Genomic DNA, 56,223 nt, shown 5'->3' on the forward strand with positions numbered 1-56,223 from the left:
TTCTTTTTTTTATATTCCCCCGGTTTTCGTCCTTCCCGGGGGGCCCCGGGGGGGCCCCGCGCGGGGCCCGGCGGGCGGTGACCGTGGTCACCGCCCGTTCCGCTGCCCTTTGCTAGCCTCGGGAAGCACCCGACGAGACGCGCCGTACCGGGTCATGACAAGACGACGCACCCCTGGTGAAGCTCGTTTCGCGGAGGTGCCCGTCATGGCATGGATCCTGCTCTTGGTCGCCGGCCTGCTGGAGGTCGGCTGGTCGGTCGGCATGAAGTTCACCGACGGCTTCACCCGGCTGTGGCCCAGTGTGTTCACCGGCGCGGGCATCGTGGCCAGCATGCTGCTGCTCTCGTACGCGGCCCGGACCCTGCCGATCGGTACGGCCTACGGGGTGTGGGTGGGCATCGGGGCGGCCGGTGCGGCGCTGGTCGGCATGATGGTGCTCGGCGAGCCGGCCACGGCGGCCCGGATCTTCTTCATCTGCCTGTTGCTCGTGGCGGTGGTCGGCCTCAAGGCGACATCGGGGCACTGACGGTCCGTCCGCACCCGTGCCGGTCGTCTCCCGTACGGCGCTCCTTCCCGTACGGCGCTCCGCGTCCCCTCACCCGCAGGACGTCCCGGTCCGGCATTCCCCTGCGGGGCCACGTCGCTACCCGCTGCCCCACCGCCGCTGCAGCCGCTGCTCCAGGTCGTCGCTCTGGGGCTCCAGGGTCGGGAAGTCGTTGGTGGGTTCGGCGGTCGGGGTGGGCTCGGGCGGGAGCGTGGGGGTGGGCGGTCCGGCGGTCGGCCGGGTCGGGGCGCCGGTGGGCGGCGTGGGGAGGGTGGCGGAGCCGGTCGGGCCGTCGGACGGCGAGCCGGAGGTGCTGGGCGAGGCGGAGTCACTGCCGGACGGCTCGGGGGATGCCGGCTGTGCGCCCTCCTCGACCTGCAGGTCGAAATCGCGGACCGGGCGTCCGTTCAGCGCGGCCGCGGTGTAGTCGGCCCAGATCTGCGCGGGGTAGTCGCCGCCGTTGACCCGGGAGAGTCCTCCCGCGCCGTACAGGGGCTCCTGGGCGGCGCTCTCCGGGTTCTGGCCCAGGACGGCGACGACCGTGGCGAGATCGGGTGTGTAGCCCGCGAACCAGGCGGCCTTGTCGTTCTCCGCGGTGCCGGTCTTGCCGGCCGCGGGCCGCCCGGCGCCCTGGGCGGCGGTGCCGGTGCCGCCGTCGACGACGCTGCGCAGCATCGAGGTGGTGGTGTCGGCGGCCGCGCGCGGGATCGCGGTGGTCTCCTCGCGCTCGGGCAGTTCGACGTCCTCCTCGCTCTTGGTGATCTTGTCGACCAGGGTGTACGGCCGGTGGGTGCCGTGGTGGGCGAGGGTGGCGTAGACCTGGGTCATGGCCAGGACGCTGGGGGTGGCGGTGCCGAGCGAGATCGCGCCCTGGGACGAGGCGAGGCTGGGGGTGTCGGCGGGGATGCCCAGGTCGACGGCGGTGGCCTTGACCTTGCCGGGGCCGACGTCGATGCCCATCTGGGCGTAGACGGCGTTGACGGATTTGTCGGTGGCCTCGGTGACGGTGATCGGGCCGTAGGAGCGGTCGTCCTCGTTGGCGGGCGCGAAGCCGGTGCGGGAGCCGTGACTGACCGTCATCCGCTTGTTGGTGCCGTCGTAGACGGTGTTGGGGGTGATCTGGGCGCCGTCCTGGGTGGTGGAGTTGTTCTGTACGGCGGAGGCGAAGACGATCGGCTTGAAGGTGGAGCCGACCTGGTAGTCGCTGCGGGTGGCGCCGTTGACGAACTGCTTGGCGTAGTCGATGCCGCCGTAGAGGGCGACGACCCGGCCGGTCGCGGGGTCGATGGAGGCGCCGCCGGCCCGGACGTAGCCGTCGACCTTGCGGGAGTTGTCGAGGCGGTCCATCACCCGGGTGTTGACCGCTTTGACGAAGGCGTTCTGGCGCTTCTTGCCGATGGTGGTGGTGATGCGGTAGCCGCCGCCGCGCAGGGTGTCCTCGTCGAGGATCTTGTTGTCGGTGAGGTAGTCCTTGACCGCCTCGACGAGGTAGCCGCGCTGGCCGGACAGCCCCGAGGAGGGCTTGGCGGGCTTCGGCACGGGGAACTCCAGCGCGGCCCGGTCGGCGGCGCCGAGCCAGTTCTTCGTCACCATGCCGTCCAGGACGTAGTTCCAGCGCGCCAGCACCCGGTCGCGGTTGCCGGGGTGGGCGCTGATGTCGTAGGCGCTGGGGGCGTTGAGGAGGGTGGCGAGGTAGGCGCCCTGGGCGAGGGTCAGCTGCTCGGCGTTGCGGCCGTAGTACGACTGGGCCGCGGCCTGGATGCCGTAGGCGTTGCGGCCGTAGTAGCTGGAGTTGAGGTAGCCCTCCAGGATGTTGTCCTTGCTCACCTCGCGGTCCAGCTTGATGGCGATGAAGAACTCCTTGGCCTTGCGGGTGACGGTCTGTTCCTGGCCGAGGTAGTAGTTCTTCACGTACTGCTGGGTGATGGTGGAGCCGGACTGCTTGCCCTTGCCGGTCACGGTGTTCCAGGCGGCGCGGAGCATCGCCGCGGGATCGACCGCGGACTCGGAGTAGAAGTCGCGGTCCTCGGCGGCGAGTACGGCCTGCTGGGCGGACTTCGGGACCTGGCTGAGGGTGACGTTCTGCCGGTTGATCTCGCCGTCGCGGGCCAGCTCGGAGCCGTCGGAGTAGAGATAGATGGTGCTCTGGGCCTTGGCGGCGCTGTTGGCCGGCGGGATGCCGACGAGCAGATAGCCGGCGGCCAGCCCGCCGATGACGAGCAGCAGGAACAGCAGCACGGTGCCCAGCACCATGCGCCAGGTGGGGATGACACGGCGCCAGCCGGTGCGTTGTCCGCTCATATCGGTGTGGACTCCTCGGCCGCCGCCGAAGGTTGTACTGCGGCGGTCGGTGTCGTGTCGGGGGATTCGCGCGGTACGCCGCAAGAGCAACTGCCGCCCGTTGGGAAACTCTCGCATCATGTGCCCCGGTCAGACGGGGTGGCGCGCACCGGAGTCCGCCAGCTGACCGGCTGAACGGCGCCCACGGCTCACCCGAAGCGGTGATAACGCGATGGCGAGCTGTACGCGGGTGGCCGGATCGTGGCGGATACCGGGCGGAGCGGGGGCTTCGGGTGTTCGGCGCTCTAATGTGTCCGTATGACTGAGGACCTCCCTGCATTGCGCGCCTCCGACGCCGACCGTGAGCGGGTCGCCGAGATCCTGCGGGACGCCGTCGCGGAAGGGCGGCTGGCGATGGAGGAGTTCGACGAGCGGCTCGACGCGGCGTACCAGGCCCGTACCTACCGGGAGTTGGAGCCGCTCACCGCCGATCTGCCGGTGGGCGCGGCGGCCCCGGCCCCGGCCCCGGCCCCGCTGTCGCTGCGCAAGGAGAGCGGGGCGCCGGCGCCGTGGGCGGAGCGGATCGTCAGCGGCACGGACGGTTCCGGGGCCGGCATCGCCGTCATGGGCGGCTTCCAGCGCAAGGGCCGGTGGACGATCGGGCGCCGCTTCACGGCGGCCTGCCTCATGGGCGGCGGGGAGATCGATCTGCGCGAGGCGCACTTCGCCGGGCCCGAGGTCGTCATCACCTGCTGGGCGCTCATGGGCGGGGTGAACATCGTGGTGCCGCCGGGCGTCGAGATCGAGGTGCGCGGGCTGGGCATCATGGGCGGCTTCGACTCGCGCGAGGACGGCGTCCCGGGCGAGCCCGGCGCGCCCCGCGTGATCGTCAGGGGCCTGGCGCTGATGGGCGGCGTCGGTGTCGAGCGCAAGGTGCCCAGGGCCGAGAAGCGCCGTCTGAAGGAGGAGCAGCGCCGCGTCAAGGGCGAGCAGCGCCGCCTCGAGGACGGCCCGCGGGGGGAGCTGGACTGAGGCGGCGGCGTCTGCTCCGTTCGCGTCAGAGCGAGGCGGGCGCGGCCAGCTTGAGGTGGGCGAGGTTCACCGTGCCGGCCATCGCCCTGAAGCCCTCGTCGTTCGGGTGGAGATGGTCACCGGAGTCGTAGGAGGGGCGCAGCCGACCCGGCGCCGCGGGGTCGCGCAGTGCCTTGTCGAAGTCCACGACCTCGTCGTAGACGGTGCCGGAGCGGATGATGCGGTTGACCCGTTCGCGGACCGAATTCAGCAGGGTGGAGTAACCGCGGTGCCCCCCGAACGGCGTAAGGGTGCTGCCGGTGACGCGCAGACCGCGGGCGTGCGCCTCGCGGACGAGCTCCCGCATCCCCGCGACGATCTTCTGCGGGTCGAGCTGGCGCGGGGACTTGAACAGGTCGTTCAGCCCGATCTCGACGATCACCGCCTTCACACCGGTCCGCGACAGTGCGTCGCGGTCCAGGCGGGAGAGCACACTCGGCCCGTTGTTGGGGGAGAACCGGGAGCCGTTGACCAGCAGCCGGTTCCCGCTGATGCCCTGGTTGAGGACGCCGTAGCGGGGCGCGCCGGGCTCGTTGCGCAGCCTGGCGGCGAGGAAGTCCGTCCAGCGGTGGTTGGCGCCGGCGGTGGAGGTGATGCCGTCGGTGATCGAGTCGCCGATCGCGACGACCGAGCCGCGGGCCTGGGTGCTCCACACGTCCACACCGGTCAGATAGCGCCAGTACGGGCTCTGCTCGGTGTAGGCGGCGCCGGTGGCGTCCTCGGCGCGGTCGCCGCGCGCCAGGTAGGAGGTCTGCCGGGCGTACGGGTGGTAGGTGGCGGGCCCCGAGGGCGCCGGGGAGTACGTCGTGACCAGCAGGTCCGCGTCGCCCGGCACCTTCAGCCGGGCCGGGTCGCTGGTGACCGCGCCGCCCGCCGGAATGGTCACCGCGGGCTTGCCGCCGAAGGACAGCCGCCGCATGGTGCCGCTCGCGGCCGTGGGGTCGCTGGGGGCCGCGGCCAGCGCGAGGGTGGCATGGCTCACCACCAGCGGGCGGGTGCCGTAGAGGTTGGAGAGCTGGATGCGGACGCCGGAGCCGCCGACGCTGGTGTGCACGACGTTGCGTATCGACATGCCCGCGTAGCCGTTCAGGGTGCCGGGCTCGGCCGCCGCCGCGGCCGCCGACCAGGTGCCGACCCACTGCCCGGAGGCCGCGGGCGCGGCCGGGTCGCGTGGCTTGTGCGAGGAACTGCCCAGCCCGCCGTCGTCGCCGCCGAAGCCGACGAATATCGCGGTCGAGATCAGCACCACCACTGCCGCCAGACCGGCGAGCAGGGAGTAACCCACACTCTTCGTCATGCGGGAGGGGTCTCCTGGGTAAAGCGGAGCGACACGCTCCGGGCGGGCAAGGGCAGCGGATGATCAGCGGCACCGTTGCGGTCCGATCGGTCCCTCATGATCCCACGGACCTCCGGGGTGCCGCCCGGCGCCCCTCGACGCCTTCTGGCATGGACGCGGGGAACTCGTGGTTCGTTCCAGGAGTAGGTCACAGTGGGACACATACGGCCGGACCGCCGGCCGGCGTGCGGAGCAGGACAGTCCGGATGGATGGCGGGGGCACGGTGGGAGCGGTGGAGCGGATGGAACGCACAACAGCGGACATGGCGCCGGACGGGGGACAGGGCCCGGCGCCGGACGGGGGACGGGGCCCGGCGCCGGACGCGACGCCGGTGGCCCGGCCGGCCGAGGCCGGCGGGTTCCCCTACGGCGCCGCCGACGAGGAGCGCCGGCGCGCCGTACGCCGGATGAAGACGCTGGCCACCGGCCTGCTGCTGGCCGTCGCGCTGGTCTATGTGCTGGCGAAATGGGCCGGGGCCTCGGGGGCGGGCGGCTGGACGGGATGTGTCGCGGCGGCGGCGGAGGCCGGGATGGTCGGTGCGCTGGCCGACTGGTTCGCGGTCACCGCACTGTTCAAGCGGCCCATGGGACTGCCGATCCCGCACACCGCCATCATCCCCACCAAGAAGGACCAACTGGGGCAGAGCCTGGGTGACTTCGTCGGGGAGAACTTCCTGTCCGGTGAGGTCATCCGCCGCCGGCTGCGCTCCGTCGGCATCGGCCGCCGGCTCGGCGGCTGGCTCGCCGAGCCCGGCAATGCCGACCGGGTCACCGCCGAGCTGTCCACCGCGCTGCGCGGCGCGCTGACCGTGCTGCGCGACGCCGATGTGCAGGCGGTGGTCGGCGAGGCGATCACCCGCCGGGCCGACGCGGTCGAGATCGCGCCCGGTATCGGCACGATGCTGGAGAAGATCGTCGCCGAGGGCGGCCACAAGCGGGTGGTGGATCTGATCGTCGCCCGTGCCCACGACTGGCTGGTCGAGCACGGTGACTCCGTCATGAGCGCGGTCTCCGGCGGTGCGCCCGGATGGACCCCGCGGTTCGTCGACCGCAAGGTGGGCGACCGGGTCTACAAGGAGCTGATGCGCTTCGTCACCGAGATGCGGGACATGCCCGAGCATCCGGCGCGCGGGGCGGTCGACCGCTTCCTGCGGGACTTCGCGGGCGATCTGCAGTCCGACCCGCAGACCCGGGCCAAGGTCGAGCGGCTGAAGTCCGAGGTGCTGGGGCGTGGTGAGGTGCAGGATCTGATCGCCTCGGCCTGGGGCTCGGTGCGCGCGATGATCGTCGCCGCCGCCGAGGACGAGCGCAGCGAACTGCGGCTGCGGGTGCGGGCGGGGCTGTTGTCCCTGGGCCGGCGGCTGGCCGGCGAGGAGCGGCTGCAGAACAAGGTGGACGGCTGGCTGGAGGGCGCGGCCGTCTACGTGGTGACGACCTATCAGAGCGAGATCACCTCCCTGATCACCGACACCGTCGCCGGCTGGGACGCCGAGCACACCTCGAAGAAGATCGAGGCGCACATCGGCCGTGATCTGCAGTTCATCCGCATCAACGGCACCGTCGTCGGCGCCCTGGCCGGCCTCGCCATCTACGCCGTCTCACAGGCCCTCGGCGGCTGACCCCCGCCCGCGGACCGGACCGTGCGCCGGCTCTGGCGGCTTGCGCCCGCAGGGCTTACGGTGCCCGCGTGCGGGAGCGGATACCGGTAGTCGTACAGGGGCGGCGCACCCGTCGCTCCCGTACCGCGCGGGCGCTGTGGACGGGTGCGGAGCTGGCCGTGACGCTCGGCGCCGTACTCCTGCTGCTCGTCGTCCACCAGCTGTGGTGGACCAACCGCCAGGCGCAGCACGCGGCGCACGACCAGGTGGCCCGGCTGGAGCGGCAGTGGGACGCACGGCCGCCGTCACCCGCCGCGCCCGCAGGGCCCGGTGACGACGGCGCGGCGGCGCAATCCGCGCGAAGCACCCCGCCGCCCCGTACGCCCGCCCACCGCACCGCCGGCCGGCTCCCGCCGCCCGGCCCGGACCTGGCGTACGCCGTCCTGCGCATCCCCCGGATCGGCCTCACCGCCCCCGTCGCCCAGGGCGTCGGCAAGGCCGCGGTCCTCAACAAGGGCTATGTGGGCCACTATCCGCACAGCGCACAGCCCGGTGAGGCGGGCAATGTCGCGCTGGCCGGACACCGCAACACCCACGGCGAGCCGTTCCGCCACCTCGACCGGCTGCGCACCGGCGACACCGTCCTCCTCGACACCGACCGGGCCCGGTACACCTATGTCGTCCGGCGCACCCTGCCGCGGACCACACCCGGCGACGGCACGGTCCTCGCCACGGTCCCGTACAGCAGCGTGCACCCCGCCTACCGCTTCACGGCGCCCGGCGCCTATCTGACCCTGACGACCTGTACGCCGGAGTACACCTCCACCTACCGGCTGGTGGTCTGGGGTGTGTTGCGGTCGGCACAGTCACGGTGAGGGCGGCGGTGCGTCACCTGAGGGCTTGCCGGAATCAAGGTGTTGCTTCCCGGCAAGCCCTTAGGCTCTCGCCCCATGCGAAACGAGTCCTCCGGAGGGCGATCCCCGGGTTCGAGAAAGCGTCCCGCGCTGCTGTGGCTGCTGCTGCCGTATGTGCTGTTCCTGGCGGTGCTGCCGCTGGTGAACCGGGTGACGCCCACCGTGCTGGGTCTGCCGTTCCTGTTCTTCTGGATGCTGGTGGCGACGCTGGCGACACCGCTGTCGGTGTGGCTGGCGCGGCGCGGTGACATCGAGCGGGGCCGGCGGTGAACGCCGTGGTTTCCACCGCGGTCTTCGGCGGCTTCATGGTGCTCACGGTCGCCCTCGGCCTGTTCGCGGTGCGCGGCCGCGGCACCGGTGGGGGCCTTGCCGAGTGGTCGGTCGGCGGCCGGAGCCTGGGGCCCGTCTTCATCTGGGTGCTGATGGCCGGTGAGAGCTATACGAGCTTCAGCTACCTCGGCGCGGCCGGCTGGGGCTACCACTCCGGCGCCCCGGTCCTCTATGTGCTGGCCTACATGTCCTGCGGCTATGCGCTCGGTTATGTCGTCGGGCCGATGCTGTGGGCCTACGCCCGCCGGCACGATCTGGTCGGCATCACCGACATGGTCGCGCACCGCTACCGCTCGCCCCGGCTCGGCGCCGCCGTCGCCCTGCTGGCCACCGTCTGCCTGCTGCCGTACATCCAGCTGCAGATCACCGGCATGGGCGTGGTCGTCTCCACCATTTCCTACGGTGCCATCAGCCTCAACTGGGCGTATTTCATAGCCTTCGCCGTCACCACCGGCTTTGTCGTGGTCAGCGGGCTGCGCGGCAGCGCCCGGGTGTCGGTGCTCAAGGACGTCCTGGTCATCGCCACCCTCGGCTTCCTCGCGGTCTATCTGCCGCTGCACCACTTCGGCGGCTACGGGCCCCTCCTGCACCGGCTCGTCGCCGAGAAGCCGCAGTGGCTGACCTTCCCCGGCCATGCGTCGGGCGGACTGGGCATGGTCTGGTTCGCCACCACCACCGTCGTCAACTCCCTCACGGTGGTGGTCTTCCCGACGACCGTGGCGGGTTATCTGGGTGCCCGCAGCGCCGATGCGCTGCGCCGCAACGCCCTGTACCTCCCGTTCTACAACGTGCTGTTGTTCGTGCCGGTGCTGCTGGGGATGGCGGCGCTCTTCGTGGTGCCCGGACTGGTGGGCGCGGACTCCGATCTCGCGCTCTTCACCATGGTGGTGGACTCCCTTCCGGCCTGGGCCGTGGGGCTGATCGGGGTGGCCGCCGCGCTCTCCTCCATCGTGCCGATGGCCGTGTTCATGCTGGTCATCGGCACGATGTGGGGGAGGAGCGTGCTGGGCGCGCTGCCGCGTCCGGGCGGCGGGGCAGCCGGGGAGGCTTCCGGGGAGGGACGGTGGCGGGCGGTGGCGGGCGGGCGTCAGAAGCTGTGGTCGCAGCTGGTCGTGGTGGTGGCCGGCGCGCTGGCGCTGCTGCTGACCTACACCGCCCCCGACACCCTCGTCCGGCTGTCCTTGATTTCGTACGAGGGCATGGCACAGCTCGTGCCGATGCTGCTGCTGGGGCTGGTGTGGCGGCGGCTGACGCGGTGCGCCGCGGTGAGCGGCCTGGTGGCGGGCTGTGCGCTCGTCTGTGTCCTGGTCTTCGGGGGACACGACCCGCTCTGGGGGATGAACGCGGGGATCGTCGCTCTCGCCGTGAATGTGGCGGTGGCGCTCGTGGTCACCTGGCGGGGGCCGCGCGATACGGACGGGAGGCCGGATGCCGAAGTGCTGGCGCTGGACGACGAGTTCCCCCGGGAGGGTGCGTTGCCGCGGGGCGCGGCGGTCAGCCGGCCGGCGGCGTCGTGATCTTCTTGCCCTCCTTGGAGACCGCGAACCACAGGCCCATCTTGCCCTGGCCGTTGATGTCACCGGGCTGCTTGTCGCCGGTGAACCAGTACACCGGCCAGCAGTCGACGGCCAGTTGACGGGTGCCGTCGGGGCGGGTGACGGTGGAGATGAGCTTGGGGGCGATGCCGTTGAGCTTGGAGCGGTCGGCGGGCTTGGCGGGCTTCCAGGTGTCCAGGCAGGCGTCGTTGCAGCCGAACTTCATCGGCCAGGCGCTGTCCTTGTTGAAGCGGTAGAGAGTGCGGCCCATGCCGTCGACGAGGAGGGAGCCGAGCTGGGGCTGGTTGAGCACCGAGACGTCGCCGGGCTTCTGGGCGCCGGCCTTCTTGCCGTCGGCGGCCAGCGCGTTCCAGGTGCCGCCCACGCCCTGGCCCTTGGTGTCGCCGGGCTGGGTGTCCTTGGCGAAGCGGTAGGCGGGCCAGCCGCCGATGGTGAGCTGCTTGGTGCCGTCGGCGCGGGTGACCGACCCCAGCTTGCTCTTGTCGATACCGGCCGGGGCACTGGCGCCGTCGGCGGGGACCACCGGCCAGGCCGTGGCGCAGGAGCCGGAGCAGTTGGACCTGGACGGCTCCGCGGTGTCCTTGTCGAAGCGGTAGAGGGTCATGCCCTTGGAGTCGGTCACGACCGGGCCGAGCTCGGCGTCCTGATGCAGGGCCAGCGTCCCGGCGCTGGGCGCGGCCTGCGGGGCATTGCCGCTGTCGCCGCCCGCCTGGCCGCCGCCGCTGCCGTCGTCGCCGCTGCCGGAGGAGCCGTAGCCGTAGTTGCTGGTGCCCTGGCCGGCCGGCTGGACATTGTCGGTGGCGGGGGTGCCGGCGCTCTGGTTGCCGCTGCTGCCGCAGGCGGCGGTCAGGGCCAGGGTGGCGAGGGCCGTGGCCGCGAGACCCGCACGACGTCGAGTGCTCATGATGTCTCCTCTGTCGGGTGGTGATTGCGTCGCTTGCTGAGGTGGTGACTGAGAGGGCGGCCCGGGTGCCGTGAGGGCCCGGGGCCCCGGCGGGGTGCCGTCGCCGGGGGAATACGCGCTACGGGGTGCCGGGCGTTCAACGGAGCCGAAAAATTTTCTCCGCGGGCAAAAACCCTGCCCGGCACCTCAGTTGCCGGCCTGCACCCGCAGTGCGAGTGCCGGGCAGCGGCGCACCGCGAGCTGCGCACGGCGCCGCATCCGGGCCGGCAGCGGCATACTGGCCTTCTCCGGATAGCCGTCCGGGCCCAGCTTGATGATGCCGGGCACCACGTCCGCGCACAGGCCGTGGCCGCGGCACAGCGTCCAGTCGACCAGCAGCCGTTCCTGCGGGGGCGCCGCGGACCGGGACGGGGCGGGTGCCGGGGCGGGGACGGTGGACGGCAGCGGGCTGCTCCCGGTGACCGGCAGTGCTCCGGTCACCGGGCGGCCGCATCCGAACCCCTGCGCATGGCGCTCGAACTCCTCGGGGAAGGCGGCGAGGGCCGAGGCGACAAAGCGCGAGGTGCCGTCCGGATGACTGCAGGCGCCGCGCTTCTCGACCGCCCGCATCCGCGTCTGTACGGCTTCCAGGGCGCCGGAGCCGCCGCCCCGGACGGCGCGGTCGAGCTGGTCGGCGAGCGCGGGCAGGCCCAGCACACAGGGACCGCACTGGCCGGCCGATTCGGCACCCATCCACTGGGCGACGCGTACCGTCTCGCCGGCGGGGCAGGTGTCGTACGGCAGCGGCAGCACGGCTCCGGCACCGAGCACCGCGTGGTACTCGGCCAGCGACTCCTTCGACAGCGTCGCGGTCAGCGCGTCGGTGGGCGACACGAACGTGCCGTGGTAGCCGCCGATCAGCACGCCCTGGCCCTGGTCCATGCCGCACAGCGCCAGGACGCGGGCCAGCGGTGCCCCGTAGGGCACCTCCACCACCCGGCTGCCGGCGACCGTCAGCAGCAGCGTGCCGGGCTCCGTGGGCAGGCCCGCGGTGCGGTAGCCGAGCGCGCCGAGCCGGGCGGCCACGGCGAGCTGGGCGTAGGTCTCGGTGTTGGACAGCAGCGTCGGCACACCGTTCAGACCGCGCTCGCTGGAGCGGATCTTGCGGCCGGAGGGGAGGCCCGCGCCGCCGCCCAGGCCGTTGGTCATGGCGGAGCCCTCGCCGGTGACGAACCGTTCGGTCAGCAGGGTGACCCGTAAAGCCGGCCGCACCGGGCCGCGTTCGGCGATCGCCCGGCGCAGCGAATCCTCGACGTCCCGGCGGGTCACGCCGATGGCGACCTCCTGTGCCCCGAGCGCATCGGCGGCCAGCAGGGCGCCGTCGATCACCAGATGCGGGGCGTGCAGCAGCATCGCGGTGTCCTTGAGGCAACTGGGCTCGCCCTCACTGCCGTTGACGACCACCGCGCCCTTGCCGTCGGCGCGCGCCATCCCGTCCATGACGGCCGTCAGCTTGCGGGCGAAGGGGAAGCCCGCACCGCCGCGGCCGCGCAGATCGATGTCCTCGGCCAGCGCCACCAGCTCCGTGGAGGTCAGCTGGGGCAGGCTGCCGTGCCGGGACAGATGCGCCACCCGGTCCATGCGCGGCATCTCGTCGAGCCCGGCCAGCAGCCGGGGCGGACCGAAGGACGCCAGCGTCGGTACGGGCTCCGGGCCGGCGACGGCCGGGAGCAGGCGGGTGGGAGCAGGGGCGGTCATGGGAGTTCTCCTGTGTTCCTGCGGGAGTCGCGCAGGCGCAGCGCGAGTCGTACGGCCACCGCGACAAGGCAGATGGCATAGCCGATGAGGGCGTAGCCGGCCGCGGCGCGGCCCGCCCTGAGGCCGTGCACCAGGGCCAGTCCCCAGGCGGCGTACGCGCTCATGTGAAGCCCTCGCCACCACCGGGAGGCGGTGACGCCGGTGAACGCGCCGCGCACCGCACCGGTCACCGCGACGGAGACGAACACGTAGGCGGCGAGGGTGCCGAGGCCGATGAGGCCGGGCCGGGCGCCGTCGGCGAAGGGCACCGCGGCGGCCGTCGCATCGGTGTGGCCCTCAGCGATTTTGACCCAGATGTGCAGGCCGAGGAAGCCGAGGCCGGCGACGCCGGTCCCGCGGTGCACGGCCTGGGCGAGCAGCCGGTGGCCGGAGTGCAGCACCATCCGGTCGGTGGCGGCCAGGCCCCACAGCACGGTGACCGACAGGGAGACCAGCGCGAGCACCCCGGCGCCGAAGTCGAGGAAGTTCAGCAGGCCGTCCATCGCGCCGGCGTGCATCATGACGGCGAGGAAGAGCAGCAGCGCGGCCGGAAGTGCCGGACGCAGTACGGCAGTTCCGGCGAAGCCGCCGGCCGGTCGGCGGGCCGGCGGCCCGGGTTCGTGCGGAGGGCGCCGGGGGCGGGACGAAGTGGGCGAGGGCCGGGCACGGTGTGCTGCGCGGCGGCTCTGCAAACGCGGTGCGGACATCGGACCTCCCGGTGTCAGGGCACGGGTGCGGGATGCGAATTTCGATGAAATCTCCCGGGGGTGCTATTTGCCCGGGGCTTTTGTTCCGGTGACCCCCGGTAACACTAAACATTCTGTGACCGGGTGGATACGCAGGGCCGTAATCCGGATGTGTAAAAGCATCTCCGAGCGCGTTCAGGCTTTCGTAAGCTTTATCGCGCTGTGACAAATTCCTGCACTGGCATCGCGGTCCCGCGGGGTGACTCCGGATGATGCCGACTCAGGCGCCCGGGGGGCGCCAATCCCCAGTAATAGCCGCATCCCCGCCAGGATCGAGGTAGCGATGTGTGATCTCCTGAACCGCATCTGGTCGCGTCCCCGAGGCGAGTGGAACCGGGTAGTCAGAAATGAACTACCGGATCTCGCCGAGAAGTTGGTCGCGGAGTTGCAACGCGGATTTCCCGCATTGTCCGCACTTCTCGGGGATACTCCCGTAGAAGAGGCACATTGGGCGCTTGAACAGGCCTTGCTGACAGTTCTTGGGTACCAAAAAGAGTCGGAGAGTAAACCTCGGGCACTGCCGTCCGTTGTCACTCCGATGCCCGTGGCACGGGCCCGCCAGGACCTGTTCGATGTGCTCGCCGGACAACGGGAACTGCCGGACGAAGGCCTGGCCGAACTGGCCCGCGCGGCCGGCTGGCCGGTCCCCGACACCCTCCAGGCCGTCGTGCTCGCCACGCCCGCCGAGGCGGCCCAGCTCGCCGCGGCGCTCGGGCATGCGCTCATCGGCTCCGTCGACGGCTACACCTGTCTGTTCGTCCCCGACCCGGCCACCCAGACCCGGGCCCGCCTGGAGGCGGCGCTCAAGGGCCGGCCGGCCGCGGTCGGACACGTCGTACCGGCCACCGACACCGCGTCCTCGCTGCGTTGGGCCCGCTATCTGCTCACGCTGGCCCCGGGCCGGGTCGGCCCGGAGTCGCGGCCCGCGTTCGTCGACGACCATCTCTCGGCGCTCCTGCTGCTCCAGGACGAGTCCCTGGCGGACGCGCTGACCTCCCGCTGGCTCGGCCCGCTGGAGGAGCTGACGCCCCGGCAGAGCGAGCGGCTGGAAGTCACGCTGCTGGCGTGGCTGGAGGGCGGCGGTGCGCCGGAGGCGGCCAAGCTGCTGCATGTGCACCCCCAGACGGTCCGCTACCGCCTGCGCCAGATCGAGAAGCTCTTCGGCCCGGTGCTGCGTGATCCGCGTACCCGCTTCGAGCTTGAGATGGCGCTGCGCAGCCGCCGGCTGATGGCGCATGTGCGCAGCTACCGCGCACGGGCCGGCCGCCGGGCGCGGGCCGTCGCCTCGTCCATACGCCCGCTGGGCGTGGCCCGTGAGGCCCGCGTCAACGGTCTTTGAAGGACCGACGGTTGACCCCTCCTGCCCCTTGAGCTGACGGCCGGCCGGTACGGCGGAAGCCTTCCGGTACACCGACAGCCCACCGGCGCGAAGCGGCGGCCCCGACCCCCGGGAATCCGGGTCGGGGCCGCCGCGTTGTCATGGCCCAAGGGGCCCGCATGCCCCTTAGGGGATTTCCCCCCCAAGGGGCTGCCGCGGTCCTCAGGTGCAGTTGCGGCCGCCGTTGATGCAGTCGACCGCCTTGCTCATCAGCTGGTCCGACATCACGTTGATGAAGTCACCGTGGTCGGTCACCGGTTTGTGCAGCTGCTCGGGGAAGCTGTCCACCGCGAAGCTGTCGCCCTGCGGGACGTCGTAGGTGATGCGTTCGACGAGCTGCGGGATCGCGGTGAAGTTGTCGGGGCAGTTGCCGTTCTGGTCGGAGAAGGCCACATGGTCGCGGTGGTTTCCGCTGTCGGTGCTCTGGCCGTCCCAGCAGTTCTGGAAGGCGAAGGTGCGCACGACCTGCGAGCCGTTCGGGCACAGCGGGTACTTGTCCTTGAGCTGGCGGTCCTCGAAACCGGTGCAGCTCCAGGAGGCGTTGGCGTTCTTGGTGCCGTTGGTGAACGCCTTGGCGTCGCCGGTGATGATCCGCAGGAAGCGCGGCATCGCCCGGACCTGGCCGGCCTGGCTGCCGCGGTAGGTGAGGGTCGCTGAGGCCGGGGTCAGCACCGAGCCGACATTGGCGTCCTGTGCCGCGCCCGGCTTCTGCTCCGCGCTCCCGTCCAGCTTGCGCAGCACCGGCCAGTAGTAGGTCGACTGGTCGCCGTTGGTGCAGGTGGTGTCGGAGGCGGCCAGGGACTGATCGGTGGAGGATCCGTCGGTGGTTTTGTTGCCGACGTAGTCGTGGGTGTGGTGGGCGCCGTTGCTGACGCCCGGGGTCACGATGACGTTGTCGGAGTTGAAGTGGCCGTCCTCATTGCGGCCGCACTCGGTGGTGAAGGTGCCCGTCGTGGCGTTGCCCCCCTTGGGGGCGGCGAACGGCGGGGCGCCCGCGTCCGGCTGGACGGTGGTGATGTCGACGAAGTCATCGGGGGAGGGACCGCCGGCCTGGCCCTGCTGGCCCTGACCTTGGTCCTGGCCCTGCTGGCCCTGCTGGCCCTGTCCCGGGTCCTGGCCCTGGGGCTGCCCCGTGGCCTGCCCCGTGGTCTGGCCCGTGGTCTGGTTCTGCCCCTGGTACCAGCCGTCCTTCACGGACTTCGTGGCGTCGTTGCCGCCCGCGCCGGCGCCCTCGTTCACGGGCTTGGTGGTGCAGCCGCTCATCTTCAGCAGGTAGCCCGGCCGCTTCGTGTTCTTGGCGATCGCGCTGACCATCATGGTGAGGGTCTTCTGCCGCTGTGCCTTGAGCGGGGCCAGGACGGCGGATCCGCTGCCGCCCATCATCTTGTGGTACGCGTCGTGCACCTGCCGGTCGAGCGAGGACAGCCCCTTGGAGACCGAGAGCTGGGCGCTGTGCGGGACGGTGCGCAGCCGTTCGCCCACATCGGGGCAGGAGATGGTGAGGGCGGACACCGTGTGCTGATGGCCGGCCGTCGCCCCCGGTGTGTTGTTGCCGGCCAGCGCCGTGGTGGCGTACGCGGCCAGTCCGCCGCCGCCCAGCAGGAGGGCGGTGGCGCCGATGAGCATTCTGTTCGTCAAACGCGAGCGTTTATGGGCTTGTTGCCGTTGCCTCATGAGATCACTTCGCTTCGTCCGGTGTGAGGGGTGTCGTCCTGTTGTGGTTCACAGAGGGTTCGGTGGGCGCATCCGTAAGGGGCTCCGTAAGGGGCTCCGTAAGGGGCACCTGCGCCCGGTCAGCTGGTGTGCAGGGTGTTGAAGTCGACCCGGCCGGTGTGCTCCAGCGCCGTGATGTGGTCCAGCACGACGTCGTTGGCGCGGTCCGCCAGGGCGCGCACCATCGTGTTCTTGGTCTGGTCACGGACCATGGCCACCAGCCCGAAGACCTTGCCGTGGGCCCGGCGCAGCAGCTCCGCGAACAGCGGGTCGAAGTCCTTGCCCTGGGCGGCGTTGAGCTGGCCGAGCCAGCCTTGCTGGGCGGCGTTGGGCTCAGTGGGCAGGTCGACGCCCAGCGCCCGCCCGGCCTCCTCCGCCCGCCGGTTCAACTCGGTGTGTCCCGCCACGAGATGGTTGCCGGCCGAGCGGACGGCGGTGGTCGTCCCACGCTGCTGCGCCATCCGGCCCGAGGGCAGCTCCCACAGTCCGGCCAGCTTGACCTTGCGTACGAAGTCCCGGTCCATCGCGGTGAGCGGACCGTAGCGGGTGTTGACCGTACCGCCGCCGTCGTCGTCGTAGCCGACGGTGTTGGTCGCCGCGGCCGCGGACTCGCCGAAGAGCTGGACGGGCAGCAGCAGCGCCGCGAGCGTGGCCACGAGCGCGGCTACCACCAGTCCGGTGGCGATGGTCCGCCCGGATGTTGCGGAATTGCTGAGGATCGACCGCACACGGCCTCCCGGGTCGTCACGACTGGAATGCCACCGGACGCTAAGTGCCGCACCGGGCCCGCGGGTGCGGGTCCTCACCCCTGGACAAATTACGGCCGGGCCCGCCGCGGCACTGCTACGGTTCGCGGGCGGGCCCGGCCGGGGAAGCGGGTGACGTGCGCCGGATGCCGTATGCCCGGCCGGGCCCGTCCAGTGCGGCCCGGCCTGTGCTTCAGCGGGCGTACAGCCCGGCAGCCGCCTCTCTGCGGCGGTCCCGCCGCGTTCCGGGCTCCTCGTGCTTGCCCTGCGCGTACAGGGCGTCGATCTCCGCCGCGTACGTCCGGACGATCGCCGACCGCCGCAGCTTCAGCGACGGCGTCATCAGCCCCGACTCCTGGCTGAACTCGCCCGGCAGCACCCGGAAGGCGCGGATCGACTCGGACCGCGACACCGCGGCGTTCGCCCGCGCCACCGCCCGCCGCACCTCCGCCTGCAGCTGCTCCTCCGGCGTCGGCGCCGTACTGTCCGCACCGGGTTTGTCCCACAGCCCGCGCCAGTGCGCCAGCGCCTCCGGGTCCAGTGTGATCAGCGCGGTGACGTACGGCCGGTTGTCGCCGACCACCACACACTGCGAGATCAGCGGATGGGCGCACAGCCGCTGCTCCAGCCCCTGGGGGGCCACGCTCTTGCCGCTGCTGGTGATGATGATGTCCTTCTTGCGGCCGGTGATGACCAGATAGCCGTCCTCGTCCAGATGCCCCAGGTCGCCGGTTGGCAGCCAGCCGCCGTACAGCCCGCTGCCCGGTGTGCCGCCCTCGTCGAGGTAGCCGGCGAACACCACCGCACCGCGCACCCACACCTCGCCGTCCAGCGCCAGATGCACCGCGCTGCCCGGCAGCGGGCGGCCCACCGTCCCGAACCGCACCTTGCCGGGCGGCTGTACGGTGATCGCGCCGCTGGTCTCCGTCAGGCCGTAGCCGTCGTAGACGGTGATGCCGATCCCGGCGAAGAGCAGCCCCAGCTCACGGAAGAGCGGTGAGCCGCCGGAGACCGCGGTGCGCACCCGGCCGCCCAGCGTCTCCCGGATGCGGGAGTACACCAGCCGGTCGTAGAGCGTGTGCCGGGCCCGCAGGAACGGGTCCGGGCCGCGCCCGGTGCCCTGTGCCTGCTCCGCGAGCGCCTCCGCGTAGCGCACCGCCACCGTCATCGCCGCGTCGAACGTCCGCCGCCGGCCCGCCGCCTGGGCGGCCAGCCGGGCGCGGGTGCAGATCTTCTCGAAGACGTACGGCACCGCGAACAGAAACGTCGGACGGAACGAGGCGAGGGCCGGCAGCAGCTCCTGCGACGTCACCTCGGGCTGATGGGCGAGCTTCACCCCGCCGCGCAGACACGCCACCTGCACCATCAGCCCGTAGATGTGCGCGAAGGGCAGAAAGGCCAGCAGCGACGGACGCTCGCCGGGCGCCGCCAGCAGCCCGCCCCAGCCCGCGTAGAGGGTGTCGCACTCGGCGGCGAGATTGGCATGGGTGATCACACAGCCGCGCGGGCGCCCGGTGGTCCCCGAGGTGTACATGATCGCCGCCACGCTGTCCGGGGAGACCAGGTGGCGCAGCCGGTGCACCGCCGCCTCGGGCAGCCGGGTGCCCTCCTCCGCCAGCCGCTGGACGCAGCCGAGGTCCAGCTGCCAGAGCCGGCGCAGGCCGGCCCGCTCGGTGCAGGCCTCGGCCACGGTCATGGCCTGCGCCTCGTTCTCGACGAGGACCGCGGTGACCTGCGCCCCGACGAGGATGCCGCGCAGCTGCTCGGCCGACGCGGTCGGATAGACCGGTACGAGCTGTCCGCCGATCGCCCACAGCGCATAACTGAACAGTGTCCACTCGTAGCGCGTACGGGACATCAGCGCGACCCGGGCGCCGGGCCGGACCCCGTCCGCCAGCAGCCCCCTGGCCAGGGCCATGACCTCGTCCCGGAATTCCGCCGCGGACACCTCCTGCCAGCCGCCGGACGCTCCGCCGTCGCGGCGTGCGAGCTGAGCGAAATCCGGCTGGTGAGTGGCGGTGTCGAAGACGGAATCGGCGAGACCGCCGGTCCGTAGTGGAGCCGCCAGGGCCGGAACGCTGATGTCGCGCACAGCACCTCCTAGGTGTTCCCCCTTGAATCCCCCTGGTCCGCCGCCGTCCCGACGGCAGGGAGGGCAAGTTACCGACAGGTCTCCCGGCTGCCCAGATCTGTGGCTACTCTTGAGCGGAAGCCGATAAGTCTTGACGACCGGACAACCTGAGGAGGCCGCCGGATGTACCGCATCGCCGATTGGCCCCCGGGCGTCCGTTGCCTCTCAGCGCTCTTCTTCGTCCTGTCGGGATTCCTGCTCACGCAGACCGGGCTCACCACGGCCCTGACCGCCGCCGCGACCTCCGGCGCGCTGCTGCTGCTGTGCCGCGCCTTCCTGATCGCGGCCTGCGCCCGGCCCGTACCACCGGGCCGGATCCGTACGGCCCTGCGCGACCGCGAGCGGCGTACGGCCTTCCTGCCACAACGCGATCCCGACGCGGCCGGCCGGCCGCGCCCCCGAGCACCGGGCCGTCCCCTCCCGACGGCCGCGTAGGCGCCCGGTCCGGTCACCGCACCGCATGCCGCGCCCGCGCGGCTCGTCACGCCGAATCCACATCCCGGCACGACGAGACCCGTGGAGGGCTCACCCATGTCCATGTTCGGCTTTCTCGGCGACGCGCTGGCGCACGGCGCCGAGGCGATCGCCCCGCTCTTCGGCACCGCGGCCATGGCCGCCACCATCGTTTTGTGCACCCTCGGCGTCCGCGCGGCGCTGCACCCGCTCGCCCGCGCCGCGGCCCGTGGCGAGAAGGCCCGTTCGGCGCTCGCCCCGCAGCTCGCCGAACTGCAGCGCAAGCACAAGGGCAACCCCGAGCGGCTGCAGAAGGCGATGTCCGACCTGTACGCCAAGAACGGTGCCTCACCCCTGGCAGGCTGTCTGCCGACCCTGCTGCAGCTGCCCGTCTTCTTCGTGATGTACCACCTGTTCTCCACCGGGGGCGGCGGCCTCCTGGACCACACGCTGCTGGGCGCGCCGCTCGGCGGTCACTGGCGCGAGGCGCTGGCGGACGGCGGTGTCTTCGGGCCGCACGGGCGGGTCTATCTCGCGCTGTTCGTGCTGATCGCGGCGGTCGCCACCTGGAACTTCCGGCGGGCCCGCGCCGCGGTGGCCAAGGCCCCGCAGCCGGCCGCGGGCGGTGGCGCGGCACTGCCCGGTATGTCCTCCATGGCCAAGGTGCTGCCGCTGCTGTCCTTCGGCACGCTGATCACGGTGGCCGTGGTGCCGCTGGCCGCCGGGCTCTACATGGTCACGACGACGGCCTGGACGGCGTGCGAGCGGGCGCTGCTGCAGCGGAACCGGGGGAGCGACGGCAGGGACACGGCCACCGCGGCGGCCCCGGCCGAAGGGGCGCCGGCCGCTGCCAAGGGCAAGCCGGCCCCGGCCGAGGGGACGCCGGCCCCCGCCGAGGAGCGGACGGCGCCGGCCGCCGCGCGGACGGCCGCGTGCGGACAGCAGGCGCCCGCCCCGGCTGACGGTGCGTCGGGCGCTCGGACTCGCGCCCCGCAGCAGCGTCCGGCACCGCAGCGTGCGGACCGGAAGGGCGCGCCGAAGAGCCGCGCGGCACGGCAGCGGGCGGCCCGTGCGCGGGCCAACTCCCAGGCCGCGGCCCGTCCGTCCGACGGGGCGAAGCCGCAGGCGGGCGTGGCTCCCGAGCCGATCGTCACTACCGCTCGGTAACGATCCGGTCCGTGAACGGGGTCTTGCGGACCGGACCCCGTTCTTGGACGATCGGCCAGATCGCTCGATGGCCGTCCCCCATCGGCCGGCCCGGAAATCCCTTTCCCGGGCCGACCCTTCGACCACGGGAGTGCAACCGATGAAGCTGCTGCGTGTCGGAACGGTGGGGGCGGAACGCCCGGCGCTGCTCGACGGGACAGGGGTCCTGCGGGACCTGTCCGGCCTGGTCCCGGACATCGACGGAGCACTGCTCGCGGACGACGCGAAGCTGGCGCGGATCCGCGCCGCCGCGGCATCCGGCGACCTGCCGCAGCTCGACCCGGCCGGGCTGCGCACCGGCCCGCCGCTGGCCCGGATCGGCAAGATCGTGTGCATCGGGCTGAACTACCACGACCACGCCCGCGAGACGGGGGCGGCGCCCCCCGGGGAGCCGATCCTCTTCATGAAGGCCCCGGACACGGTCGTCGGCCCCGACGACACCGTGCTGGTCCCGCGGGGCAGCGTGAAGACCGACTGGGAAGTGGAGCTGGCGGTTGTCATCGGCCGCCGGGCCCGCTACCTGGACAGCGACGAACAGGCGCTGGCGGCGGTGGCCGGCTACGCCGTGGCGCACGACGTCTCCGAGCGCGCCTTCCAGATCGAGCGCGGCGGCCAGTGGGACAAGGGCAAGAACTGCGAGACGTTCAACCCGCTGGGCCCGTGGCTGGTGACCGCCGACGAGGTGCCCGACCCGCAGGCCCTCGGTCTGCGGCTGTGGGTCAACGGCGAGCTGAAGCAGGACGGCACGACCGCCGAGCAGATCTTCCCGGTGGCCGAAGTGGTCCGCTACGTCAGCCAGTTCATGACCCTCCACCCGGGCGATGTCCTCAACACCGGCACCCCGGCCGGCGTCGCCATGGGCCGGCCGGAGCCCAAGCCGTATCTGCGGGCCGGTGACGTCGTGGAGCTGGAGATCGACGGCCTGGGCCGCCAGCGCCAGGAACTCAAGGCCGCCTGAGCGGCCCGCAGGAGCCTTGGCGTCCTGACTGCACCGGAGCGGCGGCGCTCGGGTGTGCTCCTCGGTCCGGAGCGGCGGCGCTCGGGTGTGCTCCTCGGTCCGGACCGGCGGCGCTCAGGTGCGCTCCCCGGTCCGGGGAGCGCACGCGTTCAGGCGCGTTCCCCGGTCCGGACCGTACGGCCTTCGGCGGCGGAGAGCTTCGCGGCCTCCAGGACGCGCAGCGTGGCCGCGGCCTCGGTGGCGGTCACCGGTGGGCGGCCGCCCTCGCGCAGTGCCCGTGCGACCGCGGCGTAGTACGCGGGGTAGTCGCCCGGCAGTGTCGGTACGGCCTCGCCGCCCCCGGCCCGCGGGGACGCCCCGGCGCCCAGCCGGCCCCAGCAGGACTCCGGCTCCACGCCCCACCCGGCGCCCTCGTCGCCGGGCCGCCGGCCCTCGCGCAGGGCGGCCTCCTGCGGGTCCAGGCCGTGTTTCACATAGCCCGCCCGGCTGCCCAGCACCCGCAGGCGCGGGCCCAGCATCGCGGCGGTGGCGCTCATCCACAGATGGGAGCGGACGCCGTTCGCGTGGGTGAGGGCGATGAAGGAGTCGTCGTCGGCCTCCGCGCCCGGCCGGCGGACCTCGGACTCGGCGTAGACGGAGACGGCCGGGCCGAAGAGGACCAGCGCCTGGTCGACGAGGTGGCTGCCGAGGTCGTAGAGCAGTCCGCCGATCTCCGCCGGGTCGCCGGACTCGCGCCAGCCGCCCTTGGGCCGCGGGCGCCAGCGCTCGAAGCGGGACTCGAAGCGGTGGACGTCGCCGAGCGCGCCCTCCTCGATCAGCTTGCGGGCGGTGCGGAAGTCGTTGTCCCAGCGGCGGTTCTGGAAGACGGAGAGCAGCAGACCGCGGTCCTCGGCGAGCGCGGCGAGCTTCTCGGCCTCGGCGGCGGTCGCGGCCAGCGGCTTGTCGACCACCACCGGCAGACCGGCCTCCAACGCGGCGGTGGCGAGCGGCACATGCGTCTTGTTCGGCGTCGCCAGCACGATCAGATCGAGGTCCGTGGCGCGTTCGAGCACCGCCTCGGGGGTGTCGGCCGTACGGACCCCCGGGTGCTCGGCGCGGGCCTGCGCCTGCCGCTCGGGGTGGGCCGTCGAGACGGTGTCGAGCTGCAGGCCGTCGGTGGCCGCGATCAGCGGGGCATGGAAGACCGAGCCCGCCAGGCCGTAGCCGAGGAGGCCGACGCGGAGCGGTTCTTGGGGGGTACCGGTGCCGGGGGAGTCGCTCATCTCGCTCATGGCTTCCACTTAAGCAACGGTGTTGCCAAAGTGCAAGCGATGCGGACAATGGGTGGGTGAGCAGCAACGACATCTCCCACGGCGGCCTCGCCGGCCCTCCGGGCGCCAATCTCCCCGCCCTGCGCGGCCACAACGCCGCGCTGGTGCTCGGGCTGCTGCGCGCGGCCGGCGAGGCGGGGGTCAGCCGGCTGGAGCTCGCCACCCGCACCGGGCTGACCCCGCAGGCGGTCAGCAAGATCACCGCCCGGCTGCGGGCCGACGGCCTGGCCGCCGAGGCGGGCCGCCGCGCCTCCACGGGCGGCAAGCCGGCCACCGTCCTGCGGCTGGTCCCCGGCGCCCGGCACGCCGTCGGGCTGCACCTGGACCGCGACGAGCTCACCGCCGTACTCGCCGACCTCACGGGTGAGGCGGTCGCCGTACGCCGTGCCCCGCTCGCCTTCGAAGCGGGCGCCGAGCAGGTGCTCGCCACCGCCGGACGGGAGGTCGCCGCGCTGTGTGCGCAGGCCGGCGGGGTGCCGGTGCTGGGCGCCGGGGTGGCCTGCCCCGGCCCGCTGGACCACACCACCGGCGTCCTGCACCGGGTCACCGGCGCGCCCCGGTGGGACGGCTTCCCCTTGCGGGACGCGCTCGCCGAACGGCTCGGTCTGCCCGTCGTCCTCGACAAGGACACCAATGCGGCGGCACTCGGCCTGGTCCAGGGCATACCGTCGGGCGCGGGCTCGTTCGGATACCTCCATCTGGGCACCGGCCTCGGCGCCGGGCTCGTCCTGGGCGGCTCCCTCTACCGCGGCCCGCGCACCGGCGCCGGGGAGTTCGGTCACCAGATCGTGCAGTGGGACGGTCCGCCCTGCAGCTGCGGGCGGCGCGGCTGTATCGAGGCGCTGTGCCTGGCGGCGGTGGCCCGCGGCGATCTGCCGGGCGCGGCACGGGCGCTGGGCGTGGGCGCCGCCAACCTCGTCGAACTGCTGGACATCGACCGGGTGCTGCTCGGCGGGCGCACCGTACTGGACCATCCCGACGCGTTCCTCGGGGGCGTGACCCAGGCGCTCGACGAGCAGGCGCACGCCCGCGGCAGGGCCGGGGGCGCGGTGCCGGTGGCGCTCGCCCGGGGCGGTGCGCGGGCGGTCGCGGACGGGGCGGCGGAGCTGGTGCTTGCGCCGCTGTTCGGGGCGCGGCGGCCCTGCCTCGCGGCCGGGCGCGGCGCCCCCTGACGCGCGGTCAGGGGGCGGGTGGCCGCCCGGCGTCTCCTTCCCCACCCTCGGCTGCGGGAATCCGCCCGTCCCGGCGGAGCCGGCCGAGGACGGCCGAGGCGAGTGCCGCGTCGAGTGCTCCGACGCCGGTGACGTCGGCCACGGTGATGGCGGTGTCCGGTCGGTCGACGGGTGCCTTGAGGAGCAAGCCGGCCGCGATGTCGCCGTCCTCGGCGGCGGCGCCGGCGCGGACGGCGTGGCCGAAGTCGCCGTGGCCGAGGCACTGGGCGTGGTCGTCGGTGGCGATCAGCCGTGCGCGGCGGAAGAGCGCAGGGGGCAGTTCGTTCTTGTGCGGCATGTCCGTGCCGATGCCGGTCACGTGCGCGCCTTCGCGCAGGTGACCGGCATCCAGGACGGGGGCTGTTGCCGGAGTAGTGGTGATGATCATGTCGGCGCCGGCGGCCTCTTGTGCCGGAGCGGGCCGGGCGGGCAGGCCGTGCGCGTGGAGGTCGTCGCACAGGGCGGTCGCACGGTGCGGGTTGCGGCCGTGGACCAGCACCTGGCTGACCGGGCGGAGCCTGGCCAGCCAGGTGGCCTGGAGGCGGGCCTGTTCGCCGGTGCCGAAGACGGCCAGGGTGACGGCGCCGGGCCGGGCCATGGCATGGGTGATCAGTGCGCCCGCGGCGGCGGTGCGCCAGGCGGTCAGCAGACCGCGGTCGTCGAGGAGCGCGCGCACCTGTCCCGTACGGGCGCTGACCACGCAGACCAGACCATGGTTGGACGGCAGGCCGAGGCCGGGGTTGCCGTAAAAGCCGGTGGCGATTTTGACGGTGAAGTCGCTGGCGCCGGTGATCCAGCCGGCTTTGACGTGGCAGTCCCCGTCGGCTCCGGGGAAGGCCAGGTGCAGCGGCGGCGGCACGCTGGTGCGGCCTTCGGCGTGAGCGATCAGCGCCTCACGGATGGTGTCGAGGACCAGCTGCGAGGTGGCGGCCTTCCGGATGGCGGCCGCGTCGAAGACGGGGAGAGTCATCGGCGTGCCCGCATCCACCGGGCGAAGGCCGCCAGGCCCTCTTCCGCATGGCGGCGGCCGATGCCGATGCGGAACCGGTCGGCGGGGGTGTCGGTGAGTTCGGAGCGGTAGATGCTCGCGGGCAGCAGCAGGACGCCCGCGTCCGTCACCAGACGGGTGCAGAATTCCTCCACCCCGTCGGCGCCGAGGTAGCGGGGATAGGCGACGCACCCGCCGTCCGGCGCCTGCCACGCGAAGTCGTCCGGGAACTCGGCGAAGAACGACTCGAAGGACGGCAGGTTGGCCGCGATCAGGGCCCGGTTGCGGTCCAGGATCTTCTCGCGGGCCTTCAACGCGATGCGGGCCAGGACCTCGCTGGGCGCGGAGTTGCAGATGGTGGTGTAGTGCTTGGCCCGCTCTAGGCGTGAGCGCAGCGCGCGGTCGCGGCAGGTGATCCAGCCGATGCGCAGTCCGGGCAGTCCCAGGGACTTGGAGGTCACGTTCAGGGACAGCGCGCTCGGACAGGTCGGCGGCCTGCGGAAGGATGCGGGCCGGGTCGCGTTCGAGGCCGCGGTAGACCTCGTCGCTGAAGAGGTGGATGCCACGCTCATCGCACAGGCGGGCCAGCGCGGTGAAGTCGGTGGTGTCGATGACCTTGCCGGTGGGGTTGTTGGGGAAGTTCACCGAGACGACACGGGTGTTCGGCCGGATCGCCGCCGCCACGTCGTCGAGGTCAAGAGCCCAGTCGCGGTCCGGATCGAGGGCCACGCCGGTGACCTCGCACAGCGCCAGCGGCACGGTCTCGGCGGCCTGGTAGTTCGGGGTCACCACCACCGCGTGGTCACCCGCGCCGAGCAGGGTGTTCATTGCCAAGTAGAGGGCTTCCTCGGCGCCCGCGAAGCAGATGACGTCGTCTGCGTCGGCGTGCTCGTACGTCTGGGCGATCACCTCGCGCAGGGCCGGATCGCCGAAGGTCTCGGTGTAGCCCAGCGAAAGCTTCTCGAAGGCGTCGCGGTCCTTGTCGTCGGCCAGCGCGAGCAGTTCGCCGAGTGTCATGGTCTGGGCGTCGGAGGCGGTCAGGTGGTGACGGGCGGTGAACTCCCAGCGGGAAAAGTACGTTTCCAGACGGAAGTCGGGCAGCCGGGTCATGGTGGTCAGTCCTTTGGGTGGGATGCTCTGAGCTCGGCCAGCAGGCCGTAGACGGTGGACCGGGACACTTGCAGGGCCCCGGCGACGACCGGGGCGGCGCGGCGCACCGCAAAGACCCGGGCCTCGTCCAGCCGGCCGAGGACGGTCAGGCGGTCCTGGCGGGTCATGCGTGCGACGGGGCGGCCCGTTTCGCGGACATGGCTGCCGACGATGTGCTGGATGCGCTCGGACCAGTCCTGCTCGAACAGTGGCTCAGGGCGCTGCACCGTCGGGGCGCCGAAGGCGGACAAGGCGGCTGCGGCCTGTTCCAGCGGCGTGCGGTCAAGATTGATGCACAGCACCGCCGACGGCCGGTCCTGCGCATCCCGCAGCACCGCGCTCACCGACGACAGACGGCGGCCGTCCGAGAGCAGCTTCTCGTACGGCCCGTACATGTCCCGCGCCGACGGGGCGAGGTCGTCCAGTTCGCCCAGCAGCGAAGGATCTCCTGGGCCGCGGGACGTCATCGGGTTCCAGATCTCCAGGACCCGGTCGCTCTCCGGGTCGTGCAGGACGACCTCGGCGTACGGGCCGAGCAGCGATGCGACGGCCTGGCATACCGGCGCCCACATCTGCACACGAGGGTCGTGGCCCTCTTCCGCTTTCCCCATGGTTGGACTGTAAGTCCAGATCGGACAGAAAGTCCAGGGCGGTGTTCGGCCTTCAGGGCCACCGGATCTCTCCCGGGCGCCGCCCGCCGCCACCCCGCACGCGCCGGGGCGGCTGCGCCGGCCTCCCGCACGAGCCGGCGCGGCTGCGCCGGCCCCCCAGGATCGGTCCATGGGGATCCGGCCGTAGTGCGAGGATCGCCATGTGGAGTTCCCGTACGGCCAGGATCCTGGCGCACCCATCCGGTCCGGCGTCCCCGAGCACGGACGCATCCCCAAGTACTACGCGGTCAAGGTCGAAATCGCCGCGCTGCTGGCGGACTTGGGCGAGGGGGAAGTGCTGCCCACCGAGCGCGAGCTGGCGCTGCGCTTCGAGGTCTCCCGCGAGACCCTGCGCCAGGCGCTGCGGGAACTGGTCCTGGAGGGGCGGCTGCGGCGGCTGGGGCGCGGCACGGTCGTCGCGGGCCCCAAGATGGAGCAGCCGCTGTCGCTCGCGAGCTACACGGAGGGCGTACGCGGCCAGGGTCGCAGGCCCGGCCGGCACCTCGTCGGACTGGACCGGTTCCCGTGCCCGCCGCGGCTCGCCGGCGATCTGGGGCTCGAAGTGGGCGACGCCGTATGGCACATGCTTCATCTACAACAAAAAGGAGCTGAAGCAGCCCCCCGCCACCTGGCAGGACCTGCTGGACGCCAAGTTCAGGAACAACCTCCAGTACTCCACGCCCGGCGTCGCGGGCGACGGCACCGCCGTCCTCATCAAGGCCCTGCACGACTTCGGAGGCCAGGGCCCGGCCATGTCCTACCTCAAGAAGCTCCAGGCCAACAATGTCGGCCCGTCCTCCTCCACCGGCCAGCTCGCCCCCAAGACCGACAAGGGCGAACTCCTCGTCGCCAACGGTGATGTCCAGATGAACTACGCCAACATGAAGTCGATGCCGAACCAGGGCATCTTCTTCCCCGCTGCCAAGCCCGGCAGCAAGCCCACGACCTTCGCCCTCCCGTACGCGGCCGGCCTGGTCAAGAACGCCCCGCACAGCGCCAACGCCAAGAAGTTCCTGGACTACCTGCTGTCCCCCGGGGGCCAGCGCCAGGTCTCCTCCGTCGGAGGCGGCTTCACCTCCCGCAACGACATCAAGGCCACCGATGCCCACGCCACCGAACTCGCCGGGCTCATGAAGAACGTCGAGATCTTCCAGCCGGACTGGAAGGACATCGACAAGAATCTGGACTCGTACGTGGAGGCGTGGCGCACGGCTACCGGGAGCTGAGCCGACGTGGCCGGGCCCGCCCGAGCGGCTGATCGCAGTGATCGCGGTGATCGCGGTGATCGCAGGAGGTCTGGGGCTCCGCCTGCTGACTTATGGTGGGGGCGTCGGCCGTATGTACGACATGTGGGTCACTCGGGTGGCCCACGACGCGTGCGGGAGACGGCCGGCGCCCTTGGTCAACACGCACGGCAGGAGTCCGGCAGTGGCAGAGCGCAAGCCGATCGAGTCATGGCTCACCGACATGGACGGCGTCCTGATGCACGAGGGCATTCCGATCCCCGGGGCCGACGCCTTCATCAAGCGGCTGCGCGAATCGGGCAAGCCCTTTCTCGTGCTGACCAACAACTCCATCTACACCCCGCGTGACCTGCACGCCCGCCTGAACCGCATCGGGCTGGAGGTGCCGTGGGAGTCGATCTGGACGTCCGCGCTGGCCACTGCCCAGTTCCTGGACGACCAGCGGCCCGGCGGCACGGCGTATGTCATCGGGGAGGCGGGCCTGACCACCGCCCTGCACGACATCGGCTATGTCCTGACCGACCACTCCCCGGACTACGTCGTCCTCGGTGAGACCCGCACCTACAGCTTCGAGGCGCTGACGAAGGCGATCCGGCTGATCAACGACGGCGCGCGGTTCATCGCCACCAACCCCGACGAGACCGGTCCCTCCCCGCAGGGCGCGCTGCCCGCGACCGGCTCGGTGGCCGCGCTGATCACCAAGGCGACGGGCGTCGAACCGTACTTCGTCGGCAAGCCCAACCCGCTGATGATGCGGCACGGGCTGAATGTCATCGGCGCCCACTCCGAGACCTCTGCGATGATCGGCGACCGGATGGACACCGATGTGCTGGCCGGTCTGGAGGCGGGCATGGAGACTTTCCTCGTGCTGACCGGGCTGACCCGCCCCGAGGAGGTCGAGCGGCACCCGTTCCGGCCCTCCCGCGTGGTGGACTCGATCGCGGACCTGATCGACCTGGTGTGAGCGCGCGGGGCGTGCGGGTGTGACCGGGGCGGATCGGCGCCGGACGGGCTGACCTGGCTGGATCGATGCCGAGTGCGCCTGCCTTGTCCGGGGCGATGCCGGGTGTGACTGCCCTGGCCGGGGTGACGCCGGGTGTGACTGCCCTGGCCGGGGTGACGCCGAGTGTGACCGCCTTGGCCGGGTGATCGTCGAGGGTGACAGCTCCGGCCGGGTGGTCGTCGTCGGAGTTGTCAGGCGGCCCGGACCACTTTTATGCCCCCACGCCGCGGCCGGCCGGGCCACCGTTGCCCCGGCCCCACCCGAACGGCGCACCCTCGGACCGCACCGGATGCGGTCGGGCCCGCTCGGGCGGACCTTCGGAGTTATCGGAGGTTCACCATGCGCTCACGGCAACTTGCTCTCTGTGCCGCAGTCGCGGCTTGCGCGGTGATGACGACGCCCGCCCACGGCGGGGACGCACACGCCACCGGCGCCGGCACCCGCACCAGCACCAGCACCAGCACCGGAACGGTCTCCGTCGCCCCGGCGTCGGCAGCCCCCGCGTCGGCCGCCCCTGGTGGGGTGGTCACCCTGCGGGGACCCGGCCGCAACGACGGGCGGTCCGGCGCCCGCCCCGATGCGGTCGCCCGCCTCGTTCCGGTCGCCCGCCCCGAGGCCGTCGCCCGCCCCGTTCCGGTCGCCCACTCCGTTCCGGCCGTCCGCCTCGCCCAGGGCATTCGCCCCGATGCGGTCTCCGAGGCCGCGCCCCGCCAGGAGCTGAGCAGTACGTCGGCCGTCGGCCTGGTGCTGGCCGGTGGCGCCGTCCTGGTCATCGCGGGGCAGCTGCTCCGGCTCCGGCTCCGACTGCGCCGCGAGCGGCGGGGCGACGCCGATGAGAGCTGAGGAACAGCGGCGGCGGGCCGAGGCGGCAGTCGGGGCGCCCGCCCTGTCCGGAGTAGGCGGCAGGGGCGGTGCATCGGGTAGCGGCGACGTACCCGGCGGGGAGGGCGTACCCGGCAGGGATGGCGTACCCGGCGGGGATGGCGTACCCGGCACCAGCGCCAATGCCACCACCGGTATCAGCCCACACACCGACATCAGCCCACACACCGACATCAGCCCCCTCACTGGCATCAGCCCCCGCACCGGCATCAGCGCCGGCCCCCGCTCCACCCGCGGCCCCCGCTCCGCCCGCGGCCCCCGCTCCACCCCTGGCTCCCGTCCCACGTCCAGGCCCACCCCCACCCCTACCCCCACCCCCACCCCCGGCCCCGGAAAGCTCCTCGCCGGTGTGGCCTGGGCCGTGCTGCTGCTGGGCCTGTGGGTGTGGGGGCGCGATCTGGCGGACGGGGTGGCCGCGCAGCTCGCCACGACCGGTGATGTCGCCGCCGTCGGACGCCCGTTGGGCCGCCAGGCACCCCCGCATGCGCCCGCCACGGCGCCCGCCACCGGGACCGGGACCGCAAAGCCCGTACGGATCACCCTCGACGCACTCGGTGTACGGGAGGCCGCCCTCACCGAACGAGGCGTCGACGAGCACGGCATCCTCACCCCGCCCCCGGACGACTCCCCGGCGCCCGTCGGCTGGTACGCAGCGGGGCCGCGGCCGGGGGAGGCAGGCGCGGCGCTGCTCGTGGGCCGGGCCGGCTCCGGCCGCGACCCGCACGCCCGGCGGACCGTCCTGCACCGTCTGACCGGCCTGAGGCCGGGGGAGCGGGTGGACATCCGGCGCGCCGACGGCAGTACCGCACACTTCACCGTCGAGGACGTCCAGCTCTACGACCGTGACCACTTCGACGCGCACAAGGCCTGCGCCGTCCGCTACCGGGGCCGTTCCGAGTTGCGGCTGATCGTCCACGAGGCCGGCGGCAACTACCGTGCCACGGGCCCCGGTCGAGTCGACGGCGCCTCGAACGTGGCCGTGGTGTCCGCCTACTTGACGTCCCTTCAGGCGGCGGACGCAGGGGATGGACGAACCACCACGACCGCCATTCGTCAAGTGCCTTAGCGGCCTGTGGACAGCCCCTCCACAGGCCGACCCGGGCGGGCGGCCGTGTGCCACGATGGATGTCGCCGGCGGCCCCCGCCGGCCTGTTCGATGCTCCGAGGGGGGAGTGGATGTACGGCAATCTGCGACGGATGGCCGCGGCCGGTCCGCCGGGCGGCCCCGGCGACGGCCGGCGGCGCACCGCGCGCGGCAGGGCGGCATCGGCGAGGGCGGCGGTGGGGGCACTGGCGCTGCTGGTCCTCGCCGGCTGCTCTTCGTCCGGCGGCAGCGACGACAGCGTGCCGGCCAGACCGGGCCAACGCCCCAAGTCCGTCACGCCGTTCTGGGTCAACCCGGACAGCAAGGCGGCCCGCCAGGTGGCCGCGTACGGCAACGACGGCAGGGCCGCGGACGCGCGGCTGGCCGACAAGATCGCGGCGCAGCCGGTCGCGGAATGGATAGGGGTCGACGACCCGCAGGGGGAGGCGCGCGGCTTCACCCAGGCGGCCGCCAAGGCCGACCGCGAGGCGCTGCTGGTTCTCTACAACATCCCGCACCGCGACTGCGGCCGCTACTCCCAGGGCGGCGCCGCCGACGGCAACGCGTACCGGGCCTGGCTGGACGGCGTACTCCAAGGCATCGGTGACCGCGCCACGACCGTCATCCTGGAGCCCGACGCGCTGCCGCACATCGCGGACAGGTGCACCCCACAGCAGTTCCAGGAGGAGCGCTACGCCCTGCTGACGGAGGCGGTCGGCAAGCTGAAGGCGCTGCCGCACACCAAGGTCTATCTGGATGCGGGCAATCCGCACTGGATCAAGGACCCGGGCCAGATGGTCGAACCGCTCAAGCGGGCCGGCATCGACCGCGCCGACGGCTTCGCGCTGAACATCTCCAACTACCAGACCACCGCCGAGAACACGGAGTACGGCAAGCGGCTGTCCGCGATGGTCGGCGGCAAGCCCTTCGTCATCGACACCAGCCGCAACGGCAAGGGTCCGGCCCCGGGCGGCGACGACCCGGAAAACTGGTGCAACCCACCCGGCCGTGCCCTGGGCATCCCGCCGACCACCAAGACCGACGACCCTCTGATAGCCGCCTACCTGTGGATCAAGCGCCCGGGAGAGTCGGACGGCACCTGCAAGGGCGGCCCCAAGGCGGGCACCTGGTGGCCCACGTACGCCCTGGGGCTGGCGCGTAGCGCCGAGAAGTAGCCTCCGGGGCCGTGACGGCGACCGCTGCCGGTCGCCGTCACGGCGTGAACGTCACGAACGCGAGGCGCGTACCTAGCGGCGCTCCGCCGCAACCTTCACCCACACCGCCTTGGAGGGCGTCCCCTGGCCGTCCACCGCATGGAGCATGTACCACCCGGGCGGCACCAGTGACGGGTCCTTGGGCAGCGTGACCGACACGCCGTCGCCGCCCTTCGTCACCGTGAAGTCCAGTGCGATCGAGCGCTGTTCCACGTTGGTGACATGGGTGAACGAGCCGGGCCGGATCAGCCGCATCTTCTTGATGGCCGAGGCGTGCGGGGCGCCGTATGCCGCGCTGCTGCCGAGCGAAAGCGTCCGGGGACCCTTGTCCGTCAGCTCGGGGCGCGACTTCCGGTAGAGGTAGGGCGGGGTGTAGAGATCGATCTGCTGCTGGAAGACGCCCGGTTTGGTGTTGTCCTTGTCGGCGTAGAGCGAGTCGGAGCCGAAGGTCATCACCCGGCCGTCGGGCAGCAGCAGCGCACCGGAGTGGTAGTTGCGGCCCACCAGCGGGTCGGCCACCTGCCGGGCGGAGTTGGTCGCCGGGTCGTACAGCTCCGCCTTGAGGATGTTGGAGTCGCTGCGTCCGCGGTAGTCACCGGAGCCGTTCGTGGTCAGCACCGTGTCGTCCGGCATGATCACGCTGCTCGGGTAGCGGGCCTTCGCATACAGCGGAGGCCCGTCCTTGAAGCGCGGCGACGGGGCGTGCAGATCCACGATCCGGGTCTTGGCCGTGGACTTCGGGTCCTCGCCGACCCCGCCCCCGCCCAGCACCATGTACCGCTGTTCCTGAGCCGGCGGCAGCAGGACCGACATCGACGTCTCCAGGATCTTCGGATCGCTCATCCCGGGCACGGTCTGGAACTTGTTGGACTTCAGGTCCCAGATGCCGGGCGTGCGGCCGATGTTGTCGGGGCCGTAGCCGGCGTTGGAGCCGGTGTAGAAGATCCGGCCCTGGTCGGTGAGGAAGAGCGCCGGGTAGGTCGGGAAGAAGCGCCGCTTGGGCAGATACGTCCACTTCTTCGTCTTCGGGTCGTAGACCTCCTGCTTGCCGGGGACGACCTGCCCGATCTCGTCCAGCCCGGAGACCGCGAGCACCTTGCCGTCCTGCAAGGAGGTCAGTGTGGGGTACCAGCGGGCCTCGTTCATCGGGTCGACGCGCATGTAGCGCTCGGCCACCGGGTCGAACTCGAAGGAGTCCTTGATCCCCTGGAAATCCTTCTTGTCGAACGACAGCTTCTGCGCGATGCCGTAGAAGTTATGGGCGTCCGCGCCGGTCAGGCCATGGATACGGTAGTTGTCCTGGGAGCCGGTGGAGTAGCTGCGGCCGTCCTTGAGGGCCTCCACATAGACCCGGGCCTCGCTGTGCACCACGGTGACCCTGCCGGTCTGCGGGTCGGTGGTCTTCTTCGCCCGAGGCACCACGACCGGGTCCTTGGAGGCGAAGGTCTTGCCGTTCTGCTTGCCGGTGAAGAGCGTGCCGGCCGGGAAGGTCTTCGGGCCGTCCGGATTCTCGTTGTAGAGGATCATGAGGCCGCCGGCCTTCTTCACATCGCCGTTCAGCTTCTCGTAGCGCTGGGTGCCGCCGGCCACCAGGAGCTTGCCGTCCGGGAGCTGGGTGTGCCCGGAACAGAACAGGTCTTTGGGCGTGGGGATGTTCTTGAAGGTGTTCTTCTCCGGATCCCACAGGACCGTACGGAACGACTTGGCCTTGAAATTGGCCGCGTTGTTGCCGGAGCCCGCGACCAGCAGCACCTTCCCGGTGTGCAGCAGGGCCGCGTGGATGGTGTTGATGCGGTACTTGTCCGGGACGTTGACGACGTCCCAGTGGCCGTTCGCCGCCTTGTACTCCGGCTTGTTGATCTCGTACTGGTGGTACTGCTCCGAGGCGAAGCTGTAGAGGGCCGGCCCGTTCATTGCGGCCAGCGCGAGCACCACCGCCGACGCTATCGTCACTCTGCGCGTGCGACGGCTCGGACGGTACTTCATGTGTGACGTCCCCCAAGGGCGATCTGCAGGGTCTGTTCGGTGGTGAGGGGCGGGGCGGCCCGCTCAACGGCCTGGCCGGCGGATCCAGCCGAGTCGGCGGCTGCCTGGTCGGCTGCCTGGTCAGTGGCCTGGTCAGTGGCCTGGTCGGCGGCTTGGCCGGCGGCCGGAGCGGGGCCGCGCCCGGTGAGGGGCCGGCCGGCCGGATCGACGGCTTCCGCCACCACCGTGTCCGCGGAGCCCCCACCGCCACCCCTGGCACCGGCGGCGTGGCCGGCGGCGGCATCGCCCCCGCCCCCGGCACCGGCGGCGGCATCGCTCCTCGCACCGGTCCCGGCACCCGCGCCCCCCGCGGCCGTGCCCCCGGCACCAGGGTCCCCGGCTCCGGCGGCCGCCTCCCCCCGCTTCCCCTTCTGCTTCTCCTTCTCCTTCCGTACGCCCACCCGCCAGGCGACGATCGGCGCGGCGGTGATCAGCATGGCGAGCACCGCCCAGGTGACCATCGCCGGATGGCTGTGCCCCAGCACGAACGAGGCGCCCAGCGAGCCCCCGAAGATGAGCAGGAAGAACAGATGCACCCGGAACGTCCCGAAGAGCGTGTCCGGGCTGGACGAGTCGCCCTTCGGCGTGACCACGAACTTGCTCTTGCGGCGCAGTACGGTGTCGAACAGCGACCGGGCGTAGATCGGCGCGGACAGCGCGGACATCACCATGCCCGCGACCCCGCCGGAGCCCTCCGGCTCGTGCGGCGAGACATTGTGCCGCCGGTTCCAGATGTACAGCCCGATCTGCAACGCCGAGGCATTGCCGTAGAGCATCATCCACACCGCCGGATCGATCTGTACGCCCGACGCCCCCAGACCCAGGAACAGCGCACAACTGAGCGCCGCCAGAATCCAGTTCAGCGCCGACATCGGGTAGAAGATCACCATCATGGTGTAGTTGAAGAGCCGGCCCACCGGCAGCGTGAACGGCGCCTTCCAGAACTGCTTGAGGATCGTCTCGTACGTCCCGCGTGACCAGCGCAGCTGCTGGGTGAAGAAATCGGTCCAGGCCGTGGGCCCCTCGCCGACCGCGAGCACATCCGGGGTGTAGACCGAGCGCCACTTCTTCCCGGTCTGCGGATTGCGGTGCCGGTGCATCTCGAAGCCGGTCGCCATGTCCTCGGTGATCGAGTCGTACAGCCCGCCGATCTGCTGGAGCGCGCTGATGCGTACGGCGTTGGACGTGCCGACGAACATCGGCGCGCCATAGCGGTTGCCGGCCCGCTGGATCAGCGCATGGAAGAGGAACTGCTGGGACTCGGCGGCTTTGGTGACGAAGGTGTCGTAGTTGCCGTACACCTGGGGGCCGATGACGAAGCCGACGTCCGGGTCGCGGAAGAAGCCCAGCATCCGTTCCAGGTAGTTGGGCAGCGGGACATGGTCGGTGTCGACGGAGGCGAAGTAGTCGTAGGCGTCGCCGTGGGCCTGCAGCCAGGCGTTGTAGTTGCCGTGCTTGGTCTTGGCGCGGTGCGGGCCCTTGGGCCGGTTCCACTCCGGGACGCCCTTACGGGAGAAGTGGTGCACGCCCAGCCGCCGGCAGACCTCCTTGACGTCGGGGTCGTCGCCCTCGTCCAGCAGCCAGATGTGCAGCAGTCCGCGGTGGCGTATCTTGACCGCCGCCTCCAGCGTCTTCGTCACCATGGCGAGGGGTTCCTTGCCGGGCACGAAGGAGGTGAGGAAAGCGACGCGGGTGCCGCTCTCCGGTATGACGGGTATGGGGTCGCGGGCGACAAGGGTGGCGTGCGCGTTGGACAGCACATTCATGCACCGGAACAACTCGATCAGCCCGATCGAGACCAGCATGACGACGTCCAGCACGGGAAGGAAGTCGTAGGCGGGGTAGTCGCGTTCGGTCCAGTGGCCCGGCTGCATCAGCCAGACCAGCAGCCCGAAGGAGACCAGCGGTGCGGCGCCGAGCAGCAGGGCCGCCCGTATGCGGTGCGGTTCGTCCGCGAGCAGCGAGCGATAGCGCACCGTGTAGGGCTTGTCCGGGTCGGGCCGGGTGAGCGGACCGGCCAGCCGGCTGTAGTGCTCGTAGTCGTAGCGCGGCAGCGGTTTGCGCTGGTTCCGCCGCTGCCAGTGCTGGCGTGGCACGCGCAGGCGCGTCGTGGCCGACGGGTCGTACGGGTGCTGCGGCCGGGAACCGTCAGGCGGCGCAGTCATGAGTCCATCCCCCCGCACGCAACATGGCTGCGTGCCTTTTGCTGATGGCCCGGGTCCGCGGTCCCCCGCGGCAGGTCCGGGCGCTCTGATGTCGGCCGCCTGCACCGTCAGACGGTGGCAGCCATCCTCCGGTTGCGTGTGCAACGCTGCTGCGATCCTGCCAAGCGGCGATTTCCCCGTGTTCACATCACGCCAACCGGCGGACCCGGTCGTTCCACTCGGCTGGATGCGGCCCTTTTTCGCCGAGTTGCCAGGTCAGCGTCCCTAACTGCCGTCGCGATGGCAAGAGTTGCCGAGGGAATTATGCACAAGAGTGCGCAAGCGGGGGCGGCGTGTGGCCCAGGGCACATCACAATGATCCGGAACTGGTGTCAAATTTCCCGCTGTCGATGGATATCGTGGTAATGGCCGGGGGTGGCCATGCTCCGCGCGGAGTGGGCGGGCACGGTGCGTATAAGGGTTGTCTCTCATCGGTTATTCCCCCCGCTGTCACACCATCAACCGGCAAAGAAATCAGTGCGCGTCGAGGGAATCCCCGGCGGCCTGACGGGCGGTCTGGACCGCCCCGACGAGATGAACGAACGTCCTGGTCAAGGGACTTGAGGACCCGCGCATGCGGCATGTGGCGGTACCTGAACGAATTCGCCGGCAAATCGGTCGAGAGGTGGCTCGACGGTGGGTTCGGCGGGGATGTCGATACCAGTGAAGTTACCCGCGCGTACGTCAATTTGGCCGAAGCTTTGGCCACTCGCCGGGAGCCCTCTCGGTCTGTCTGGGCGGTCTGCGGGGGGCGTCGCGGGTGTCCAATCCGTGGACGGTGTCACCGGCATTCCGGAGCCTGCTGTGGTGAGTGCCGGCGCCGCCTCGGCCGACGGGGCGGCAGCCATCCACCGTGTCCGGGCCCGGCGCGGCCCGGCCCGGAAAGGCGCAAAACGGGGGAGCGGCGGAGTGGTGGAACGGCGGAACGCGGGACCGGAGGGACGGAGGGTCTGCGGAGAAAAGAGGGATCTCCGCGGCGGCCGAATCCGTGCGCGATCCGTGCGCGATCCGGTCGTTACCGTTTGTGATCGCACAGATATCGGCTGTCGCCGGCGGGTGTACGCGAGGTCTGCCCGCTCGGGTGCCGGTGCGGCCGGCCGGGCGATGCGTGCACGGGGGCCGGTGGTGCCCGGTGGGGGTGCTGCGCGCGTGGGCGCCGGCGATGCCCGGGTAGGGGTGGCGCGGGCATGGGGGCCGGTGCTGCCGGTGGCCGCGCTTGCGCCGTTCGGCTTCGGGGGGCTCTTCGAGGGGATGGCGGCACGGGTCATCCGTCCGGCCGATCTCATGACTGAGGCCCCCCGCATGGCGAGGGGCCTCAGTGACGTGCGCCGCCAGGGACTCGAACCCCGGACCCGCTGATTAAGAGTCAGCTGCTCTAACCAACTGAGCTAGCGGCGCGCGCTGACCTGAAGAACTTTACACGAACTCGAGAGGTGCTCCGTGCCCCCGGCTGTACAGCTCACGCGCTCGGGTCGTGTGATCCTGGCCACTCGCGGCACCGCGTCCGGCCCGTCCGCGGTACCTCACGACAAACCTTCCCCATACGGGGCAAAAGTCCCTTGATCCTGGGACCTTCGGCCGGCGGTCCGCCCTTATTGCTCTGTGAAGATCGAGTTCATCGATTCCCTGGCTGTAGATCATCAGTTGCCCCGTCAACATGCGATATGTCCTGCTGGTTGAGAGGCTGAGGCGAGCTTCGAGACGAAAGAAACGAACACGCCCGGGGGGTGCCGGGCCATGGCGTCCGTCACTCCTCTTCCGCCTGCTGCAACCCCACCCTCCACAGCAACGTCTGCCAGGACGCGCGCCCCGGACCGGGTCCCCGGGACTCGCCCCTCCGTCGGAAAGGTTGATCGTCATGGTGTCGACAGCCAAGCGCACCCTTGAGATGCAGCTCCTCCTAGGGCCGGACGAAGCGGTTCCGGTGGCCGGCCGGTTCAGCTATCGCAGCGACCGCCCGTTCGAGGTCGAGGTCGCTTTCCTCAGCCGTGGCCAGAAGGTGGCCACCTGGCTGTTCGCCCGCGAGCTGCTGCTGACGGGGCTGTACGACGAGGCCGGCGAGGGGGACGTACGGGTGTGGCCTTTCCGCCGGCCGGGCGAATCGCGCCGGGTGCACATCGAGCTGTCCACCGATGACAGCGTGTGCGAGCTGTCGGTGCGCGCGATGGAGCTGACCGCCTGGCTGGAGCAGACCGTGGCGATCGTCCCGCCCGGCCATGAGGACCGCTACCTCGACATGGACACCCACCTGGCCCGGCTCTTCGCCGGGAAGTGCTGATGGGGGACAGGCGATCATGACCACGACCACGACCACGAGCGTGACGATGAGCACGAGCACGACCGCGAGCGTGGGTGCGAGGGAGGCTGCGGGCGCGAGGGAGGCTGCCGGTGTGCCTGCGGCCAGGCAGGTGACCGCCACTGCGGGCGCGCCGACGGGTGCCACCGGGGCGTCGAACGGGCCGCCGGTCGAGGCGTCGAACGGGCCGTCGGTCGGACCGTCGAACGGGCCGTCGACCGGGTCAGCGGATGCGCCGGCGGCCGTGCCCGGTTCCGGTACGCCCGTCGTCGGCGCGTCCGGCGCGTCCAGCCCGTCCGCCACGTCCGGCCCGTCCGCCACGTCCGGCCCGTCCGCCGCGTCGTCGGGGAGGGCCCGAATACCGTCCGCGGCACCGGAGGCCGGCCCCGCCGTATCGCCGTCCGCGTCTTCCGCCCCGGCCCCCGAAATCGCCACCGGCTTCGCGCATGACCCCTGTGCCCACGGCTTTCTGCCCGAGCGGCCGCCCGTTCGTTCCATGATCGGGACCTGGACCCTGCTGGATGCCATGGCGCGCGCGGCCGCGATCGCGCCCGACCGGGATGCCGCCGTCGCGCTCGTCGAACGCGCCCGTCGCGCCGACGAGTTGTCCGCCCTGCGGCAACGGGTCTCCCGCCTCTCCCTGCGCAATGCGGAGGCCGCCGCCATGCGGATCGCGGTGATCGCGGTGTCCTGCGGCTGGGGCGGGCTCGACCCGCAGGCGCCGGCCGCCCGCAAGGTCGCCGACGAGGCATTTCTCGACCTGTGGACGGCGATCGCGCACCGTATCGACCACGATCAGTTCGTCGCCCTGCCGACCCTCGCGCTCCACAACTGGGTCCCCGAACGCAAGCCCCGCCGCCACATCCCCATCGATCAACTGGCCCGCACCGAAGTGCTCGTACCGATCGTCCGCTGGGCCCCGGAGGGGCAACCGCTCAGCCGGCTGGACCGGTTGATGCTGGCCGCCACCCGCCTGGAGGCGCACGGGATCTGGCTCTTCCGGCTCGCCGAAACCCTTGCGGGCCGGTCACCCGACGACTCCTCCACCCCGACGGCGCTGCGCCGTCTGGTGCGCGTCCAGCATGCGCTGCGCGCCCAGCTCCTCGCCGAGGCGGTGGAGCTGACGGCCGCGCCGGCCACGCCGCAGCAGCGCGCGGTGCTCGGCGCGCTCGCGGAACAGGGCGCACTGGAGCCGCCGGTGCTCCAGGCCGCCGACGCGGTGCTGGGCATCGGCGGCCGCCGGATGGGTGAGGGCAGGCGTCAGCTGCTGCGACGTCATCTGCCGGCGCAGCACCGTGCCTGGCTCAGCGCGATGGACCGCCACTGCGCACCCGTGCGCACCCTCGCCCACCGCGGCGGCCCCGACGCCGCCGTCTACCGCGAGGCCCAGGAGTCCCTGATCGCCCTCCGCCGCACCTACACGGCCCTTGTCCAGGCCGCCGCCCGCCCCACCACGGCCCCGCTCACGGCGGCAGCCTGACACGGACTCGGCCCGGCCCGACCCGGTCCGATCCGATCCGGTCCCACGCGGCCCGACCCGCCGCGCCCACCTCGTTCCTCCCGGCGAGGTCCGACCCCGTTCCGGCCCCCTTTCGGCTTGGTTCCGGCCACGTTCGGACCTCGTCCGGCACTGAGCCAGCCGTTGCGGCCGGCCATGGAAGCCGGCTGTTGAGCCAGGCATTGGTCTGGACATGCCCAATGCCGCGCCCGTAGCCTGCTGTTTGGTCTAGACCGCAGGTTCGGCATCGCAGTGCACTGCATTTCTCCGGCTCATGGAACTCCCCCACGTTCTTCAGGAGCGAAGCATGCGCAAAAAAATCAGTGCTGCCGTGATCGGCCTCGGTGTCCTGAGTGTCTCCCTGCTCTCGACGGGCAGCGCCTCCAGTCACGGCTACACCGACGCGCCGCCCAGCCGGCAGGCGCTCTGTGCCAACGGCACCGTCAAGAACTGCGGTGCGATCCAATACGAGCCGCAGAGCGTCGAGGGCCCCAAGGGCTTCCCGGCCGCCGGCCCCGCGGACGGCAAGATCTGTTCCGGCGGACACGAGAACTTCGCCGAACTCGACGATCCGCGCGGCGGCGCGTGGCCCGGCACCAAACTCTCGCCGGGGCAGGGCTACACCTTCACCTGGCGGCTGACGGCGCGGCACGCCACCACGGACTTCGAGTACTTCATCACCAAGGACGGTTACGACCCCGCCAAGCCGCTCACCCGCGCCGACCTCGAACCCGAGCCGTTCATGACGGTTCCCATGGGCGGCGTACAGCCGGGCTCGACCGTCCAGCACCAGGGCACTGTCCCCACTCAGAAGTCCGGCCGCCACATCATCCTCGGCGTCTGGAACATCGCCGACACGGGCAACGCCTTCTATGCCTGCTCGGACGTCGACCTCTCCTGAGGCCCCCAGGTAACCGGACTGACCAGGCCAACCAGGCCAACCAGGCCAAGCGGGTCAACCAGATCAACCGGGTCAACCAGATCAACCGGGTCAACCAGACCAACCGGGTTAACCAGGCCAACCGGACCACGGCACCTCGCCCCCCCATGCCGGGCCTCCCCGCTTCCCACAGGGAGGCCCGGCCCCCTCCTCCACCCCTCCTCCGCGCCTGCCTCCCCTCCACCTGCCTCCCCTCCACCTGCCTCCCCTCCGCCCGCCTCCACTTCTGACGCAACGTCAGCTACCCTGCGGCGCCATGAAAGCCAACGGAACCCGTGGTAAGGGGAGTTCCGGCGCCGCCACCGTCGCGGAGCTGGTGCAGGCGCAGTGGGGTGATCACCGGGTGGGCGCGATGTACGGGGATCTCGTGCTCACCCATCACGACCTGGCGGGCGGTGCCGCCGCGCGGGCGGCGCTGCTGGGGGAGCTGCTGCCGCGTGCGGCACCGGCGCATCTGGGGGTGTTGCTCGGCAACGTGCCCGAGTACCCGCTGTGGCTGAGCGCGGCGGCGCTCGCCGGGGCCGCTGTCGCCGGGATCAACCCCACGCGCCGCGGCCCGGAACTCGCCCGCGACATCGGCCACACCGACTGCGCGCTGCTGATCACCGAACGCGCCCAGCTGCCCCTGCTGGCCGGCCTGGAACTCCCCGTCCCGTCCGAACGGATCCTCGTCGTGGACGATCCGGCCTACCGGGAACTGCTCGGGCCGTACGCGGGCGCGACGCCCGACGAGATCGCAGGCGGCGGCTCCGGCGGCACCCGCGCCCCGACGCCCGCCTCCCGGATGCTGCTCTACTTCACCTCCGGCTCCACCGGCGCACCCAAAGCCGCTCTCTGCACCCAGGGCCGGCTGGCCGCCGCCGGACACTCGCTGGCCAGGCATTTCAAGGTGCGCCGGGACGATGTCCACTACCTCTGCATGCCGATGTTCCACGGCAATGCCGTGATCGCCGGCTGGGCGCCGGCGCTGGCCGGCGGCGCGGCCGTGGCACTGCGCCGCCGTTTCTCGGCCTCCGCCTTCCTCCCCGACGTCCGCCGCTACGGGGCCACCTACTTCACCTACGTCGGCCGGGCCGTGCACTATCTGCTCACCACCCCGCCGGCCCCCGACGACCGCGATCACCGGCTGCGCAACGGTTTCGGCACCGAGGCGGGCGCCGTCGACGCGGCCCGCTTCGCCGAACGGTTCGGCGTCCGCCTCACGGAGGGGTACGGCTCCTCGGAGGGCGGCGCCGCGATCCAGCGCACACCGGACACCCCGCCCGGCGCCATCGGCCGGCCCGCGCCCGGCGGGGATCTCGCCGTTGTCGACCCGGAGACCGGCACGGAGCTGCCGCGCGCCCGCCTCGATCCGGCCGGCCGGCTGCTGAACGGGGACCGGGCGATAGGAGAGCTGGTCAACCGGGGCCGCAGCTCCTTCGAGGGCTACTGGCGCAACCCCGAGGCGACCGCCGCCCGCACCCGCGGCCGGGGCGAAGGGCGGGTCGGCGCAGGCTGGTACTGGACCGGTGATCTCTTCTTCCGGGACACCGAGGGGTTCTTCCACTTCGCCGGGCGCACGGACGACCGGCTGCGGGTCGACAGCGAGAATCTGGCCGCCGCGATGATCGAGGGCATCCTCGCCCGGTACGCCCCGGCCGCGGGCGTGGCCGTGTACGCGGTGCCCGACCCTGTCGCCGGGGACCAGGTCATGGCGGCCCTGGCGCTGCGGGAGGACACCCGGTTCGAGCCGGACGACTTCGTGGCTTTTCTCGCCGCCCAGCCCGACCTCGGGACGAAGATGGCGCCCCGCTTCGTCCGGACGGTGGGCGCGCTGCCGGTGACGGCCACGAACAAGGTGCACCGGGCCGCCCTGCGGAAGGCCGGTTTCCGGTGCCCGGACCCGGTCTGGTGGACACCGCTCGCCGCACCGGCCGCCCCGGCGGACACGGCCACCGCGGCCGGCCCGCCCACCGAGCCCACCCCTCCCGCTCCCGCCGGAAGTGCATACCGCCCGTTCACCGCCGGGGACCGGGCCGCTCTCCTGGCGCTGTACCGTGCCCACGACCGGGCCCAGCTCCTGGACCGCTGACCCAAGGGCTGCCCCGTCGCCCCACGGGCTCGTCGCCCCGTCGCCCCCACCGGCCCGTCACGACAACAAAGTGGGCCACGACAACAAAGTGGGCGTTCCCGGAGAACCGGAAACGCCCACTTGATACGTGCGCCGCCAGGGACTCGAACCCCGGACCCGCTGATTAAGAGTCAGCTGCTCTAACCAACTGAGCTAGCGGCGCGCGCTGACGAAAGAAATACTACCTGGCCGAAAGGGGTGCTCATGACCACTGCCGACGGGGAGGGCACGAGAGGCGAAGGGGCGGGGAGCCGACCGGTCCCGGCCCGGCCCGCCCCGCTGCCCGGCTCAGATCGCCAGCGACAGCAGCACCGGAGCGGCCTGCCGGTTCAGGGTGTCGGCGGCCTGGCGCAGGCGGTGGGCGTGCTCCAGCGGCATGGACAGGGCGAGGCAGCCGACCGTCGAACCGGCGGTGATCGGTACGGCCGCGCAGACCGTGCCGACGGCGTACTCCTGGAGGTCGAGGACGGGGACCGTGGGCGGCTGGCTGTCGAGCTTGTGGAACAGGACCTTCTCGTTGGTGATCGTCCGGGAGGTGAGCCGGGCGGTCTTGTGGCGGGAGAGGTGGTCCTTGCGGCCGTCGTGGTCGAGCTGCGCCAGCAGGCATTTGCCGATCGCGCTGGCGTGTGCCGTGCGGTGGAACTCGGCCCATTCGTTGACCTTGGGGGCCAGCGGTCCGTCGGCGTAGTGGAGGACCTTCACCTCGCCGTCGATGTACCGGCTGATGTAGACCGCCGCGCCGACGGAGTCGCGCAGGTGGTCGAGGGTGAGCTGGAGCTTGTCGCGCAGGGCCTGGTCGCGGTCGCCGCCGGTGCCCAGCAGCAGGAGCGATTCGCCGACGACATACGACCCGTCGGTGACCTGCTCGGCATAGCCCTCGCGCCGGAGCATCGACAGCATCTGGGCGAGCTGGCCCGGGGACAGGCCCGTTTCGCGGGCGATCTGCGCATCGGTCACGCCATCGGCGTGCCTGGAGATCGTTTCGAGCACGCGAAGGGCGTATTGCACCGAATGGAACGGCGCGGTCGGCTCGGGCTTCAGCGCCACGGTGTCCCCCTAGCAGGTTGTTACCGCTTGCGTCAGGTCCGTCGTTGGTGGTCTCGCCCGGCGCTCGCGCGGCCGATCCCGGACAACGGCGTAGCTCTCACGATAGCGGTCAACGGCTCTTGAGGGAGGGGGTCTTGACTGAAAAGGGCTGTGCCCGGCGTTTCCGTACTGGAGCTTGAGACGTTGGCATATGTCAAGGTCATGGGGCTCCGTCGGCCGGGGGCCCGGCGACCCGTGGCGGTCGGATATCCCGGGCCGACGGCGGGGCGGCGCCGCCGAGAGGTGCGGAACCAGCCATATCTGTGGCCGGTTCCGCGAGGCGCTCCCGAAAACGGGTGCTCGGCCCCTCGTCACGGGGGATCGGAATCCGGCCTCATGGCATCGGGAAACGGCTCCGACGCCGGCCACGCCCATGACGTCAGGACGGGAGATGCGCGAGAGGGTGGCAGGCCCCCGGCGGGGACCCGCCACCCGAACTCGCCGCCTGACGGCCGCCGTTCACAGCACGGCGCTCAGGAATTCCCGGGTGCGCTCGTGTTCCGGCTCGGTGAAGATCTTTTCCGGGGAGCCGGATTCGATGACCTGGCCGGCGTCGAACATCAGGACGTCGTCGGAGATGTCCCGGGCGAAGTTCATCTCGTGGGTGACGCACAGCATGGTGATGTCCGTGGTGTGCGCGATGTCCCGCAGCACGTCGAGTGCCCCGGCCACCAGCTCCGGGTCGAGCGCCGAGGTCACCTCGTCCAGCAGCAGCACCTGCGGACGCATCGCCAGCGCCCGTGCGATGGCGACCCGCTGCTGCTGGCCGCCGGAGAGCTGGGTGGGGTACTTGTCGAGATGCTCGGTCAGGCCCACCAGGTCGAGGAGTTCGCGGGCCCGCTCCTCGGCGGCGTCCTTGCCCAGGCCCAGGACGTGCACCGGCGCCTCGGTGATGTTCCGCAGCACCTTCATGTTGGGGAAGAGGTTGAACTGCTGGAACACCATGCCGATGTTCTTGCGGACCTCGCGGATGTGCTTCTCCCCGGCCGCGACGAGCTTGCCGCCCTTCTCCTCGTGCGTCAGATACTCGCCACCGACCGTGATGGTGCCCTCGTCCGGCGTCAGCAGCGTCATCAGCAGCCGCAAAATCGTCGTCTTGCCGGAGCCGGACGGGCCGATGAGGGTGACGTGCTTGCCGGAGGAAACGGTGAAGTCCAGGGAATCCAGGACGGTGTGGGACCCGAACCGCTTGGTGACCTTGTCGAAGCGGATCAGCTCGGTGCCGCTTCCGGACCCCGTCCGGGTGGGGGTCCCCCCGGCGGTGGCCCAGGGAGTGCTCCCACCCGCCGGGTCGGCCGTCCGGTCGGCGTGGTCCTTCGGGTGATTGCTGTCAGCGGACAAGGCGACGCTCCAGGGCTCGCAGGAGGAGGGAGGTGGGGTAGGAGATGACCACGAAGAGGACGCCGACGACGGTGATCGGCTCCAGGTAGTCGAAGGTGGTGGCACTGATGCTGTTCGCCTGGAAGAGCATGTCGGCCACGGTGATACCGGCCAGCAGCGGAGTGTCCTTGAACATCGCGATGACGTAGTTGCCGAGCGCGGGCACCACCCGGCGGAACGCCTGCGGCAGGATCACCGCGGTCCAGGTGCGCCGGCGCGGCAGGCTCAGCGCCGTCGCGGCCTCCCACTGGCCGGGCGGCACACCCTCGATACCGGCGCGGTAGACCTCGGAGGTGTACGTCGAGTAGTGCAGGCCCAGCCCGATGACGCCGGTGGTCAGCGGGGCGAAGGTCAGCCCCCAGCCCGGCAGGACGAAGAACAGGAAGAACAACTGCACCAGCAGCGGGGTGTTGCGGATGAACTCGACGAAGACGCTGACCGGCCAGGTCACCAGGGGGTACCACCCGCGCGAGCCCGTTCGAGCGTGGGGGAGGCTCCGCGAGCGCAGGACCAGCGCCCACACCAGCCCGAGCGCGAAGGACACCAGCGAGCCGTAGACCGTCGCCTGGACGGTGATCCACAGCCCCTTGAGGATGTCGGGCATGATCTCGCCGACGTAGCTCCATGACCAGTTGTTCACGGCTTTCCTCCGGTGGCCAGTGCCTCGGGGCCCTGCTTCTCGACGGGCAGTTTGCGGGAGAACCAGCCCTCACCCCGGGGCACCGCCCGGCCGACCGAGGCCTTGGCGCGGCGCTCCAGCACCCGCATGATCCGGGTCAGCACGAACGCGACCGCGAAGTAGAGGACGAGGATGATTCCGTAGATCTGGGCGCTCTGGCCCGTCGACAGCCGGGCGAGCTTGGCCTGGAAGGTGAGTTCGCCGATGGACAGCAGCGATGCCAGCGCGGTGCCCTTGAGCAGCTCGATCAGCAGGTTGTTGAACGGCGGCATCATCTCGGGGACGGCCTGCGGGAGTATCACCTTCCGCAGCCGCTGCCAGGGCGTGAAGCTCAGCGCGATGGCCGCCTCCCGCTGGGCGGGGGCCACCGCCTGGACGGCACCGCGGACGATCTCGGAGCCGTAGGCGCCGTACGACAGGCCCAGCGCCAGAGTGCCCGCCCAGATGCCGACCAGCTGCCAGCCCAGCAGCGGCAGCGCGAAGAACAGCCAGAACATCAGCACCAGGGCCGAGGTGCCGCGGAAGAACTCCACATAGACGCCGGACAGGAAGCGGATGATCCAGAACCGTGAGGTGCGGGCCAGGCCGATGCCGAAGGCGACGGCGGCGGCCAGGGCGGCGCTGTAGACCATCAACTGGATGGTGATCCACAGCCCTTTGAAGAAGAGTTCCCACAGCGCGCCGGTCACTTTTTGCAGAGCTCCTTCGCCGTGAGGTCGGTCATGAACTCCTTGGTGAAGCCGTACGGCTCGGCGATGCGCAGGAGTTCGCCGCTCTTCTTCATCTTCTGCAGCTCGCGGTTGAAGGCGTCCCGCAGGTTGGTCTCGCCGATGCGGAAGCCGTAGCCGCCCCCGTCGCGCTGGGGTTTCCCGTCGACCTCGGGTGTGAACGGCGCGGTCATCCCGACCTTGGGGTGCCGGCCGGTCTTCAACGCCTCGATCATGGACAGCGCGGTGCCGGCGAAGACGTCGATACGGCCCGCTTCCAGGGCCTCCATACCGGCGACCTGGTCGCCGTACGTCTGGATCGAGCTCTTCTCGACGCCATTGCCGACCGCGTAGTCGATTTCGGCGTAGCCGATACCAGAACCCATCCGGTAATGCCCCTTGGCGATGTCCGCATAGGAATGAATGTTCTTCGGATTCCCCTTGAGTACGAGAAAGGAGTCCTTGCTCTCGTAATCCGGGTCGGAGAAGAGGACGGCCGCACAGCGGGCCTTGTTGATGAACATGCCCGCGACGATCACGTCGTACTGGAAGGAATGGAGTCCCGGCACCAGCGCGCCGAACTCGACCGGTACCGGCTCGAAATTCCTGATCCCCAGCCGCCGGAAGATCGTCTTGGCGACGGCGGGAGCCTCACCGGTCAGCTGACCCTTGCTGTTGATGGAGGCATAGGGCGGTTCGCTGGCGATTCCCATGCGGACGGTGCCCTTCTTCCGCAGATCCTCCAGCTGGTGTCCGCCGCCGGTCGCCCCGGAGACATCGACCCGGGAGCAGCCCGTGCCCGCCACCGTCGCACCCGCCGTGCCGAGCGCTGCCACCCCCGCGAGCAGCGTTCGCCGCCGGATGCCATTGGCCGATTTTGTCTTGATCATTGTGTTGTTCTCCTGAGGTGGAGCCATGGGCGCGCGGCTACCCGAACGCCTGAAACATATGCCGATCGTTTCCGGCCCTTGATACAAGCGCCCTGGACTTGTTCCGTACGCCGGTATTGCCCACCTACGATCGGGGCATGACCGATCGCTTCATCGAAGTCTCCCTGGACAAGCGCGGCGTGAGCTGCACGGCCAAGTTGCTCGACGACCGCGCGCCGATCACCTGCAATGCCGTGTGGGACGCCCTCCCACTGGGCGGCGACGTCTATCACGCCAAATACGCCCGTAACGAGATCTACGCCCTGCTTGAGCCGTTCGCTCCCGAGGAGCCGCCGCTCGAGAATCCGACGATCACCCCGATCCCCGGCGATCTGTGTTACTTCACCTTCACCGACACCCAACTGGGCACGAAGTCCTACGGTTACGAGACCAAGGCCGCACACCAGGGCCGCGCCACCGTCGTCGATCTTGCGCTGTTCTACGAGCGCAACAATCTGCTGATCAACGGTGACGCGGGCTGGGTGCCGGGCATCGTGTGGGGCAGTGTCGTCGACGGCCTGGACCGGATGGCCGACGCCTGCCAGGACCTGTGGCGGGCCGGAGCCCTGGGGGAGACCCTCACCTTCCGGCGGGTCTAGATGAATGAGTCGGACTCATTCATCTAGGGGCCCCTAGGGCCTGGCGTCAGCGTCCCGTCCGTCGCGCTCCACGGGGCGGACGACGGGACGTCACGGTCACCCCCTGGGGGCGGGCGGCGCGGGGATCTCCGCGGTCCCCGCCTCGTAGAGGGCGTGCGCGGCACGCAGCACCAGCGCGTCCGCGTGCCGCGCACCGACCAGCTGGACGCCGACCGGCATCCCGTCCGCGTCCACCCCGCAGGGCAGCGTCGCGGCCGGCTGCTGGGTGAGGTTGAAGGGGTAGGTGAACGGCGTCCAGCCCGTCCAGCGGGTGTGGCCGGACCCGGACGGGACCTCGGCGCCCGCCTCGAAGGCCGTGATCGGTTCGGTCGGGGTCACCAACAGGTCGTAGGCGCTGTGGAAGCGGCCCATGGCCTGGCCGAGTGCCATCCGGGTATCGACCGCGGCCAGATAGTCCAGCGCGCTGTACCGGGCGCCCTGCTCGCAGATCTCCCGCAGCCCCGGGTCGAGCAGCGCGCGCTCCGCGTCGTCCAGATGCTGCACCACCCGGGCCGCACCGCTGAACCACAGTGTGTGGAAGGCCTCCACGGGGTCCGCGATGCCCGGGTCGATCTCCTCGACGGACGCACCGAGCCCGGCGAGCGTGTCGACGGCCGTCCGGACCGCCGCGGCGACCTCCGGGGCCACCGGCACATCCCAGCCGAGCGACGGGCTGTAGGCCACCCGCAGCCCGGAGACCGGACCGGCCAGCGCCTCCCGGAACGAGCCGGCCGCCGGACCGAGCTGGGACCAGTCCCGCCAGTCCGCGCCGCAGATCACCTCCATCATCAGCGCCGCGTCCGCCGCGTCCCGGGTCATCGGCCCGACATGCGCCAGCGTCCCGAACGGGCTGGCCGGATACAGCGGCACCCGCCCGTAGGTCGCCTTGAGCGCGAAGATCCCGCAGAACGACGCCGGGATACGGACCGAACCGCCGCCGTCCGTGCCCAGACTCAGCGGCCCGGCGCCCAGCGCCACCGCCGCCGCGCTGCCGCCGCTGGAGCCGCCCGCGGTGCGCCCCGGGTCGTACGGATTGCCCGTCACCCCGTGCCGCGGGCTGTCGGTGACGCCCTTCCAGCCGAACTCCGGGGTGGTGGTCTTGCCGATGAACACCGCACCGGACTCCCGCAGCCGGGCGACCGACGGGGCGTCCTCCTCCCACGGGCCCTCGGCCCGCACGGTCCGCGAACCGCGCAGCGTCGGCGCCCCCCGGGTGAGGATCAGATCCTTGACGGTGACGGGCACCCCGTCCACCGGTCCGGCCGGTGTCCCGGCCCGCCAGCGCTCCGCCGATTTCCCGGCACCCGCCAGCGCCTCGTCCGCGTCGATCCGGGTGAAGCAGTTCGTTGCGGCCTGCGCGGCCTCGGCGCGCTCCAGCACCGCCCGGGTCGCCTCGACGGGGGAAAAGTCACCGGCCGCGTACCCGGCCGTGAGCCGGGTGGCGGTGAGGTCGGCGAGGTGGGTCGGTTCGGTGGTCATGCGTCCTCCGAGCGTCGGCCGCCCCGGGCGGGGCGGCGGTGGGGGGAGCGGGGCTGCCGCACCGGGGCCCGGCAGCCGGCCCCGTCACTGCACCGGTACGTACCCCAGCCGTTTGTCGACGAGGTTGTCCAGCGGCTCGCCCGCCGACCACCGGTCGAAGTTGTCCTGGAACTGCTCGGCGAGGGCGTCCCGCCAGCCCAGGGTGTCGCCGCTCATGTGGGGCGAGACGATCAGATGCGGGACGTCCCACAGCGGGCTGTCCGTGGCGAGCGGCTCCTCCTCGAAGACATCCAGTGCCGCGGCCGTGATCCGCCACTCGCGCAGCGCCGCGACCAGCGCGTCCTCGACGACCAGCGGCCCGCGCCCGACGTTGATGAACCGGGCCCGCGGCGGCATCCGGGAGAACGCCGCCTCGTCGAACAGGCCGCGGGTGGCCTCGGTCAGGGGCGCCGCGCAGATCACCCAATCCGCCTGGGGCAGCAGCCCGTTCAGCGCCTCACTGGCGTGGACGAGACCGAATTGCGGGTCGTTCGGACGCTCCCGGCGGCCGACCAGATCGACCTTGACACCCAGTGCCAGGAGGGTGGTCCCGATGGCCCGGCCGATCGGCCCCGAGCCGACCACGACGGCCCGGCTGCCGGCCAGCCGCAGGGTCTCGCGATGCTGCCAGCGCCGCTGCCGCTGCAGCTCCCAACTTCCGTAGAAGTCCTTCGCCATGGCGATCACCAGCCCGGCCACATATTCGGCGATCGGCTGCTCGAAGACGCCCCGGGCGTTGGTGACCACGGTGTCGTCGGCGACCAGCGCCGGGCACAGCAGCTGATCCACACCCGCACTCGCGGTGTGCACCCAGCGGGGCCTGGGACCCTTCTCCGGCCAGGCTCTGCGGATCGCGTCGGAGGTGAAATCCCAGGCCAACAGCACGTCGGCGGTGGGAAGTCGGTCAGCGAGCGAGTCCTCATCGGTGAAGATCACCCGAGCCCGGCCGGTGAGCCGGTCGAGCTTCGGCGGCGGGTCGGAACCGAGGACGAGGACGGTGCTTTCGGACATAGCCAGAAACCGTTCTGAAACGTGAGTCCCTTTCCATGGAAAGGGGCGCCGACAGATGCCTGGGATGCGAGGATTGACCACGCTAAGAAGTCGTATCTACCGTGTCAACAACGGCTCTGTTCCGACGTCCCGGCTTGATCCGGCTGCACCTCATCCCCGGCCACTGGCCTGGCCATTCCAGCCCTTCGTTTTGTGTTCTAGGGGCCTTCATGGACGTCTCTTTTCTGGGTGGCCCACAGCCGCAGCTCGGCGTGGGTGTCGTCGCTCCCTTCGACTTCGCGCTCGACCGAGAGCTCTGGCGCTGGGTGCCCGACGACGTGTCCCTCCACCTCACCCGCACCCCTTTCGTGCCCGTCGAGGTCAGCCTCGATCTGGCCCGTCTGGTCAGCGAGCACGAAACGCTGCACGCCGCCGTCCAGGCGCTGTGTGCGGTATCTCCCCAGGTCATCTCCTATGCCTGCACCTCCGGCAGCTTTGTCGCCGGGGTGGCGGGCGAGCGGGCCATGTGCGCCGCCATGGCCCAGGCGGGGGAGGTTCCCTCCCTCACGACATCGGGCGCACTGATCGAAGCGCTGCGCGAGATCGGCGCATGCCGCATCGCCGTGGTCACGCCTTACACGAAATCGGTCACCGACTCCCTGGAGGACTATCTCGGTGAAGCGGGCATCACGGTCACCGGCCGTGCCTACCTCGGGCTGACCCGGCACATCTGGAAGGTGCCCTACCGCGACGTCGTCGACATGGCCCGCGCGGCCGTGGTCGGCTCCGCCGACGCCCTCTTCATCAGCTGTACAAATCTGCCGACCTACGACGTCATCCCGCAGCTGGAGGCCGAGCTGCGGATGCCGGTGCTGTCCGCCAACCAGGTCACCATGTGGGCCGCGCTGCGGGCCATCGGCGTCCAGGCGGTGGGCCCGTATCAGGCACTGCTCGATCCGGTGGCGCGCCGCGGCCCGGCCGCGATGACCGGATCGGAAACGGAGGGACCGGACGGACCGGGAGAAGGGCTGCCGCGGGCGACTCCCGAGGCCGCCTTCGCCGCCTCCTCCGTGCCACCGGACGGGGAGGCCCTCGACGGTCTGGAGCCCCCGCCCTACCCACCCGAGGAATCGGGAGGCCTGCCCCCGGTGTGAGGCCGGCCGGTCCTGACCCGGCCCGCACCCCGACGCTGCCGGCGTCGCCCCACTCGCCGGCAGCGCCCGCCCGCACCACGTGCGAACGCACCCGCACCATCCGCGAACGCACCCGCACCATCCGCGAACGCACCCGCACCATCCGCGAACGCACCTGCACCATCCGCGAACCGCACCCGCATCACATGCGAACGCACCCGCACCATCCGCGAAACGCACCCGCACCCACGAACGCCCCTGCACCCGCAGCCGTACACACAAGGGAGACCTGCATGGCATCGGTCGGCTTCCTCTACCCCGGCTACTCCGCGGAGGACGACTACCCCCGGCTCGAAACGCTCCTGGGCGGCACGGTCCGCCTGCCGCTCGTGCACACCGACATCGGCGAGGACGCCCACCGGGTCGACGCGCTGCTGGAGATGGGCTCCGCCGCGCGGCTGGCGGCCGGCGTCGACACCCTCAAGGAGCGTGGCGCCGAGGCCGTCGTCTGGGCCTGTACGAGCGCCAGCTTCGTCTTCGGCTGGGAGGGCGCCCACGAACAGGTCCGGGAGCTGTCCGCCACCGCCGGCCTGCCCGCCTCCAGTACGTCCTTCGCCTTCGCGCACGCCGTGCGGGCGCTCGGCGCCCAGCGGGTCGCGATCGCCGCCACCTACCCCGACGACGTGGCCGAGCGCTTCCACGCGTTCTTGAAGTCCGCCGGTACGGAGGTCGTCTCGACCCGCGGCAGCGGCATCATCACCGCCGCCGAGGTCGGCACCTGGGGCCGCGAGGAGGTGCTCGCGCTGGCCCGCGCCGGCGACCACCCCGATGCCGAGGTGGTGCTGCTGCCGGACACCGCACTGCACACCGCCGAACATCTGCCGGCCCTCGAAGCGGAGCTGCGCAAGCCGGTGCTCACCGCCAATCAGGTGACGGCCTGGGAAGGCCTGCGGCTGCTCGACCGCACGATCGCCTGCCCGGCGCTCGGCACCCTCTTCTCCCGGGTGGCGCACGCCCAGGGCCCAAGCTGAAGATTCAGCCGGTGCGAAGACGGGGCGCGCCGGCCCGCGCCGCCGCGGCATCCGCTGCACCATCCCTGACAAGGCCGACCAGGCGCGTAACCGAAGGAAGCCCGGCTCCGGCGGCGGCCGTCCACCGCGAGCGCCACGCGGTCGGGTGCGGAATCAACCGCCTTGAGAGGCACCGCGCGGTCGCCACGCGATACGACACCCTCGCCGTCCGCCACGACGCGACAGCGCCGGTCGCCGCCCTCGACGCATGGCGGTGACGGAGACGGTCAACCAGGACCGGTCCGGCCGGTCCTATGGCATTCGGCCAGAGCGACGCGGGTCCGGTCCCTGAGTTCCGCCGCGCTGCGCCAGACCGTCCAGGATGAGGGTCAGCCCTGCCTCGAACGCCGACTCGCGATCGATGGGCAGGGGGTGGACCGGCGGGTTCGTGCTGTCGCCGGGGTCGGTGTCCGCCTGCTCCTCCAGGACGCTGCCGACCGTGAAGTGGCCGGCGGTCAGCATCGCCATCTGGGCATCTCGCTCCGGCACGCCGGAGGCGACCAGGAAAGCCATCTTGTGGGCGAGCCGGTCGAGGTCTGCCGTGGGGGTGCTCCCGGCGTGGAGCCGTGCGCCGTCGCGGCGCATCAGCAGGGTTCGTCGGAAGCTGCGCGTGTTCTCGAGGAACCAGTCGCGCCAGTCCTCGGCAGGCGTCGGCAGCGGAGCCGTCGCATGGGGCGCCATGGCGGCCGCCGCCATGGCGTGGAGGAGTTCCTTCTTGGTCCGGAAGTACCAGTAGAGCGACGGCTGCTCGACGCCCAGTCGCTTCGCCAGCCGTCTCGTGCTGACGGTGTCCAGCCCGACCTCGTCGAGCAGGTCGAGCGCCTCGGCGACCACGGTCTCACGGCTCAACTTCACCTTTGCCATGTTGACAACCTATCGCTGATAGGTGACTCTGCAGAAGCACCATTCACTGATAGATTCGGAGTGATGGACATGGCCCGGGAATCGGGAACACGGCCCCTGCGGGTCCTCATCTGCGGCGGCGGTGTCACGGGGCAGGCTCTGGCCTACTGGCTCGTCCGGGGCGGCCACCGGGTAACCGTCGTCGAACGCTTCCCGGCGCTGCGGGCCACCGGAGCCCAGGTGGACCTTCGAGGCCAGGGCATCGACGCCATCAAGAGCATGGGGCTCCTCGACGTCGTCAGGAGCAAGCTCGTGGACGAGGCGGGTGTCGCCCTCGTCGACAGTCGCGGCAGGGCGAGGGCGACGATCATGGCCAACACCTCCGGCAAAGGCCGGCAGACCCTGACGTCCGAGTACGAGATCATGCGCGGAGACCTTGTGCGTATCCTCCACGAGGCGACGAAGGACGACGTGGAGTACGTCTTCGGCGTGAGCGTGGAGAACTTCGAGCAGGACGAGAAGAAGGTCGTCGCCCATTTCTCCGACGGCTCCTTCGGGGAGTTCGACCTTCTGGTCGGTGCGGATGGGCAGGGATCGCGTATCCGCAGCTCCCTCCTGCCGCCCACGTCTCCTGACCCGTACTGGCCGCTGGGCATCCACATGGCCTACTGGTTCATTCCGCGCATCGCGTCCGACGGCAACATCCGGGACACCTACCACGCCCCCGGCGGCCGGATGATCATGCGCCGGAGCCACCACCCGACCGAGACCCAGGTCTACTTCGTGCTGCGGGAAGGCTCCGAGGAAGCCTCGGCCGTCCACCGGGAGCCGGTCGAAGACCAGAAGCGCTTCTGGACCGGCAGGTTCCGCGACGCGGGATGGCAGACCGGACGGTTCCTCGACGGCATGAGGGCGACCGAGAGCTTCTACTCCCAGGAGGTCGTCCAGGTACGCACCGACACATGGTCGAAGGGGCGCGTGGTCCTGGCCGGGGATGCCGCACACTGCGCCTCCCCCTACAGCGGCATGGGCGTCTCCGGCGGCCTGGTCGGCGCGTACGTCCTGGCCGGTGAGATCAATCGGCACCCCGGCGAACTGCCCAAGGCCCTGGCGCACTACGACACCACGCTGCGGCCGTTCGTCAACCAGATCCAGTCCCAGGTGAAACCGCACCTTCTGCGACTGGGCATGCCCATGAGCCGGCTCGCGGTCGACGCCCTCCACTCCGTCGCCGCACTCGCCTGTTTCCTGCGCATCCCCGGCCTCGTCGCCCGCCACTCGAAGGAGGACCGGGGCGGTGACTGGCAGCTCCCGGTGAGTCCGGCGCCCCTCGCCGGCTAGTCCGAGGCCATATCCGCCCCCGCCCTCGGCACTGCCCCCGCCCCCGGCCCCGGCCCCGTTCCCGGCTCCCGCCCGGGAATAAGTGGAGAAGGTCTCCGGTTGTCCTCCCCGCAGACCACCGACGCGAGGAGGACCCGCACCGTGAGCGGCGAGAACGACCAGACCCGGGACGGCGATCAGACGATCCGCGGCAGCGGCAGCGGCAGCGGCAGCGGCAGCGGCGACGGCGACGGGATCCGGGGCGTGGCTCCGGGCAGCGCCCCGGTCCCGCTGTCCGTGCTGGACCTGGTGACGGTCGGCGTCGGCCACACCGCTGCCGGTGCGGTCCGTACGGCCGTCGGCATCGCCCGTACGGCCGAACGCCGCGGCTTCCACCGCTACTGGGTCGCCGAGCACCACTCCATGCCCGGCGTCGCCTCCTCCTCGCCCGCGGTGCTGCTCGCCCACCTCGCCGCCCACAC

General features: G+C 71.4%; 46 protein-coding genes, 2 tRNA genes, 3 pseudogenes and 1 riboswitch (1 of these 52 only partly in view). Of the genes and pseudogenes, 26 read left to right on the forward strand and 25 right to left on the reverse strand.

The features are described 5' to 3' along the window. Positions 1-111 precede the first annotated feature (111 nt). Positions 112-172: riboswitch (guanidine-III (ykkC-III) riboswitch) on the forward strand. A gap of 33 nt (positions 173-205) precedes the next feature. Beyond that, on the forward strand, positions 206-526 hold the full coding sequence (locus tag ACWGJY_RS15970; RefSeq protein WP_453261403.1) for a DMT family transporter: 321 nt from the start codon (positions 206-208) through the stop codon (positions 524-526). 117 nt (positions 527-643) lie between these two features. Here ACWGJY_RS15970 and ACWGJY_RS15975 read toward each other — a convergent pair whose 3' ends face one another. Then, positions 644-2,845 carry a transglycosylase domain-containing protein gene (locus tag ACWGJY_RS15975; RefSeq protein WP_453261404.1) on the reverse strand — a complete coding sequence of 734 codons (2,202 nt, stop codon included), beginning with the start codon at positions 2,843-2,845 and terminating at the stop codon, positions 644-646. Positions 2,846-3,142: 297 nt separating this feature from the next. Between ACWGJY_RS15975 and ACWGJY_RS15980 the strand changes: the two genes are divergently transcribed. Further along, positions 3,143-3,856, forward strand: coding sequence for a DUF1707 SHOCT-like domain-containing protein (locus ACWGJY_RS15980; protein WP_453261405.1), 714 nt, complete (start codon positions 3,143-3,145; stop codon positions 3,854-3,856). 25 nt (positions 3,857-3,881) lie between these two features. Here the strand turns inward: ACWGJY_RS15980 and ACWGJY_RS15985 are convergent, their stop codons facing one another. After that, positions 3,882-5,192 (reverse strand): SGNH/GDSL hydrolase family protein, encoded by a 1,311-nt coding sequence (locus ACWGJY_RS15985; RefSeq protein WP_453261406.1) that lies wholly within the window; start codon positions 5,190-5,192, stop codon positions 3,882-3,884. 281 nt (positions 5,193-5,473) lie between these two features. Here ACWGJY_RS15985 and ACWGJY_RS15990 point away from each other — a divergent pair, with 281 nt between their 5' ends. The 4 genes from ACWGJY_RS15990 (at position 5,474) to ACWGJY_RS16005 (ending at position 9,590) form a co-directional block, all read left to right on the forward strand. Continuing rightward, positions 5,474-6,850 carry a DUF445 domain-containing protein gene (locus tag ACWGJY_RS15990; RefSeq protein WP_453261407.1) on the forward strand — a complete coding sequence of 459 codons (1,377 nt, stop codon included), beginning with the start codon at positions 5,474-5,476 and terminating at the stop codon, positions 6,848-6,850. A 68-nt stretch (positions 6,851-6,918) separates the two neighbouring features. Further along, on the forward strand, positions 6,919-7,704 hold the full coding sequence (locus tag ACWGJY_RS15995) for a class E sortase (protein ID WP_453261408.1): 786 nt from the start codon (positions 6,919-6,921) through the stop codon (positions 7,702-7,704). 75 nt (positions 7,705-7,779) lie between these two features. Further along, positions 7,780-8,013, forward strand: a complete 234-nt coding sequence (locus tag ACWGJY_RS16000; RefSeq protein ID WP_453261409.1) for a DUF3311 domain-containing protein — start codon at positions 7,780-7,782, stop codon at positions 8,011-8,013. Next, positions 8,010-9,590 (forward strand): sodium:solute symporter family protein, encoded by a 1,581-nt coding sequence (locus ACWGJY_RS16005; protein WP_453261410.1) that lies wholly within the window; start codon positions 8,010-8,012, stop codon positions 9,588-9,590. Before ACWGJY_RS16000 ends, ACWGJY_RS16005 begins: the two co-directional genes overlap by 4 nt. On the opposite strand, the gene ACWGJY_RS16010 is transcribed toward ACWGJY_RS16005, so the two are convergent. The 3 genes from ACWGJY_RS16010 to ACWGJY_RS16020 all read right to left on the reverse strand — a co-directional run bounded on the left by ACWGJY_RS16010 (position 9,568) and on the right by ACWGJY_RS16020 (position 13,016). Beyond that, positions 9,568-10,533 (reverse strand): SCO0930 family lipoprotein, encoded by a 966-nt coding sequence (locus ACWGJY_RS16010; protein ID WP_453261411.1) that lies wholly within the window; start codon positions 10,531-10,533, stop codon positions 9,568-9,570. The genes ACWGJY_RS16005 and ACWGJY_RS16010 overlap by 23 nt on opposite strands. 186 nt (positions 10,534-10,719) lie before the next feature. After that, entirely contained in the window at positions 10,720-12,270 is a 1,551-nt protein-coding gene (locus tag ACWGJY_RS16015; RefSeq protein ID WP_453261412.1) for an NADH-ubiquinone oxidoreductase-F iron-sulfur binding region domain-containing protein, read from the reverse strand. Further along, entirely contained in the window at positions 12,267-13,016 is a 750-nt protein-coding gene (locus tag ACWGJY_RS16020; RefSeq protein WP_453261413.1) for a hypothetical protein, read from the reverse strand. Before ACWGJY_RS16020 ends, ACWGJY_RS16015 begins: the two co-directional genes overlap by 4 nt. Before the next feature lie 577 nt (positions 13,017-13,593). Between ACWGJY_RS16020 and ACWGJY_RS16025 the strand changes: the two genes are divergently transcribed. Then, positions 13,594-14,394, forward strand: a complete 801-nt coding sequence (locus ACWGJY_RS16025; RefSeq protein WP_453261414.1) for a PucR family transcriptional regulator — start codon at positions 13,594-13,596, stop codon at positions 14,392-14,394. 201 nt (positions 14,395-14,595) lie between these two features. Here ACWGJY_RS16025 and ACWGJY_RS16030 read toward each other — a convergent pair whose 3' ends face one another. The 3 genes from ACWGJY_RS16030 to ACWGJY_RS16040 form a co-directional block, all read right to left on the reverse strand. Then, a complete protein-coding gene (locus ACWGJY_RS16030) occupies positions 14,596-16,059 on the reverse strand; it encodes a DUF1996 domain-containing protein (RefSeq protein WP_453261466.1) in 1,464 nt (487 codons plus the stop codon). Between the two features lie 167 nt (positions 16,060-16,226). Next, positions 16,227-16,874 (reverse strand): DUF4142 domain-containing protein, encoded by a 648-nt coding sequence (locus ACWGJY_RS16035; protein WP_453261415.1) that lies wholly within the window; start codon positions 16,872-16,874, stop codon positions 16,227-16,229. A 211-nt stretch (positions 16,875-17,085) separates the two neighbouring features. Next, entirely contained in the window at positions 17,086-18,984 is a 1,899-nt protein-coding gene (locus ACWGJY_RS16040; RefSeq protein WP_453261416.1) for an AMP-dependent synthetase/ligase, read from the reverse strand. 162 nt (positions 18,985-19,146) lie between these two features. Here ACWGJY_RS16040 and ACWGJY_RS16045 point away from each other — a divergent pair, with 162 nt between their 5' ends. From ACWGJY_RS16045 to ACWGJY_RS16055, 3 genes are all read left to right on the forward strand, one after another. Next, complete coding sequence (locus tag ACWGJY_RS16045; RefSeq protein ID WP_453261417.1) at positions 19,147-19,458, forward strand: DUF6412 domain-containing protein; 312 nt, start codon at positions 19,147-19,149, stop codon at positions 19,456-19,458. 96 nt (positions 19,459-19,554) lie between these two features. Then, a complete protein-coding gene (locus ACWGJY_RS16050; RefSeq protein ID WP_453261418.1) occupies positions 19,555-20,643 on the forward strand; it encodes a YidC/Oxa1 family membrane protein insertase in 1,089 nt (362 codons plus the stop codon). A gap of 139 nt (positions 20,644-20,782) precedes the next feature. Beyond that, positions 20,783-21,640 (forward strand): fumarylacetoacetate hydrolase family protein, encoded by an 858-nt coding sequence (locus tag ACWGJY_RS16055; protein ID WP_453261419.1) that lies wholly within the window; start codon positions 20,783-20,785, stop codon positions 21,638-21,640. A 149-nt stretch (positions 21,641-21,789) separates the two neighbouring features. On the opposite strand, the gene ACWGJY_RS16060 is transcribed toward ACWGJY_RS16055, so the two are convergent. Beyond that, on the reverse strand, positions 21,790-22,902 hold the full coding sequence (locus ACWGJY_RS16060; RefSeq protein WP_453261467.1) for a Gfo/Idh/MocA family oxidoreductase: 1,113 nt from the start codon (positions 22,900-22,902) through the stop codon (positions 21,790-21,792). A gap of 65 nt (positions 22,903-22,967) precedes the next feature. Here ACWGJY_RS16060 and ACWGJY_RS16065 point away from each other — a divergent pair, with 65 nt between their 5' ends. Then, positions 22,968-24,122, forward strand: a complete 1,155-nt coding sequence (locus ACWGJY_RS16065; RefSeq protein ID WP_453261420.1) for an ROK family protein — start codon at positions 22,968-22,970, stop codon at positions 24,120-24,122. 7 nt (positions 24,123-24,129) lie between these two features. On the opposite strand, the gene ACWGJY_RS16070 is transcribed toward ACWGJY_RS16065, so the two are convergent. The 4 genes and pseudogenes from ACWGJY_RS16070 to ACWGJY_RS16085 form a co-directional block, all read right to left on the reverse strand. Next, complete coding sequence (locus ACWGJY_RS16070; protein ID WP_453261468.1) at positions 24,130-25,131, reverse strand: ornithine cyclodeaminase family protein; 1,002 nt, start codon at positions 25,129-25,131, stop codon at positions 24,130-24,132. After that, positions 25,128-25,610, reverse strand: coding sequence for an aminotransferase class I/II-fold pyridoxal phosphate-dependent enzyme (locus ACWGJY_RS16075; RefSeq protein WP_453261469.1), 483 nt, complete (start codon positions 25,608-25,610; stop codon positions 25,128-25,130). The genes ACWGJY_RS16070 and ACWGJY_RS16075 overlap by 4 nt, the downstream gene beginning before the upstream one ends. A gap of 82 nt (positions 25,611-25,692) precedes the next feature. Beyond that, positions 25,693-26,259, reverse strand: a pseudogene (locus tag ACWGJY_RS16080) (aminotransferase class I/II-fold pyridoxal phosphate-dependent enzyme); the annotation flags it as partial. Positions 26,260-26,264: 5 nt separating this feature from the next. Continuing rightward, positions 26,265-26,909 (reverse strand): helix-turn-helix transcriptional regulator, encoded by a 645-nt coding sequence (locus ACWGJY_RS16085; RefSeq protein WP_453261421.1) that lies wholly within the window; start codon positions 26,907-26,909, stop codon positions 26,265-26,267. A 202-nt stretch (positions 26,910-27,111) separates the two neighbouring features. Between ACWGJY_RS16085 and ACWGJY_RS16090 the strand changes: the two are divergent. The 6 genes and pseudogenes from ACWGJY_RS16090 to ACWGJY_RS16115 form a co-directional block, all read left to right on the forward strand. Then, a pseudogene (locus ACWGJY_RS16090) lies at positions 27,112-27,534 on the forward strand (GntR family transcriptional regulator); the annotation flags it as partial. After that, a pseudogene (locus tag ACWGJY_RS16095) lies at positions 27,533-28,174 on the forward strand (extracellular solute-binding protein); the annotation flags it as partial. The pseudogenes ACWGJY_RS16090 and ACWGJY_RS16095, both read left to right, overlap by 2 nt. Before the next feature lie 202 nt (positions 28,175-28,376). Further along, positions 28,377-29,156, forward strand: coding sequence for an HAD-IIA family hydrolase (locus ACWGJY_RS16100; RefSeq protein ID WP_453261422.1), 780 nt, complete (start codon positions 28,377-28,379; stop codon positions 29,154-29,156). Positions 29,157-29,585: 429 nt separating this feature from the next. Continuing rightward, positions 29,586-30,038 (forward strand): hypothetical protein, encoded by a 453-nt coding sequence (locus tag ACWGJY_RS16105; protein WP_453261423.1) that lies wholly within the window; start codon positions 29,586-29,588, stop codon positions 30,036-30,038. Further along, entirely contained in the window at positions 30,028-31,143 is a 1,116-nt protein-coding gene (locus ACWGJY_RS16110; protein ID WP_453261424.1) for a sortase domain-containing protein, read from the forward strand. The genes ACWGJY_RS16105 and ACWGJY_RS16110 overlap by 11 nt, the downstream gene beginning before the upstream one ends. Positions 31,144-31,253: 110 nt before the next feature. Continuing rightward, a complete protein-coding gene (locus ACWGJY_RS16115) occupies positions 31,254-32,336 on the forward strand; it encodes a glycoside hydrolase family 6 protein (protein ID WP_453261425.1) in 1,083 nt (360 codons plus the stop codon). A gap of 72 nt (positions 32,337-32,408) precedes the next feature. Here ACWGJY_RS16115 and ACWGJY_RS16120 read toward each other — a convergent pair whose 3' ends face one another. The 3 genes from ACWGJY_RS16120 to ACWGJY_RS16130 all read right to left on the reverse strand — a co-directional run bounded on the left by ACWGJY_RS16120 (position 32,409) and on the right by ACWGJY_RS16130 (position 38,002). Continuing rightward, positions 32,409-34,361, reverse strand: coding sequence for a galactose oxidase-like domain-containing protein (locus tag ACWGJY_RS16120; protein WP_453261426.1), 1,953 nt, complete (start codon positions 34,359-34,361; stop codon positions 32,409-32,411). Beyond that, a complete protein-coding gene (locus ACWGJY_RS16125) occupies positions 34,358-36,565 on the reverse strand; it encodes a glycosyltransferase family 2 protein (RefSeq protein ID WP_453261427.1) in 2,208 nt (735 codons plus the stop codon). Before ACWGJY_RS16125 ends, ACWGJY_RS16120 begins: the two co-directional genes overlap by 4 nt. Positions 36,566-37,928: 1,363 nt before the next feature. After that, positions 37,929-38,002 (reverse strand) — tRNA-Lys (locus tag ACWGJY_RS16130). Between the two features lie 460 nt (positions 38,003-38,462). On the opposite strand from ACWGJY_RS16130, the gene ACWGJY_RS16135 reads away from it, so the two are divergent. The 4 genes from ACWGJY_RS16135 to ACWGJY_RS16150 all read left to right on the forward strand — a co-directional run bounded on the left by ACWGJY_RS16135 (position 38,463) and on the right by ACWGJY_RS16150 (position 43,409). Continuing rightward, positions 38,463-38,882, forward strand: a complete 420-nt coding sequence (locus ACWGJY_RS16135) for an SsgA family sporulation/cell division regulator (RefSeq protein WP_453261428.1) — start codon at positions 38,463-38,465, stop codon at positions 38,880-38,882. A 514-nt stretch (positions 38,883-39,396) separates the two neighbouring features. Beyond that, positions 39,397-40,380 carry a hypothetical protein gene (locus ACWGJY_RS16140; protein ID WP_453261429.1) on the forward strand — a complete coding sequence of 328 codons (984 nt, stop codon included), beginning with the start codon at positions 39,397-39,399 and terminating at the stop codon, positions 40,378-40,380. 325 nt (positions 40,381-40,705) lie between these two features. After that, entirely contained in the window at positions 40,706-41,299 is a 594-nt protein-coding gene (locus ACWGJY_RS16145) for a lytic polysaccharide monooxygenase auxiliary activity family 9 protein (protein ID WP_453261430.1), read from the forward strand. Between the two features lie 295 nt (positions 41,300-41,594). Continuing rightward, a complete protein-coding gene (locus ACWGJY_RS16150) occupies positions 41,595-43,409 on the forward strand; it encodes an AMP-binding protein (RefSeq protein ID WP_453261431.1) in 1,815 nt (604 codons plus the stop codon). Positions 43,410-43,537: 128 nt separating this feature from the next. Here ACWGJY_RS16150 and ACWGJY_RS16155 read toward each other — a convergent pair. The 6 genes from ACWGJY_RS16155 to ehuB form a co-directional block, all read right to left on the reverse strand. Next, positions 43,538-43,611 (reverse strand) — tRNA-Lys (locus tag ACWGJY_RS16155). A gap of 125 nt (positions 43,612-43,736) precedes the next feature. Continuing rightward, positions 43,737-44,495, reverse strand: coding sequence for an IclR family transcriptional regulator (locus ACWGJY_RS16160; protein ID WP_453261432.1), 759 nt, complete (start codon positions 44,493-44,495; stop codon positions 43,737-43,739). Between the two features lie 498 nt (positions 44,496-44,993). Then, positions 44,994-45,749, reverse strand: coding sequence for an ectoine/hydroxyectoine ABC transporter ATP-binding protein EhuA (ehuA, locus tag ACWGJY_RS16165; protein WP_453261470.1), 756 nt, complete (start codon positions 45,747-45,749; stop codon positions 44,994-44,996). 115 nt (positions 45,750-45,864) lie between these two features. Beyond that, positions 45,865-46,518 carry an ectoine/hydroxyectoine ABC transporter permease subunit EhuD gene (ehuD, locus tag ACWGJY_RS16170; RefSeq protein ID WP_453261471.1) on the reverse strand — a complete coding sequence of 218 codons (654 nt, stop codon included), beginning with the start codon at positions 46,516-46,518 and terminating at the stop codon, positions 45,865-45,867. Positions 46,519-46,550: 32 nt separating this feature from the next. Then, entirely contained in the window at positions 46,551-47,282 is a 732-nt protein-coding gene (ehuC, locus tag ACWGJY_RS16175; RefSeq protein ID WP_453261433.1) for an ectoine/hydroxyectoine ABC transporter permease subunit EhuC, read from the reverse strand. Further along, positions 47,279-48,190, reverse strand: a complete 912-nt coding sequence (gene ehuB / locus ACWGJY_RS16180; RefSeq protein WP_453261434.1) for an ectoine/hydroxyectoine ABC transporter substrate-binding protein EhuB — start codon at positions 48,188-48,190, stop codon at positions 47,279-47,281. Before ehuB ends, ehuC begins: the two co-directional genes overlap by 4 nt. 137 nt (positions 48,191-48,327) lie before the next feature. Here ehuB and ACWGJY_RS16185 point away from each other — a divergent pair, with 137 nt between their 5' ends. Next, positions 48,328-48,828: a DUF3830 family protein gene (locus tag ACWGJY_RS16185; RefSeq protein WP_453261435.1), complete on the forward strand. Its 501-nt coding sequence runs from the start codon at positions 48,328-48,330 to the stop codon at positions 48,826-48,828. 96 nt (positions 48,829-48,924) lie between these two features. On the opposite strand, the gene ACWGJY_RS16190 is transcribed toward ACWGJY_RS16185, so the two are convergent. Further along, complete coding sequence (locus ACWGJY_RS16190; RefSeq protein WP_453261436.1) at positions 48,925-50,346, reverse strand: amidase; 1,422 nt, start codon at positions 50,344-50,346, stop codon at positions 48,925-48,927. A gap of 84 nt (positions 50,347-50,430) precedes the next feature. Then, positions 50,431-51,396: a D-2-hydroxyacid dehydrogenase gene (locus tag ACWGJY_RS16195; protein ID WP_453261437.1), complete on the reverse strand. Its 966-nt coding sequence runs from the start codon at positions 51,394-51,396 to the stop codon at positions 50,431-50,433. A 209-nt stretch (positions 51,397-51,605) separates the two neighbouring features. On the opposite strand from ACWGJY_RS16195, the gene ACWGJY_RS16200 reads away from it, so the two are divergent. Then, a complete protein-coding gene (locus ACWGJY_RS16200) occupies positions 51,606-52,529 on the forward strand; it encodes a maleate cis-trans isomerase family protein (RefSeq protein ID WP_453261438.1) in 924 nt (307 codons plus the stop codon). A 272-nt stretch (positions 52,530-52,801) separates the two neighbouring features. Then, positions 52,802-53,539, forward strand: a complete 738-nt coding sequence (locus ACWGJY_RS16205) for a maleate cis-trans isomerase family protein (protein ID WP_453261439.1) — start codon at positions 52,802-52,804, stop codon at positions 53,537-53,539. Between the two features lie 291 nt (positions 53,540-53,830). Here ACWGJY_RS16205 and ACWGJY_RS16210 read toward each other — a convergent pair whose 3' ends face one another. Next, entirely contained in the window at positions 53,831-54,442 is a 612-nt protein-coding gene (locus ACWGJY_RS16210) for a TetR/AcrR family transcriptional regulator C-terminal domain-containing protein (RefSeq protein WP_453261440.1), read from the reverse strand. Positions 54,443-54,505: 63 nt separating this feature from the next. On the opposite strand from ACWGJY_RS16210, the gene ACWGJY_RS16215 reads away from it, so the two are divergent. Further along, the gene (locus tag ACWGJY_RS16215; protein WP_453261441.1) at positions 54,506-55,762 is read left to right on the forward strand and encodes an FAD-dependent oxidoreductase; all 1,257 of its coding nucleotides are present in this window, start codon (positions 54,506-54,508) and stop codon (positions 55,760-55,762) included. Positions 55,763-55,903: 141 nt separating this feature from the next. Next, on the forward strand, positions 55,904-56,223 hold the beginning of the coding sequence (locus tag ACWGJY_RS16220; RefSeq protein ID WP_453261442.1) for an LLM class flavin-dependent oxidoreductase. Its footprint extends 853 nt past the window's final position; only the first 320 of its 1,173 coding nucleotides appear in the window; its start codon is at positions 55,904-55,906; its stop codon lies beyond the right edge, outside the window.

It is taken from the genome of Streptomyces sp. NPDC054765, from assembly GCF_053612065.1.

What these genes read in the sequence shown, in the direction of transcription:
- ACWGJY_RS15970 (WP_453261403.1), top strand. Translation starts at nt 206, where the DNA reads ATGGCATGGATCCTGCTCTTGGTCGCCGGCCTGCTGGAGGTCGGCTGG.
- ACWGJY_RS15975 (WP_453261404.1), bottom strand. Translation starts at nt 2,845, where the DNA reads ATGAGCGGACAACGCACCGGCTGGCGCCGTGTCATCCCCACCTGGCGC.
- ACWGJY_RS15980 (WP_453261405.1), top strand. Translation starts at nt 3,143, where the DNA reads ATGACTGAGGACCTCCCTGCATTGCGCGCCTCCGACGCCGACCGTGAG.
- ACWGJY_RS15985 (WP_453261406.1), bottom strand. Translation starts at nt 5,192, where the DNA reads ATGACGAAGAGTGTGGGTTACTCCCTGCTCGCCGGTCTGGCGGCAGTG.
- ACWGJY_RS15990 (WP_453261407.1), top strand. Translation starts at nt 5,474, where the DNA reads ATGGAACGCACAACAGCGGACATGGCGCCGGACGGGGGACAGGGCCCG.
- ACWGJY_RS16000 (WP_453261409.1), top strand. Translation starts at nt 7,780, where the DNA reads ATGCGAAACGAGTCCTCCGGAGGGCGATCCCCGGGTTCGAGAAAGCGT.
- ACWGJY_RS16010 (WP_453261411.1), bottom strand. Translation starts at nt 10,533, where the DNA reads ATGAGCACTCGACGTCGTGCGGGTCTCGCGGCCACGGCCCTCGCCACC.
- ACWGJY_RS16015 (WP_453261412.1), bottom strand. Translation starts at nt 12,270, where the DNA reads ATGACCGCCCCTGCTCCCACCCGCCTGCTCCCGGCCGTCGCCGGCCCG.
- ACWGJY_RS16020 (WP_453261413.1), bottom strand. Translation starts at nt 13,016, where the DNA reads ATGTCCGCACCGCGTTTGCAGAGCCGCCGCGCAGCACACCGTGCCCGG.
- ACWGJY_RS16025 (WP_453261414.1), top strand. Translation starts at nt 13,594, where the DNA reads ATGCCCGTGGCACGGGCCCGCCAGGACCTGTTCGATGTGCTCGCCGGA.
- ACWGJY_RS16030 (WP_453261466.1), bottom strand. Translation starts at nt 16,059, where the DNA reads ATGCTCATCGGCGCCACCGCCCTCCTGCTGGGCGGCGGCGGACTGGCC.
- ACWGJY_RS16045 (WP_453261417.1), top strand. Translation starts at nt 19,147, where the DNA reads ATGTACCGCATCGCCGATTGGCCCCCGGGCGTCCGTTGCCTCTCAGCG.
- ACWGJY_RS16050 (WP_453261418.1), top strand. Translation starts at nt 19,555, where the DNA reads ATGTCCATGTTCGGCTTTCTCGGCGACGCGCTGGCGCACGGCGCCGAG.
- ACWGJY_RS16055 (WP_453261419.1), top strand. Translation starts at nt 20,783, where the DNA reads ATGAAGCTGCTGCGTGTCGGAACGGTGGGGGCGGAACGCCCGGCGCTG.
- ACWGJY_RS16060 (WP_453261467.1), bottom strand. Translation starts at nt 22,902, where the DNA reads ATGAGCGACTCCCCCGGCACCGGTACCCCCCAAGAACCGCTCCGCGTC.
- ACWGJY_RS16070 (WP_453261468.1), bottom strand. Translation starts at nt 25,131, where the DNA reads ATGACTCTCCCCGTCTTCGACGCGGCCGCCATCCGGAAGGCCGCCACC.
- ACWGJY_RS16085 (WP_453261421.1), bottom strand. Translation starts at nt 26,909, where the DNA reads ATGGGGAAAGCGGAAGAGGGCCACGACCCTCGTGTGCAGATGTGGGCG.
- ACWGJY_RS16105 (WP_453261423.1), top strand. Translation starts at nt 29,586, where the DNA reads ATGACGACGCCCGCCCACGGCGGGGACGCACACGCCACCGGCGCCGGC.
- ACWGJY_RS16110 (WP_453261424.1), top strand. Translation starts at nt 30,028, where the DNA reads ATGAGAGCTGAGGAACAGCGGCGGCGGGCCGAGGCGGCAGTCGGGGCG.
- ACWGJY_RS16115 (WP_453261425.1), top strand. Translation starts at nt 31,254, where the DNA reads ATGTACGGCAATCTGCGACGGATGGCCGCGGCCGGTCCGCCGGGCGGC.
- ACWGJY_RS16120 (WP_453261426.1), bottom strand. Translation starts at nt 34,361, where the DNA reads ATGAAGTACCGTCCGAGCCGTCGCACGCGCAGAGTGACGATAGCGTCG.
- ACWGJY_RS16125 (WP_453261427.1), bottom strand. Translation starts at nt 36,565, where the DNA reads ATGACTGCGCCGCCTGACGGTTCCCGGCCGCAGCACCCGTACGACCCG.
- ACWGJY_RS16135 (WP_453261428.1), top strand. Translation starts at nt 38,463, where the DNA reads ATGGTGTCGACAGCCAAGCGCACCCTTGAGATGCAGCTCCTCCTAGGG.
- ACWGJY_RS16140 (WP_453261429.1), top strand. Translation starts at nt 39,397, where the DNA reads ATGATCGGGACCTGGACCCTGCTGGATGCCATGGCGCGCGCGGCCGCG.
- ACWGJY_RS16145 (WP_453261430.1), top strand. Translation starts at nt 40,706, where the DNA reads ATGCGCAAAAAAATCAGTGCTGCCGTGATCGGCCTCGGTGTCCTGAGT.
- ACWGJY_RS16150 (WP_453261431.1), top strand. Translation starts at nt 41,595, where the DNA reads ATGAAAGCCAACGGAACCCGTGGTAAGGGGAGTTCCGGCGCCGCCACC.
- ehuD (WP_453261471.1), bottom strand. Translation starts at nt 46,518, where the DNA reads ATGCCCGACATCCTCAAGGGGCTGTGGATCACCGTCCAGGCGACGGTC.
- ehuB (WP_453261434.1), bottom strand. Translation starts at nt 48,190, where the DNA reads ATGATCAAGACAAAATCGGCCAATGGCATCCGGCGGCGAACGCTGCTC.
- ACWGJY_RS16185 (WP_453261435.1), top strand. Translation starts at nt 48,328, where the DNA reads ATGACCGATCGCTTCATCGAAGTCTCCCTGGACAAGCGCGGCGTGAGC.
- ACWGJY_RS16190 (WP_453261436.1), bottom strand. Translation starts at nt 50,346, where the DNA reads ATGACCACCGAACCGACCCACCTCGCCGACCTCACCGCCACCCGGCTC.
- ACWGJY_RS16195 (WP_453261437.1), bottom strand. Translation starts at nt 51,396, where the DNA reads ATGTCCGAAAGCACCGTCCTCGTCCTCGGTTCCGACCCGCCGCCGAAG.
- ACWGJY_RS16200 (WP_453261438.1), top strand. Translation starts at nt 51,606, where the DNA reads ATGGACGTCTCTTTTCTGGGTGGCCCACAGCCGCAGCTCGGCGTGGGT.
- ACWGJY_RS16205 (WP_453261439.1), top strand. Translation starts at nt 52,802, where the DNA reads ATGGCATCGGTCGGCTTCCTCTACCCCGGCTACTCCGCGGAGGACGAC.
- ACWGJY_RS16210 (WP_453261440.1), bottom strand. Translation starts at nt 54,442, where the DNA reads ATGGCAAAGGTGAAGTTGAGCCGTGAGACCGTGGTCGCCGAGGCGCTC.
- ACWGJY_RS16215 (WP_453261441.1), top strand. Translation starts at nt 54,506, where the DNA reads ATGGACATGGCCCGGGAATCGGGAACACGGCCCCTGCGGGTCCTCATC.